Below are 53,885 nucleotides of genomic sequence, written 5' to 3'. Positions count from 1 at the left end.
CGAAGTGGGAAGGGCAGCTCGGCGACGAGAACGACGGGACCGACGTGGCTGGCGCGACGGATGCAGGCGCGCCGCTCGAGGTGCAAGAGGTGCGCGAGCGCGCGTGATGCCCGCGTGACGCGCGTCCGGCCGCCCATTGTGGCGGCCTTTTTTTTGGAAGGCGTTCAGGCTGCGAAGTGCTCGAGCACGTGGTCGACGAACAGCCGAGCCTTGCGCGGAAAATGGCGACGGCTCGGATAGGCGATGTTCATCTCGAGGTCGGGGAGGCGGTAGTCGTCCAGGAGCGGCACGAGGCGGTGCTCGCGGATGTCCTGGTCGACGAGGTACGCGGGCAGGATCGCGATCCCCATGTCGTTGAGCGCGAGCTGCCGGAGCAGGCCGAGATTGTTCGACGACGCGGTCTTCCTCGGCCGCACCGCGACGCTCGTCGCATGATGGTCGAATGAAACGAATTCCCCCGCATAATCGGTCTGGTACAACAGGCACGCGTGCCGTTCGAGATCGCCCGGCTGGAGCGGCCGGCCGTGCCGCTCGAGATAGCGCCGGGTCGAGCACACGACGAGCTTCAGCCGCGTCAGCGCGCGCGTCACGGTATTGGCGCCGCTGATGCGCTGCGTGACCATCAGGCCGACGTCGAACCCTTCGGACACGAGATCGACGTGACGGTCGACGATCGTGATCTCGGGCACCACGTTCGGATGGCGATGCTTGAACGACCTGATGACGGGCGCAAGCACATGGATGCCGAACATCACGGGCGCGACGATTCGCAGCGCCCCGATCGGCTCGTGATCGAGCGTCGCTATCGCGTCTTCCACGGTGTCGATCTCATCGATCACCTTGCGGATCTGCTCGATGTAGAGACGCCCCGCGTCGGTGAGCGACAGGCTGCGCGTCGTACGGTACAGCAGCAGCGTGCCGAGCCTGTCCTCGAGGCCCATGATCAGGCGCGATGCGGATGCGTTCGACATGTCGAGGTCGGCGGCGGCGCGCGCGAAGCTTTGCAAATCGGCGACCCTGACAAACAACCGCATCGACAGAAGCGCGTCCATTCAAATACAAACCGGTCCTGAAAGGTCTTGCGGTCGTGCCGCGGATGCTCGCGCAGCGACGATTCGCGCTGTCGCCGGGTCAATCCAGCGTCATAGCCGGAGCTTTGCCGCGGTTCGTGCCAATGCCGATCCGACGGCGCGGACCATCGCGTCTGCGCGAACATCCTTCAAACGATGAAGCTCGTCGAAGGCTTCGTGTGCCGCCCCGAGAGCAAAGGTTTGCGGGATCACGAGCATTCCGAGCTTGTCGAGCACCCCTCGAATTGCAGCTTGACCGCGCGAACCACCCAACAGGCCGGGCGATGCCGATATGACGGCCGCCGGCTTGTCTGCAAAGCAAGCGAGCCCTGCTTGACCATTGCCGTTCGGACGACTGATCCAGTCCAGGGAATTCTTCAGGACGGCACTGTAGCCGCCGTTATATTCAGGCGATGCGACGAGAACGGCGTCGCATTCCTTGACGAGCTTCTGCAACGCCCGCGCCGTTTCCGGAAGACCGGATTCGCGTTCAAGATCGCCGTCGTAGAACGGCAGCGGGTAGTCGTTCAGATGAATGTGCGTCACCTGCGCACCCGACTCGAGGGCACCCTGTGCAGCGATTTCGAGGAGCTTTTGATTAAAGGAACCGCTGCGGGTGCTGCCGCAGAATGCCAGGATTTTGATGCTCATGAGTCACTCGGAGGTTGGTGGGTTCATGGCGACCAGTGTAGGCAGCATGTCGCAGAAATCCTTGTGCGGCGCGAGCATTTCTTTCACGACGTGATCATTTTTTCTGATGCGCGTGAAATACCGCCCCGCAACGCTTCTAGAATCCGGTCTTTCAAACAAGGAAGGGAATGCGGCCGATGCTGTCGATGCCATGTTCACCGCGGGAATGGCTGCGGCGCCATATCGAGGGAAAGATATGGTCGGTTACGCGCACGCGGACCGGCTTTCCCATTGACCTGTCGACACCCCGCGGCGACCCGGGGCTGTTCGGCCCAGGGTCGGTGTCGTGGCAGGTGCATGACGACTTCCCTGCCATGATGGTCGGCGGCATCCGTGCGCTGATTCTCCAGGCGCTGCATCCCCTTGTCCTGGCAGGCGTGCTGGAGCATTCGATCTTCCGGCAGGACATGCGTGGCAGGCTGGCACGCACGGCACAGTTCATCGCCGGCACGACCTACGGCAGCGCCCGTGACGCCGGCGGACTGATCGACCACGTCAACCGCATTCATCGCGACATCGCGGGCACCAGTGCCGACGGCCGGCCCTATGCCGCGACCGATCCGGCACTGCTGACGTGGGTGCATGCCGCAGAAGTCTCGAGCTTCCTCGATGCCCACCTGCGCTACGTGAATCCACGGCTGACTCAGGCGGACCAGGGCCGCTATCTGGCCGAGACAGCCAAGGTGGCGCGGCGGCTTGGCGCGACCGATGTGCCGGAGAGCCGGGAAGCGCTGCAGGCTTACATGAACGGCCAGCGCGGCAGTCTGATTGCCAGTGGCCGCATGCATGAGGCGATCGCGCAGTTGGTGACGCAACCCGATGCAAGCGTGTCCGAACGGCTGACCATGCGGATTTTCCTGGGCGCGGCGATCCGCCTGCTGCCCCCCTGGATCAGCGCCATGCTTGGTGAACCGCTGACAGGGCTTGTGCGCGGCTTTCCCGAGCCGGCGATGCGCGCGTCATCCGGGCTGTTGCGATGGGCCATCCGCGACAGCGCGGGCATGCGCGCGCATGCCCGGGTCGCATCATGCGCGGTGGCGCAGACGGTTTCGCAACCTTCGCAATTGCCGAATGACGGGGGACAATGACGACTCCATGCGATCCTGAATATGCCGCTGCGGCCGGCACAGGCGTCATGGAGCCGGATCAAGGATCGAAATACCGGGAATGGCAGGAGACTGAACAGGGTGAAGATTGTCGCCAATGTGCATCAGAGCCGCACTGCGTGTGTCTGTGCGGGCAGCGAGGTCGAGGTCGTCGAGTACGGCGAGCTGCAGGACGTCGCGCGGCCGATCGGCTCGCAACGCGTCAGCCTGCGCGCAGCATTGCGCGAGGTCGGCGGACGCATCGACGCGCGCCACCAGGCTTCCAAGCCGCTGTCCGACGGCTATCGCGGCAGCGACCACCTGAGCTTGATCGAGCGCGGCGGCGAAGCCTACGGCCACACGTCGTTCATTCGCGGCTTCCGTTGCGTGGCCGTCCATTTCGACGACGCGCTGCTGCGCGACGCATGCGAGGCCGCCGATGGTGTTGGCGGCACGGACTGCTTCCATTCGCGCCTGATGTTCGAGAACAAGCCAATCTGGGCAATCACGGACCGGCTTGCGCTGGAGTGCGTGACGCCGCGCCTCGGGCAGCGGCTCTATTGCGAAAGCCTGATCGGCATGCTCGCGGTGGAACTGGCCCGGCTGTGCGGCCATGCGCCGCTGCAGGCGGTCAAAGGCGGACTGGCGCCCTTCAGGCTGCGCCGCATCCTCGACTACATCGAGACACATCTCGCAGCCGACCTCGCCGTCAGCGAACTGGCCGCGCTGGCCGAAGTGAGCCAGCCCCATTTCATGCGGGCGTTTCGTGCGTCCACCGGCGAGACCCCGCTGCGCTTCATCATGCAGCGGCGCGTCAAGCGCGCCACGACGCTGCTGGTCCACACCAATACGCCGCTGATCGAGATCGCGCAGGACTGCGGCTTCGCGGATCAGGCTCATATGACCACCTGCTTCCGCCGGATCGTCGGCAATACGCCCGCACGGATCCGGCGCGAGCGCGTCTGAGCGGCTCACGGCGCCGGATAGGCGGCGGCCCCGGCTGCGGGTATCGTGGCGGTTGCGGGCATAGTTTGCGTGTCTGCGCGCGTCCGCCGGGGGGGCGTCGACCGACGTGGCCGTCCGGCGCGGCTTCCTGTCCTGACCGGAGTCCTTGCCATATGAACGTGATCGCCGTTGCCTGTACCGCCGTGCTCGGCCTGCTGCTGTTCGGGCTGGGTCTTGCCGTCTCCATCACGCGGTTTCGCGTGACGACCGGGTCCGGTTGCGCGGAGGATCCGACCAATGTGCTGCACAAGATTGTGCGCGCGCACGGCAACACCGCCGAATACGTACCGTTCCTCGCGGTGCTGTTTCTCTACTTCGGCGCGCACGAGCCGTCAGGCGCGACTGTGTCGCTGATCGTCGCCGCGACCGTCTGCCGGTGCCTGCTGGTGATCGGCCTGCTCGCGTGGCCGACGATGTCGAAGCCGAATCCAGCGCGGTTCGTCGGCGCGCTCGGCACGTACCTGTGCGGCGCGGCGCTGTGCATCCGGTTGTTCGTGTGAGAGGGGGCGCGGCGCAAGTTCCGGTTCCCGGGCGGCGCGGTGATATCCTCACGGCACGCCCGCGACCGACGGGCAGACACTGAGCGCCAGACGGCGGCCGGGCGGCCGCTGGCCGTGGCGCCTCCGAGGGAAGAACCAACATCATGAGCCGCAAATTCATTCTGAAAGGCGACACCACCGACCATGGCGGCGTCGTGCTCGACGGCGTCGCCGAATCGTCGTTCGACGGCCGGCCGCTGGCCTATCTCGGCGCGCCGGTATTCTGCGCGGCGTGCAAGACGCAAGGCGTGATCGTGTCCGACGGCGGCGCGCGCGCGATGACCCTGATGGGCAAGGTCGTCGCGCTCGAACACGACCTGTGCCAGTGCCAGTGTTCGCCGTTGCCGAAACTCATCCCGTCGCAGGGAACGGGGACGATCTCGGGGTGAGCGCCCGCCGGCTCGCTACGTCAGGCCGGGATATTGGGCTCGCTGCCCCAAACGACGGACGCGACGCGGTGCGGTTTCGCGATGCCCGTCCGGTTGGCGACGGAAAACGGCAAGCCGACCGCCACGCTGTCGGTCGAGCGATAGACGAGCCGGTCGCCGGCGATGGTGCCGACGTAGCGGCCGTTCTTGCCGTAGACCTTGCGGCCGCTGATGCGTCCGACGACCTGTCCTGTGCGGCTGAATACGATCTGACCGCCGACCTGCAGCGGTTTGCCTTCCTTGGTGTAGAGATTCATGCGCGGGTCCCGTGTGATCGACAACGCGACAGTCTATCAAGATCGCGGCAACCGGATGCGGGGGATCCGGCGCCCCGCCGGCGCCTAGACGCTTCCCTCGGTTTCGACGACGAGAATGCGGGCTTCGCCGAGCGGATGCGCGACGTGCTCGGTGCCGGCCGGCGCATGGAGCACGTCGCCCGTCGCCAGCACCACGGAACGTTCGACGCCCGCTTCGCGATAGCGCATCTCGACGCGGCCGTCGAGCACGGCGAACACTTCGTCGCCGTCGTTGACGTGCCACCGATACGGCTGGTCGGTCCAGTGCAGGCGCACCGTGATGCCGCGCAGGTTGGCGACGTCCAGCGCGCCCCAGGCGCGATCCGCGGTAAACGCGGCGCTGCGGAAGATGTTCATGGCCGGGTTTCGATCGAGAGACGGCGACGTGCGCCGTCGGTTGCGCGTAGGGTCCACATCCGATGATCGATCATCGATCCATTGCGGCGACGGCCTGTTCGATCGCCTGCCGGCGTCGCGCGAGGCCGGCAGCCCAGCGCTCGCGGACCCGCGTCACGACGTCGGCCGGCGCGGTATCGGGCGAGCCGGCGTCGAACGGCGGCGCGGGCGCGTATTCCAGCTGCAGCTGCATCGCCTGCGCCTCCTCGGCGCCGGCCAGTTCCGCGGCGATCGTCAGCGCGAAGTCGATGCCGGCGGTCACGCCGCCGCCCGTGATCAGGTTGCCGTCGCGCACCACGCGCTCGCGGACCGGCACCGCGCCGAGCGGTTCGAGCAGCGCATGGAACGCCCAGTGCGTGGTCGCGCGGCGCCCGCGCAGCAGCCCGGCCGCGCCGAGCAGCAGCGCGCCGGTGCAGACCGACGTCACGTAGCGGGCGGCTGCCGACCGTTCGCGCACGAAGTCGAGCGTCTCCCGGTCGGACAGCAGGTCATTGATGCCGATGCCGCCCGGAATGCAGATGACGTCGAGCGGCGGACAGTCGGCGAACGTGCGGTCCGGCGTCAGCGCGAGCCCGCTGCTCGATGCGACCGGCTCACGCGTCTTCCATACCAGGTGCACCGCCGCGTCCGGCAGCGACGCGAGCACGTCGTGCGGGCCGGTGAGGTCGAGTTGCTGAACGCCCGGAAACACGAGAAAGCCGATATGCAGAGTCATGTGGATACCCCGAAGGATTGCGTGGAGCGTCGTTGCCGACGCGTGATGGACAGATCGATTCTAGGCGGGTAGTGTTTGGCGAAATTGCCATCCATCCCACGTTTTCCGCCAATCGACATGTCTACCGTTCCGCGCGTGATCTTCGTGCTGGCGTTCCCCGGCGCGCAACTGCTCGACGTGACCGGGCCGCTGCAGGTGTTCGCGTCCGTCAACGAGCTCGCGCTCGAGCGCGGACGGGCCGCGCCGTACGCGCCGCGCGTCGTGGCCGCCGACGCGGGGCCGGTCGCGACGTCGTCGGGCCTCGTCGTGATCGCCGATTCGCTGCGTTCGGCCGGCGGCCATCCCGATACGGTGATCGTCGCGGGCGGCCAGGGCGTGCACGCGGCGTCGCGGGACGCGCGGCTGGTCCGCTGGGTCCGGCGGCAGGCCGAACGGTCGCGGCGGGTCGCATCGGTCTGCTCGGGCGCGTTCCTGCTGGCCGAAGCCGGCCTGCTCGACGGGCGCCGCGCGGTTACCCACTGGTCGCGCTGCGACGAGCTCGCGGCACGCTATCCGCGCATCCGTGTCGAGGCGGATCCGATCTTCATCCAGGAGGGCGCGCTGTGGACGTCGGCCGGCGTGACGGCCGGCATCGATCTCGCGCTGGCGCTCGTCGAGGAGGATCTCGGTCGCTCGATCGCGCTCGACGTCGCGCGCGAGCTGGTCGTGTTCCTGAAGCGGCCGGGCGGGCAGGCGCAATTCAGCGCGACGCTGTCGATGCAGCAGGCCGGCGACCGGTTCGGCGAGCTGCATGCGTGGATCGCGGAGCACCTGGCCGCGGACCTGTCCGTGCCGGCGCTCGCCGAGCGCGCGCGAATGAGCGAGCGGAGCTTCGTGCGGCACTATCGCGCCGAGACCGGACTCACGCCCGCCCGCGCGGTCGAGCAGATTCGCATCGAAACCGCGCAGCGCCTGCTCGGCGACACGTCGTGGCCGGTCAAGCGGATTGCCGATCGCTGCGGGTTCGGTTCCGAGGAGACGCTGCGGCGCAGTTTCGTGCGCGTGCTGGGCGTCACGCCGCAGGGTTATCGGGAACGGTTTGCCGGTTGAGCGCCGCGTGCCGCGCGTGCGCATCAAATCGGTGCGTGCGGCTGGTTGAATTCTCGTCGTTTTCCACTGCGAAACGCTCGACTATTCGGCGAAGGCGAATAATGGAGCGGGGCTTGTGTCAGGCCTTCCACGCGCTCTATCCTGTCCTGTTGGCGATTCGAAGGGGGATAGCATGGACCGTATCCAGGCAATGGAAGTTTTCACCCGCGTGGTCGATGCGAACAGCTTCACGCGCGCGGCGGATACGCTCACGATGCCGCGCGCGTCGGTGACGACGATCATCCAGAATCTCGAGGCGCTGCTCGGCGTGCGCCTCCTGCACCGGACGACGCGCCGGCTGTCGTTGACGCCGGAAGGCGCGGCGTACTACGAGCATTGCGTGAAGATCATCGCGGAGATCGCGGAAGCCGACGCGAGCTTCCAGACCGGCAACCGCAAGCCGAGCGGCCTGCTGCGCGTCCACATGCCGAACGCGCTCGGGCGGCGGCTCGTGATTCCCGCGCTGCCGGTGTTCCGCCAGCGCTATCCGGACATCACGCTCGATCTCGGGCTCTCCGACCGGCCGGTCGATCCGGTCGAGGAGGGCATCGACTGCATGATCCGCGTCGGGCCGCTCGAGGATTCGTCGATGGTCGCGCGGCGGATCGGGATGCTCAAGCGCGTGACCTGCGCTTCGCCCGATTACCTGTTGCGTCACGGCGATCCGCACGAGATTGCCGATCTCGCCGAGCACCTCGCGGTGAATTTCCGCACGAGCCACGGCGCGCGGCCGATACCGTGGGTGTTCGTGATCGACGGCAAGCCGGTGGAGATCAGGCTGAAGTCGACCGTCACGGTCAACGATTCGGATGCCTACGTGACCTGCGGCCTCGAAGGGTTCGGGATGATCCAGCCGACGCTGTTCATGGTGCTGCCGCACCTGCTCGACGGTTCGCTGCTGGAGGTGCTGCCGGGCTTCAACCCGAAGCCGAAGCCGATTTCGATCGTCTATCCGCACAACCGGCACCTGTCCACGAAGGTGCGCGTGTTCGCCGACTGGATCCAGGAGTTGTTCGAATCGACGCCGTCGATGGAGGGCGGGGAGGACTGGCGCCGCAGGTTGCAGGCGCATGCGAGCGACGTGAGTCGCGGGTCGGTGGCGGCGTAGTAACGAAAAAGAGGAACTGGCGTGACGCGAGCGGCGGATGAAATCGTGGTGGTGGGGGCGGGCATCGTCGGGGCGTCGATCGCCTATCACCTCGCGAGCCGGGGCGCGCGCGTGACGCTCGTCGAACGGCACGAACCGGCGTGCGGCGCAACCGGAAGTGCGTTCGGCTGGATCAATCCGACGGCGGACGGAGCGCCGGCCGTCGCTGCGGTGCGCGCACGCGCGGTCGCCGAGTACCGGCGGCTCGAACGCGAGCTCGGCCGGCCGCTCGTCAACTGGTCGGGTGCGCTGACCTATGGCGTCGACGAAGGCGCTGCGCCGCATCAGGATGCGCGCGTGGACTGGCTCGATCGCGAACAGGTCGGGCGCCTCGAGCCGAATCTGCTGGACCTGCCGGCGCGCGCCCGCTACGCGCGGGACGAAGGAACGCTCGAGCCGGCGGAGGCGACCCGCGTGCTCGTCGAGCACGCTTGTGCGCATGGTGCCGTGTATCGGGGCAACTCCGACGTGCGTTCGCTGTGCGTCGACGGTGCGCGGATCGTCGGCGTGCGGACCGAAACGGAAGAACTGCGCGCGGACACCGTGATTCTCGCGGCGGGCGCGCAGACGGCGGCGCTTGCCGCGACGGCGGGCATCGTGCTGCCGCTCCGGGCGTCGCCGGCGATCCGGCTACGTCTGGCGGCGCGCCGGGGGCTCGTGAGGACGCTCGTGTCCAATGCCGAGATGGAAGTGCGCGAGGCGGCGGACGGTTCGCTCGTCGCGGCCGAGGACTATGTCGACGCGTCCGGCCCGAATGGTCCGGACGCGATTGCCGAGCGTGCGCTCGGCACGGTCCGGCGCGCGCTGCGCGGCGCCGGGGACGCGGTGCTGACGGAGGTCGCGGTCGGCTGGCGGCCGATGCCGGAGGATGGCGTGCCGCTCATCGGTCGATGCCCGGGCGTGCCGGGGCTGTACGTGGCGGCGATGCACTCGGGCGTTACGCTGGCGGCGGCAGTCGGCCGGCTGGTGAGCGAGGCGGTGATGCAGGGGGCGACGCCTGACGAGCTTGTTGCGCTTGCGCCTCGTCAGGCGGGATAGCGGGCACGTGCATGTGCAGTCGGCGCCGCGCGACGGAAGGGCGTTACCCGTGAACAAGCTCGATCGCCTAGTGTGGTGCGCGCGAGCTTTCGCGGCGCAGGCGGTCGATCCATTCCTGCAGCTGCGGCGCCTTGACGCCAGCCAGGACGTCAGTGTCGATGAAAAGATGATTTCGGGTTTTCTGCGCAGGCCGCGAGCCATTGACGGTAAGCCCCATCGTGCGACTTTTCCACCAAAGCTGCAGCCTGTCGCCAGTCGTTTTTCCGGTCGCATATGAGCGCGCAGGATTGCTCATGAACAGCACCACATAGCGTTTGACTCCGCCGCGTCCTAGCGAAACGTCGATCTGTCTGGTCTCGACGATGTCAATCCACGGAACCTCGACCAGATTGAAATAGCGAAGACCCGAATCGCCGAGATAAAGGGCGGGTCGGGATAACGGAGAAATCGCGCTGTAGGCGATGACGCGTTGAACGCATAAATACAGCCATCCACACCCAGTCACGATGCACGCGCCAGCTAGAAGAATTGCCGGAATGTCCCAATAGGAATTCACATGATAGGGGCCCAGCAATCGTACCGAGACGAAGACTGCACCCGCGAATGGAAAAGCAGCAAAAAGGGTGGCGCGCAGATAGGCGAATGCACGAACGCGAATGTCCCGGCGAGGCGTTTCCGCGGCCCAAATGGGGCGTTGCGCCGCTTCCTGCTGAAGCTCGCGTTTGCGGGTCCTTGTGGAACGGTATGTCAGCGCGATCAAGCCCAGCACGAATGCCAGCGGCACGAGCGGGAAAAGTATTTCACCCATGACTCTTTTTCGAATGCGTTTCGGTGTTTGTCAATGCCGGATTGCGTTTTAAAACATGACAAGCGCAATCGGAGCGATCCTATTTTGCCGAAACTGATGCATATGCGGCAAGTTCGCCACTTTAAAGTGGCAATCGCGGGCTTCGATTATGGTTGCCGGTCGATAAAGACCCAATCACAAGAACGATGAGCAACAAGACCTGCCGTCTGGTGTATTCCGGAATCCGACGGATGGTCGTTGCCGTCGAAGAAACGGCCACGTCCGCGGGGAAGTCAGCGGGTGGCGAAACGCGGGCGCGGCGTCGCTTCGCTCGGCGCCAGTCGGTCGGCAACTGAGCGAGGCGGTGATGTGGGGGCATGCCTGACGAGCTTGCGGCACTTGCGCCGCGTCAGGCGGGGCGATTCGGGAGGATTGGGGCGCGGGACAGTGGGCCGCGTATGGGAAGGCGGTGAAAGCCTGACCCGTTGCACGCGACGAGCGTCATGTAGATCTGCATGGATTGAGATGCAGACTCGATATGCCAATACGATGCCAGAAACGACAAAGGGTTAGCCGAAGCTAACCCTTTGTTTTGTTTGGTGGCGAATCAGGGACTCGAACCCCGGACCTGCGGATTATGATTCCGTCGCTCTAACCGACTGAGCTAATTCGCCGAAGACTTGAATTATGCTGATGCTCGCCCGGGGTGTCAACACCTTTTTTCATATTTCTCGAAAAAAGTTGCCGACGCCGCGCTTCGGCCCGCCGCACGGGCCGAAGCAGGCACCTCACCCCTCAATCCTGCGCATAGATATTCGAGTCCTTCGTCTCCTTGACGAACAGCAGCCCGATCACGAACGTCACCAGCGCGATCACGATCGGATACCACAGCCCCGAATAGATGTTGCCCTGCGCCGCGACGATCGCGAACGCGGTCGCCGGCAGGAAGCCGCCGAACCAGCCGTTGCCGATGTGATACGGCAGCGACATCGACGTGTAGCGGATCCGCGTCGGGAACATCTCGACCAGCATCGCGGCGATCGGCCCGTAGACCGCCGTCACGTAGATCACGAGGATCGTCAGGATCACGATCGTCATCGGCCAGTTGAGCTGCGCCGGATCGGCCTTCGCCGGATAGCCGGAGGACTTCAGCGTCGCGGCGAGCGTCTTGTCGAACGCCGCGCCCTTCGCCTTCGCGTCGGCCGCCTTGCCGTCGTAGGCGTCGATCACGGTGTCGCCGACCTTGATCTGCGCGGTCGCGCCGGCCGGCGCCGCGACGTTCTCGTAGTTCAGGCCGGCCTTCGCGAGTGCGCTCTTCGCGATGTCGCACGAGTTCGTGAACTTCGAGGTGCCGACCGGGTTGAACTGGAACGAGCAGGTGGCGGGATCGGCGACGACGGTGATCGGCGCCTTCATCGTCGCGAGCTCGAGCTGCGGGTTCGCGTAGTGCGTGAGCGCCTTGAACAGCGGGAAGTAGGTCAGCGCCGCGATCAGGCAGCCCGCGAGGATGATCGGCTTGCGGCCGATCCGGTCCGACAGCGAGCCGAAGAACACGAAGAACGGCGTGCCGATCAGGAGCGCGATCGCGATCAGGATGTTCGCGATCGAGCCGTCGACCTTCAGCGTCTGCGTGAGGAAGAACAGCGCGTAGAACTGGCCCGTGTACCACACGACGGCCTGGCCGGCCGTCAGGCCGACGAGCGCGAGGATCACGATCTTCAGGTTCTTCCACTGGCCGAACGCTTCGGTCAGCGGCGCCTTCGACGTCTTGCCCTCGGCCTTGATGCGCAGGAACACCGGCGACTCGTTCAGCTGCAGCCGGATCCACACCGACACGCCGAGCAGCAGGATCGACGCGACGAACGGCACGCGCCAGCCCCACGTGCCGAACGCTTCCTCGCCGATCATCGTGCGCACGCCGAGGATCACGAGCAGCGACAGGAACAGGCCGAGCGTCGCGGTGGTCTGGATCCACGCGGTGTAGAAGCCGCGCCGGTGCGCGGGCGCATGTTCCGCGACGTAGGTCGCGGCGCCGCCGTACTCGCCGCCGAGCGCGAGGCCCTGCAGCAGCCGCATCGCGATGAAGATCACCGGCGCGGCGATGCCGATCGACGCGTAGCCGGGCAGGAAGCCGACCACGAACGTCGAGATGCCCATGATCACGATCGTCACGAGGAACGTGTGCTTGCGGCCGACGAGGTCGCCGAGCCGTCCGAACACGATCGCGCCGAACGGGCGCACCGCGAAGCCGGCCGCGAAGCCGAGCAGCGTGAAGATGAAGGCGGCGGTCGGATTGACGCCGGAGAAGAAGCTCTTGCTGATGAAGGCCGCGAGCGAGCCGGCCAGATAGAAGTCGTACCATTCGAACACGGTGCCGAGCGACGACGCGAAGATCACCTTCCGCTCGTCGGCCGTCATCGGCGCGTGCGCAATTTGCCCGCCTAACGTTGCCATGAATCGTCTCCAAGTCTCTTGATATAGGTGTTGGGTCGCCCTGGAAGGCGAGCCTGTCGACGATTATTGGCAGGCAAACTTACGGCGCACTGACTTGCGGGCGCAAAACGATTTCACGTTAACCCGCGGCGAACGACTGTCTTTGCGCCGCGTTCGTTCGGATAACGGCGTGCAAATGCGCGCAATCAGCGTCGTTGCGGCAGGATGTTGCGGCGCACGTCAGGGTTATTCCGGGGCGGGGTCGTGCAACGGCAGGGTCACGCGCACGAGCGTGCCGGCGAGACGCGGCATCGCCTGGTAGACATGGTCGTCGAGCGTCAGCGTGCCGCCGTGCTGCGCGACGATCTCGCGCACGATCGCGAGCCCGAGGCCGCTGCCGTCGCCTTCGCGGCCGAGGATCCGGTAGAAGCGCTCGAGCACGCGTTCGCGTTCGGCGGCCGGGATGCCGGGGCCCGTGTCCTCGACTTCCAGGTGCGCGAGCCGCGCGGCGCGATCCGCGCGCACCCGCACGGTGATGCGGCCGCCTTCCGGCGTATAGCGGAGCGCGTTGTCGATCAGGTTGCCGAGCATCTCGCGCAGCATCAGCGGATTGCCGTCGACGTCGAGCGGCGCGCCATCGTTGCCGTCGTCCGGGCCTTCGTAGCCGAGATCCATCCGCTTCGCGAGCGCGGCCTGCACCCAGTCGCGCACCGCGCGCCGCGCGAGCGGCGCGACGTCGACAGGCTCGAACGTCAGCCCGCTCGCCCGGTTCTCGGCGCGCGCGAGCGCGAGCAGCTGCGTGACGAGCCGCGCGGCCTGCTCGGAACTCGTCGCGATCTGTTCGAGCGAGCGCTGCACGTCCTCGGACACGTCGTGGCGCAGCGCGAATTCGGCCTGCGTGCGCAGCCCGGCGAGCGGCGTCTTCATCTGGTGCGCGGCGTCGGCGATGAAGCGTTTCTGCAGCGCCATGCTCTGTTCGAGGCGCGCGAGCAGGTCGTTGAACGACGTGACGAGCGGCTCGATCTCCGGCGGCGCGCGCTGCGCCTCGACCGGCGACAGGTCGTCCGGACGCCGCGCGCGGATGTGCGCCTGCAGCGCGTTGAGCGGCGCGAGCCCGCGCGACAGCCCGAACCAGACGAGCAGGATCGCGAGCGGCAGGATCACGAATTGCGGCAGGATCACGCCCTTGATGATGTCGTTGGCGAGCGCGTTGCGCTTGTCGAGCGTCTCGCCGACCTGCACGAGCACCGGCTGCGGGCCGCCCGCCTGCGGCAGCGCGACGGTGGTATACGCGACGCGGACGTCGTTGCCGCGCAGCAGGTCGTCGCGGAACGCGACGACGCCCGGCGGCGGGCGATCCTCGTCGCGCGGCAGCGGCAGGTCCGCTTCGCCCGCGACCAGCTCGCCGCGCGTGCCGAGCACCTGGAAATAGACGCTGTCGACGTTGTCGGCGCGCAGGAAGTCGCGCGTCGCCGGCGGCAGCGTCAGCTCGGCGACGCCGTTGACGGGGTGGATCTGCCGCGCGAGCACATAGGCGTTGGTCTCGAGCGCGCGGTCGAACGGCCCGTTCGCGATCGTCTTCGCGACGAGATACGTGACGGCGATGCTCATCGGCCACAGCAGCAAGAGCGGCGCGAGCATCCAGTCGAGGATCTCGCCGAACAGCGAGCGCGGCCGTGCGGCTTCGGGGGCGTCGGTTTCGTCGGGCGGCGCGAACGGGTTCTCGTAGCGTGCGTCGCGCGCGGCGTCGGCGGCGGACGCGGGCTCGCCGGTCGGGTGGCGGGAATGGGCCGGCGTGGCCATCGCGGCGACGGCCGGCCGTCAGCGCAGCGACGTGCCGGCTGACGCGGGGTGCGGCTCCGCCGCGTCGGACGCGGGGGCGGCGACGACTTTCTCGAGGCAGTAGCCGAGCCCGCGCACGGTGGCGATCCGCACGCCGCTCGGCTCGATCTTCTTGCGCAGCCGGTGCACGTAGACTTCGATCGCGTTGTTGCTGACCTCCTCGCCCCATTCGCACAGATGGTCGACGAGCTGCTCCTTCGACACGAGGCGGCCGATCCGCTGCAGCAGCACCTCGAGCAGGCCGAGCTCGCGGGCGGACAGCTCGAGCACGCGGTCGTTCGCGTAGGCGATGCGGCCGACCTGGTCGAACGCGAGCGAGCCGTGCCGCACGACGGTCGGGCCGCCGCCCGCGCCGCGCCGGGTCAGCGCGCGCACGCGCGCCTCGAGCTCGTTGAGCGCGAACGGCTTGGCCATGTAGTCGTCGGCGCCGAGGTCGAGGCCTTTCACGCGCTCGTCGACGCTGTCGGCGGCGGTCAGGATCAGCACGGGGAGGTTGGAGTTGCGTGCGCGCAGGCGCTTCAGGACATCGAGGCCGGACAGCTTCGGCAGGCCGAGATCGAGGATCAGCAGGTCGAATGTCTGCATCGACAGGGCCGTGTCGGCCTCGACGCCGTTCTTCACGTGATCGACGGCATAGCCCGATTGGCGGAGTGACCGGGTGAGGCCGTCCGCGAGTATGCTGTCATCTTCGGCGATGAGAATTCGCATGTGCGTGACCGGTGGCCGGCAGGGCGATCATGCCGGCGCGGCTGTCTCCGAAGTGGTTCGTGTGTTGCGCGGCCCACATTGCGGGCTTGCATAAAACACTGTTTTTTTATACAGTGTCTGCATTCGTGCGCAGCGGCTCGTCCGGCGCACCTCAATCAGACGCTGCTCATCATAGCAAAGGACGATTCATGGAAGATAGCAAGAAAGGCTCCGGGCTGACTGCCGAGAAAAGCAAGGCGCTGGCTGCCGCGCTCGCGCAGATCGAGAAGCAGTTCGGCAAAGGGTCGATCATGCGCATGGGCGACGGCGAAGCCACCGAGGACATCCAGGTCGTGTCCACGGGCTCGCTGGGCCTCGACATCGCACTCGGCGTCGGCGGCCTGCCGCGCGGCCGGGTGGTCGAAATCTATGGTCCGGAATCGTCCGGCAAGACCACGCTCACGCTGCAGGTGATCGCGGAGCTGCAGAAGCTCGGCGGCACCGCGGCGTTCATCGACGCCGAGCACGCGCTCGACGTCCAGTACGCAGCGAAGCTCGGCGTCAACGTGCCCGAACTGCTGATCTCGCAGCCGGATACCGGCGAGCAGGCGCTGGAAATCACCGACGCGCTGGTGCGCTCGGGCTCGATCGACATGATCGTCATCGACTCGGTTGCGGCGCTCGTGCCGAAGGCCGAAATCGAAGGCGAGATGGGCGATTCGCTGCCGGGCCTGCAGGCCCGCCTGATGTCGCAGGCGCTGCGCAAGCTGACCGGCACGATCAAGCGTACGAACTGCCTCGTGATCTTCATCAACCAGATTCGTATGAAGATCGGCGTGATGTTCGGCAACCCGGAAACCACGACGGGCGGCAACGCGCTCAAGTTCTATGCGTCGGTGCGTCTCGACATCCGCCGGATCGGCTCGATCAAGAAGAACGACGAGGTGATCGGCAACGAAACCCGCGTGAAGGTCGTGAAGAACAAGGTGTCGCCGCCGTTCCGCGAGGCGATCTTCGACATCCTGTACGGCGAGGGCATCTCGCGTCAGGGCGAGATCATCGACCTCGGCGTGCAGGCGAAGATCGTCGACAAGGCGGGCGCCTGGTACAGCTACAACGGCGAGAAGATCGGCCAGGGCAAGGACAACGCGCGTGAATTCCTGCGCGAGAATCCGGAAATCGCGCGCGAGATCGAGAACCGCATTCGCGAATCGCTCGGCGTCGCCGCGATGCCCGATGGCGCAGGCAACGAAGCCGAGGCGATGGACGAAGAAGAGTGATGGTCAGGCGCCGGGGCGGAACGGGCGAGCCGGAGGAGCACGACGCGCGCAGCGCGCCGGGCGACTCCGACCGGCGCGCCGCGTCCCCGGGCGCCAGCCGGCGGTCCGCGAGTGCTTCAGTCAGCCATGCCGCGAACCGCACCGCGACGAGGGCATCCGACGATGCCCTCGTTTCATTTGAGGTGACCGCGCCGGACGATCCGTTCGAACACGACGAATCGTTCGATGCGCACGACCGGGCGCGCCGCCGCGTGTCCGGCGTCGGCTTTCCGCGCGACCGCGCGTCCGCCACATCCGCTGCGGCCACGGAAGACGTCTACACCCGCACGAGCCAGAACCCGCGTCGCACGCGCCGGCCGTCCGGTACCACCGCCGAGGCGGAGGGCGGCGCGTCGGCGCGCAAGCCATCGTCGTCGAAACCCGTTCGTTCGCTGAAGGGCCGCGCGCTCGGCTATCTGTCCCGGCGTGAATACAGCCGCGCCGAACTGGCGCGCAAGCTCGCGCCTTATGTCGGCGAAGACGAATCCGTCGAGCCGGTGCTGGATGCGCTGGAGCAGGAAGGCTGGCTGTCCGACGCGCGTTTCGCCGAGAGTCTCGTGCATCGTCGCGCGTCGCGGGTCGGCGCCGCTCGGATCGTCAACGAGCTGAAGCGCCATGCGGTCGGCGACACCCTCGTCGAGGAGGTGAGCGCGCAGCTTCGAGAGACCGAATGGACGCGCGCACAAGGGGTCTGGCGCAAGAAATTCGGTGCACTGCCGCAAACGCCCGCCGAGCGCGCGAAGCAGGCGCGCTTCCTGGCGGCGCGAGGCTTCTCGAGCGCGACCATCGTGAAGTTGCTGAAGTGCGGCGACGAAATGTTCGGCGACGACTGACCGCCAAAGTCGCGCGCGGCGCGCGACTTTGCTGCAATGCAACCGCTTCCTGACAGGCGGGAATACCCGCCGTCACGTCGGCCTGTCTCAAATACCCGATATGGTAAAATCCACAGGTTTTCCTCTTCGGCCTCAACCTCCAGCATGCCGCTATCCGAGCCCGTGCCCCGTCAGTTGCGACATCGACGCGCAATCCGAGCGGAAGCCTACGAGCGCGGCGACGGCTTGTGGGACATCGAAGCCTGCCTGACCGATCACAAGCCGCGCGACGTCGCGCTTGCGTCGGGCATCCGGCCCCAGGGCCTGCCGATTCATGAACTCTGGCTGCGCGTGACCATCGATCGTGACCTCAATGTCGTCGACGCCGAAGCGTCGTCGGAATGGGTGCCGTATCCCGGTCACTGTCAATCCGCCGCTCCCGCCTATCGGGCCCTCGTCGGGCTCAATCTCTTCCGCAATTTCCGCCGCAATGCGAACCGGCTGCTGGCCGGCGTCGCGGGCTGCTCCCACCTCACCGAACTGTGCGCCGTGCTGCCGACGGCGGCGATCCAGGCGTTCGCCGGTGACGTGTGGAACGTGCGCGAGGAGGGCGGCGAAGCGCCGGATCACGACGGCGCGCACGACGACGCACCGTTTCAGCTCGGCCGCTGCCGTGCGCTGCGGTTCGACGGCGAGGTCGTGCGGCAGTACTACCCGCGCTGGTATGGCGCGAGCCGGCCGGAAGGCGGCACGAAGGAATGAACGGAAATCATTCGAAGAAGCGTCCTGAACGACTTTTCATCCAACTCTCAGACTGAAGGGAATCACGCATGAAGATTCACGAGTACCAGGGTAAGGAAATCCTGCGGAAATTCGGAGTCGCGGTACCGCGCGGCAAGCCGGCGTTCTCGGTTGACGAAGCCGTCAAGGTGGCGGAAGAGCTCGGCGGCCCGGTATGGGTCGTGAAGGCTCAGATTCACGCGGGTGGCCGTGGCAAGGGCGGCGGCGTGAAGGTGGCGAAGTCGATCGAGCAGGTTCGCGAATACGCGAACCAGATCCTCGGCATGCAGCTCGTCACGCACCAGACCGGTCCGGAAGGCCAGAAGGTCAACCGTCTGATGATCGAAGAAGGCGCCGACATCAAGCAGGAACTGTATGTCAGCCTCGTCGTTGATCGCGTGTCGCAAAAGATCGTTCTGATGGGTTCGAGCGAAGGCGGCATGGACATCGAAGAAGTTGCCGAAAAGCATCCGGAACTGATCCACAAGGTCATCGTCGAGCCGTCGACCGGCCTGCTCGACGCCCAGGCCGACGACCTCGCCGCGAAGATCGGCGTGCCGGCTGCTTCGATTCCGCAAGCGCGCGCCATCCTGCAAGGCCTGTACAAGGCATTCTGGGAAACCGACGCGTCGCTGGCTGAAATCAACCCGCTGAACGTCTCCGGCGACGGCAAGGTCATCGCACTCGACGCGAAGTTCAACTTCGACTCGAACGCGCTGTTCCGCCACCCGGAAATCGTCGCGTACCGCGACCTGGATGAAGAAGATCCGGCTGAAATCGAAGCGTCGAAGTTCGACCTCGCGTACATCTCGCTCGACGGCAACATCGGCTGTCTCGTGAACGGCGCAGGCCTCGCGATGGCGACGATGGACACGATCAAGCTGTTCGGCGGCGAGCCGGCGAACTTCCTGGACGTCGGCGGAGGAGCTACGACCGAGAAGGTCACGGAAGCGTTCAAGCTGATGCTGAAGAACCCGGACCTGAAGGCGATCCTCGTGAACATCTTCGGCGGCATCATGCGCTGCGACGTGATCGCGGAAGGCGTGATCGCCGGTTCGAAGGCCGTGAACCTGAACGTGCCGCTCGTCGTGCGCATGAAGGGCACGAACGAGGACCTCGGCAAGAAGATGCTGGCCGATTCGGGCCTGCCGATCATCTCGGCGGACAGCATGGAAGAAGCTGCGCAGAAGGTCGTCGCGGCTGCCGAAGGCAAGTAACGCTATCGTCGTCGAATAAGCATGGCGGCGCGGCAGACACGCGACGCCAATCGAACAGAGGTCAATACATGTCGATTCTGATCAACAAGGACACGAAGGTCATCACGCAGGGCATTACCGGCAAAACCGGTCAGTTCCACACGCGCGCCTGCCGTGAATATGCAAACGGCCGCGAAGCATTCGTCGCTGGCGTGAACCCGAAGAAGGCCGGCGAAGATTTCGAAGGCATTCCGATCTACGCAAGCGTCAAGGAAGCGAAGGAAGAAACCGGCGCAACCGTGTCGGTCATCTACGTGCCGCCGGCAGGCGCTGCCGCTGCGATCTGGGAAGCGGTCGAAGCCGATCTGGATCTCGCGATCTGCATCACGGAAGGCATCCCGGTCCGCGACATGATCGAAGTGAAGGACCGCATGCGCCGCGAAGGCCGCAAGACGCTGCTGCTCGGGCCGAACTGCCCGGGCACGATCACGCCGGACGAACTGAAGATCGGCATCATGCCGGGTCACATCCACCGCAAGGGCCGCATCGGCGTCGTGTCGCGTTCGGGCACGCTGACGTATGAAGCCGTTGCACAGCTGACGGCACTGGGCCTCGGCCAGTCGTCGGCAGTCGGCATCGGCGGCGACCCGATCAACGGTCTGAAGCACATCGACGTCATGAAGATGTTCAACGACGATCCGGATACGGATGCGGTCGTGATGATCGGCGAGATCGGCGGTCCGGACGAAGCGAACGCCGCGCAGTGGATCAAGGACAACATGAAGAAGCCGGTCGTCGGCTTCATCGCGGGCGTCACGGCGCCTCCGGGCAAGCGCATGGGCCACGCCGGCGCGCTGATCTCGGGCGGTGCGGATACGGCCGAAGCGAAGCTGGAAATCATGGAAGCGTGCGGCATCACCGTCACGCGCAACCCGTCGGAAATGGGCCGTCTGCTGAAGAAGGCGCTGTAAGTTCCTCACGGGATGTCCGCAGAAAACGCCGGCTTTGCCGGCGTTTTTTTTGTTACGCTCGCGACATGCGGTCGTCAGGCAACGTCCACCCATGCTCGAATTCCTGTCCACGCTCCACTGGGGCGCCGTGCTTCAGATCGTCGCCATCGACATCCTGCTCGGCGGCGACAACGCGGTCGTGATCGCGCTCGCGTGCCGCAACCTGCCGGCGAACCAGCGTCTGCGCGGCGTCATCTGGGGCACCGCCGGCGCGATCCTGCTGCGGATCGTGCTGATCGCGTTCGCGGTCGCGCTGCTCGACGTGCCGTTCCTGAAGTTCGCGGGCGGCGTGCTGCTGCTGTGGATCGGCATCAAGCTGATGGCGCCCGCCGGCGACGCGCACGACGACATCAAGCCGGCCGACAAGCTGTGGGCGGCCGTGAAGACGATCGTGATCGCCGACGCGGTGATGAGCCTCGACAACGTGATCGCGATCGCCGGGGCGGCGGAGCGGGCCGATCCGGGGCACCGGCTCGCGCTCGTGATCTTCGGGCTCGTCGTCAGCGTGCCGATCATCGTGTGGGGCAGCACGCTGGTGCTGAAGATGCTCGACCGCTTCCCCGTAGTCGTCACGCTCGGCGCGGGGCTGCTCGGCTGGATCGCCGGCGGGCTGATGGTGAACGACCCGGCCGGCGACCGCTGGCCGCTGCTCGACACGCCGGCCGCGATCTACGGCGCGAGCGTGGCCGGCGCGTTGTTCGTCGTCGCGGCCGGCTACGCGCTGAGGAAACGGCGCGGCGCGTCGGGCGCATCCGGCTCGCCCTGACGCGTTGGCCGTCCGGCCGACTGCCGGCCGCGCGGCGCGCTGGCTACGATCGAAACGCCTGTCCGCACGTCCGTTCGGCAGGCGTTTTTCGTTTCCGGAGCCTGTCATGTTCGAAGCCTTTTCCGTTTCCCTGTTCCGCCGTTTCGCCGTCGACCTGCGACGGGTGCGCCGGCCCGCGCTGCGCTGGCATCCCGGCGGGTTCACGCTGATCGAGCTGATGATCGTGCTGGCGATCGTCGGCGTCATTGCCGCCTATGCGATTCCCGCCTACCAGGATTACCTCGCGCGCTCGCGGGTCGGCGAGGGGCTCGCGCTCGCGTCGTCCGCGCGGCTTGCGGTCGCGGACAACGCGGCGAGCGGCGCGGGCCTCGCCGGCGGCTACAGCCCGCCGGCCGCGACCCGCAATGTCGAGTCGGTGCAGATCGACGACGACACTGGCCAGATTTCGGTCGTCTTTACCGCCCGGGTCGCGGCTGCCGGCACGAACACGCTCGTGCTGGTGCCGTCGACGCCCGACAAGGCCGATGCGCCGACGGCCCGGGTCGCGCTCAAGAAAGGCGCGATGCAGGCCGGCGCGATCACGTGGGAGTGCTTCGCCGCCGGCAAACAGGCGTCGTCGCTGCCGGCGCCGGGCGCGGGGCCGCTGCCGGCCGACAGCGCCACACTGCCGGCCAAGTACGCGCCGGCGGAGTGCCGCGCGTAGCGCGTGGGCTGCGCGACCGGGCGGGGCCGGGAGCGGTATCGGGTCCGCCGGCCGTGCGTTCCGCGCCACCGCGCCGCACAGAGCGGGGAAAGTTTTGTATAGTGCGCCGGTTGCTGATATCCGGTTTGCTCATGCCCACTTCTTTTTCCCGCTCGTTGCCGCTCGTCGCGCTGGCGGTCGCCCTGATCGTGCCGTACGCGATCACGAATCACACGTATCCGATTCCGACCTTCTATTCCGAGTTTTCCGCGCTGGCGCTGTATCTGCTGCTGGGCGCGTCCGTGATCCTGCTCGTGCGGACGAGCCGGCCGGCCGCGCCGTTCGCGGCGCCGGCCGCGTTCGCCGCGCCGCTCGGCTTCGCGGCGGTGCTCGTCGCGCAGGTCGCGCTGATGCCGCTGCGGGTGCCGTCGATGAACTGGCTGGCCGTCGGCTACCTCGGCGCGGCGCTGGTCGCGATGCAGGCGGGCTACGTGCTCGCGCGCGAGCAGCTCGCGGAAGCGACGGCGCGGATCATGGCGGGCGCGTTGCTGATCGGCGGCGTGTTCGCCGTGTTCTGCCAGGTCGTGCAGTTGTTCCGGCTCGAGTCGGCGCTGTCGCCGTTCGTTGTCGTGTACAACATTGCGGCCGACCGCCGGCCGTACGGCAACATGGCGCAGGCGAACCACCTGGCGACCTACATCGCGTTCGCGCTCGCCGGCGCGCTGTATCTGGTGCAGACGCGCCGGCTCGCCGTGTGGGCGTGGCTCATGCTGTCGGTCGTGCTGTCGGGCGGGCTCGCGCTCACCGTGTCGCGCGGGCCGTGGCTGCAGGTTGCGGTGATGGTGGTCGCCGGCTTCTGGATGGCGTGGGCCGAATCGCGCGGCAATCCGCGCGCGCCGGCCAACGTGCGCGCGCGCGCGTGGCTGATGCCCGTCCTGCTCGTCGCCGTGTTCGTCGCGGTGAACGGCGCGGTGCGCTGGGCGAACCTGCACTATCACCTGAATCTCGCGGAGTCGGCGGCCGAACGGATGCGCGACGCGGGCCAGATCGCGCCGCGCCTCGCGCTCTGGAAGTACGGCCTCGCGATGTTCCGCGAGCATCCGCTGCTCGGCGTCGGCTGGGGCGAGTTCCCGTCGCACCAGTTCGCGCTCGCGCGTGCGCTCGGCGGCGTCGAGATCGCGAACAACTCGCACGACATCTTCATCGACCTGCTCGCGAAATCCGGCCTGCTCGGCCTCGGCGTGCTCGTCGTCACGCTCGTGCTGTGGTTCGTGCGCGCGCTGCGCGCGCCGCAGACGAGCACGCGCGTGTTCGGTTTCGCGTTGGTCGGCGTGCTGCTGATGCACGCGCTGGTCGAGTATCCGCAGCAGTACATGTTCTTCCTGCTGCCGGCGATGTTCGTGATCGGCCTGCTCGAGCCGAAGCCGCTGCGCGTCGTGCCGGGCCGCGCGGCGTTTGCGCTGTTCGCGCTGCTGACGTTCGGCGGCCTGCTCGCGGCGCTGCCGGTGTTGCGCGACTACCAGCGCGCGGAAGTGCTGTATTACGGCACTGACCCGGCCGCGCAGTATCGCGACGCGCCGTCGCTGCTGTTCGGCGCATGGGGCGACTACGGCGCGGCGACGCTGCTCACGCTCTCGCGCGACGCCCTGCCGGCCAAGCTGGAGGCGCACGAACGCGCGATCGCGCTGTTGCCCGGCGAGACGGTGCTGCGTCGCTATGCGGTGCTGCAGGCGCTGGACGGCCGCGACGCCGACGCGCTGGATACGGTCGCGCGCCTGCATGTCTTCGCGAAGGAACTGAAGGACTGGCCGCAGCAGCTCGCGGCGCTGTACAAGCTGTGTGACGAACAGCCGTCGCTGAAGGCCTTCAAGGCGGCCTTGGTCGCGAAGTACGGGGAAGTGCCGGCCGACGCGCTCGACGAGTCGGACGACGAAGACGACGAGTGATCCCGTCGCGCAATCGTCGGGAACGACGATTGCGCGACGCGCACCCGCGCGCATCGGTTGACGTCGATTACGTCGCGGATCGCATGGATTCCGCGGGCATTGACGGGATTCACGTCAAGTATTGTCAAATCGCCGCCATCGGGCGGGAACGGCGCGCACAATGCGCCGAAGCGCTGCGCGTCCCGCCGATCCGTGCGGGTATCGCGACGCGCGGTATCCGGTCATCGACGCCTCGGGGAAGGCGGTCGGGCGGCTCGCACGGGCTGGCCTGCCGTCGCGGGCGCGCCGCCGATGACCGGGCACGGTCGGCCGGGCAGGCGCTGCACCACGACCGGCAACCGGGATGCGGCGAATCCATCCTGACGCAACGCTGCGGAATTCCAATCGAACATGGCTACCTGCCCGACCTATCTGTTGCTGCCCGTCGCCGCCGCGCTGCTCGCCGGCTGCGCGGTGTCTTCGCAGCAAGACAGCAAGCTGACGTGCAGCATCCCGCGCGCCGTCTACCCGGAGACGGCGAAGCCGCTCACGCGTCCCGCGACCGTGCTGGTGCGGGCGCTGATGACGACCTCCGGGGTGGCGGAAAACGTGACGATCACGACCAGCAGCCGCAATGCCGCCGCGGACCGGGCAGCGGCCGAAGCGATGTCGCGTGCGACCTGCTCGCAGACGGGGCCCGCGGCGAATCCGTTCACGCTGACGCAGCCGTTCGTGTTCGAGCCGCGGCGCGGCGGCTGACGCTCGCGGCGAGGCCGCCCGTGTGGATCAGTGCCGCGGCATCAGGTTTGCGCCGCGGCAGGTCGGCTCCGGCGCGTCCTGCAATCCGAGCATCGTGAAACCGTTGGCCTCCTGGCGGATCAGGCCGTAGCGCTTCGCGACGGTTTGCCCTGACTTGCCGGTCAGTGCGATCTCGACCTGGAAGCGATCCTTCGCGGTCGAGCAGCCGCGCACCGCACCGTACCCGAACGACGTGCCGGGCGCCTTGCGTTGTTCGTCGAGCGCATGCCGCGCTTTCAACACGGTAGCGACCGACGCCGGGTCGCTCCATTCGCGCGCGAGCGTGTCGTCGACTTTCAGCCATTCGTCGACGAAGTCCCGGCCGTTTGCGGCGGCGGGCTGCACCCGGTGCACGGTGTCGCCGTCCAGCCGATAGCGGTAGATGCCCGGCCGCGCCAGCAGGTCGAAGTCGATCGAGTGCACAGCCGCACGCAGCTCGAAACCGTCGGGGCGTGTCTTCAGCCGGAAGTTGTCTTCGTCGAACCAATAGTCCTTGCCCATCCGGAACACCGCGCGCTGAGGCGCCGCGCCGCTCGCCGGGACGATCACGTCGGCGACGAAGTGCGTCCACGTCGACGTGCACCACGGCGTGCCGTGCACGACCACCACCTGTCCGCCCGGCAGCGCCGCGAATTCGAAGCCCCTGCCGTACGCGCCGGAGACGTCCTTGTAGTCGTCGCTCTGCCAGCGCAGCACGCGCCGCCAGCCGCCGTTGTCCCCGCTGTTGTCCCATGCATAGCCGGCGAGCAGGTTGTCGTCGCCGCAGGTGACGTCGAAGCCGGCGCGCACGAGGACAAGCGGCCGGGGCGTGGTCGCGCGTTCCACGGCCACGGTGGGATTGCGCCCGAACGGCGAACCGGAATCCGGCTCGCTCGATTGGGCCGATACGCCGAGCGCCGCGGCGAGCGTGCGTTGCAGGGCGGCCGGCTCGACGCGTTCGTCGCTGCACGCGAGCCGCGCGTCGATCGCGTCGACGAGCGCCTGCTTGTACGCGCGGATCGCGTCCTGTTGCGCCGGCAAGACCCCTTCGCCATTGTCGTCGCTTTGCGGGCTCGGGATCTTCATCAGGCGATGCCGTGCGCTGATCGCCGCGCGCGCGGCGGTGTCCGCGGCGGGGCAACTGCTGGCGGCGTGGACGATGGACGGGGCGGCGGATGCGAGGCACAGCGCCACGGCGGCGATTTTTTGGATTGTTTTCATCCGGAACCCGGAGGGTAGTTTGCCGGCCGGCCACCGTAGCGGCCTGCGCCGGGCAATGCAATTGAAAGCGGGCGGGCAGCACCCGCGGCAGCTTTACAGGCCTTCCACGGGACTCGCTTCCGAACCGAAGATCCGGCAGCCGAATGCGAACTGGCCCGGCGCGCCGGCGAGGGGGCCGGCGAAGCGCAGCGCCGGCAGGCGGTGGCGGCCGGGCAGGACGTAGGTGCCGGTGGGGCTGGACAGCGCACGCGCCTGAGCCTTCGTCAGCGGCTTCGTCCACGCGGCGTACGTCGCCTTGAACGCCGGGGCCGCGTCGTCCTCCGCGTTCTCGCCTACATTCATGGCCCACGGCGCGGGTGTCGGCACCGGAGCCAGCCGGCGGTCGCGCGCGTATGCGGCAACATCGCCGCTCGTCTGCGCATAGACCTTCAGGTCTTCGTCGGCAGGGGTGTCGCCGGACGGCTGTCGATAGAGATGAATGACGCTCACCGGGTAGCCGTCGATCGTCAACGGTTGCGGAAACCGGAAACGCATTTCGGACCAGCGATCGTCCGGATCATCGTGCCGCGCGTCGACGATCACACCGCCATCCCCGGCGAAGCCCGAAATCGACACGCCGGCCGTTCTGAGTAACCGTCTAGCGAGTCAAGCGGAATGAAGCGAACTGTCCCAAGGTGTGCTGGTTTTGACCATGGCGTTGAGCACGGTCAGGAGCTTGCGCATGCAGGCAACCAGCGCGACCTTGGGCGGTTTGCCGGAAGCAATGAGCCGTTGGTAGAAGGCGGTAATGGCGGGGTTGCGTCGCGAAGCGGTGAGCGCAGCCATGTACAGAACGCGGCGGATATCAAAGCGTCCGCCTTGGATTCGCCTGCGTCCGCGGACGGTTCCAGAGTCCCAAGCCATCGGGGCGACACCGACCAAGGCTGCAATCTGGCGCCGATTAAGCCGACCGAGCTCAGGCAATTCCGCGATCAATGTGGCGCTGGCTACCGGACCGATACCGCTTGCGGAGCGAAGCAACACGTCGAGCGCACTGTAGTGCTCGCGAACGTGAGCGACCATTTGGGCATCGACATCATCGAGTTGCTTGCGAATGGCGTCGATCATGGTCTCGATGCTCGGGCGAACGACTGGAATCGCCAGTTGCAGACGCTGTCGCTCCGAGAGCAGCATGCCGAGCAACTGACGACGACGCGTGACCATGGCGGCCAGGGCTTGTTGCTGGGCGTCCGCCAGCGGTCGAATGAAGCTGGCCAGATCCTGGCGGCGAACCAGTACCGATGCGAACTCGGCCAGCATATGGGCATCGATCGTGTCAGTCTTGGCCAGACGTCCCATCGATTTAGCAAAGTCGCGCGCCTGACGCGGATTAACCACGGCAACCGGCAGACCAACCGCTTGCAGCGCGCAGGCAAGCGCTGCTTCGTAGCCGCCAGTGGCCTCCATGACGATCAGGCTAATGTTCAGCGGTTGCGAAGCCGCTGCCAGTGCCGAGTGCGCCTCGGCATCGTTAGCCCATCGCTGAGAAGCCAGTTCAGCGCCCAAGACTTCAATATCGACGTGTTCTTTGGCCACGTCGATGCCGACCACCACTGAGGAAACAGACATGATCTTCAGATCCCTTGCTTGTGCATGCGCTCTCGATCAAATCGGGGCGGGTAACCGTTCGGGTTTCAGGAAGACCAGCACGGCAACCGTGCGTTTTGTACTCAGAAACGGGCTCTCACGCCCAAGCGCGGATCAAACTGCACGGTCATGTCTGGCTGCGCTCAGACTTTACCGTACTGGTCAGGCTTAAACATACAAGCACCGCGCGTTCCTTCGGCAGCGGCCAGCGCGCGGTCGTCGAGCAATTCAGCTGTGCGCGGAGCCCGGATGCGGCGATGCCGGTGTCATGCGCGTGCGCGGCCGCCGGCGTGCACAGCAGGGTTGCGGCCAGCAGGATGGCCGGCGGCGCGGCCGGCAGCGGGCGCCGTGGCTCGGGGCGGGGGAGCAGATCTCTCATGAATTGTTTTTGTGATGGTGGCGTATCCAGCGGCCTTGCACATGTCTGATCGGGCTACCGTGTAGCCGTACGGCGAACGCGTTCCGGTTACGCAGCCTTTCAGCGCCGAATCAGCGTTTACGCTTCCGCCTTCCAGTCCCCCGATTTCCCGCCGCGCTTCTCCCGCACGCTCACGTCGGTAATCACCATCCCGCGATCGACCGCCTTGCACATGTCGTACACGGTCAGGAGCCCGACCTGCACCGCGGTGAGCGCCTCCATCTCGACGCCGGTCCGCCCGAACGTCTCGACCTGCGCGACGCAGCGCACGCCCGGCAGCGCGTCGTCGAGCTCGAAATCGACCGCGACGCGGGTCAGCGCGAGCGGATGGCACAGCGGAATCAGGTCGGCGGTGCGCTTCGCGCCCTGGATCGCCGCGATGCGCGCGACGCCGAGCACGTCGCCTTTTTTCGCCTTGCCGTCGCGGATCAGCTCGAACGTCGCCGGCAGCATCCGGATCGTGCCGCGTGCGATGGCGATACGCTGCGTTTCCTGCTTGCCGCCGACGTCGACCATGTGTGCGTGGCCGGCGGCGTCGAAATGGGTGAGTCCAGACATGTCGTGCTCCTGTCGATCGAACCCGCCGTTCGGGCGTCCGGTTCGATCCCGTGCATAGCTTGAAGGGCGCCTATCATAGCAGCGGGCGCTCGCGCCGCCGGGACACAACCGGCGGACGATCCGTGCGGGACAGCCGGGCCGGCGCCGGTACAATGGCCACGATATTCATACCAATCGCCGCGAGGCGCGCGCCGCGCGCGGGACGGCGTCGCGATCATCCTGCCATGCGTGTCAAACAGTTGCTTGTCGCGTTGCTGTCGGCGGCCCTGGCGCTGCCGCCCAGCGGCTTCGCGCAACGCACGGGCGCGTTGCCGCTCGAGGCGGCGCCCGCCGGTCTTCCGTCGATCTCGACCGTGCCGTCCGGCATTGCGCCCGACGTATTCGGCACCTACGGCGGCGCCGAGAGCCGGTTTTCCGGCGCCACCGGCGTGTCGAATTCCGCCTCCGGCCTGCGCGCGCCGCTGCGGGCGCTGCAGTTGCCCGACCTCGGTGACGGCTCCGGCGGCGCGCTGACGCCGCAGGCCGAGCGCAAGCTCGGCGAACGGGTGATGCGCGAGGTGCGGCGCGACCCCGACTATCTCGACGACTGGCTCACGCGCGATTACCTGAACGCGGTGGCGGCGCGGCTCGCGGCCGCGGCCACCGCGCGCTTCATCGGCGGCTATGCGCCCGACTTCGACCTGTTCCCGGTGCGCGACGCGCAGATCAATGCATTCTCGATGCCGGGCGGCTTCATCGGCATCAACACCGGGCTCTTCATCACGACGCAGACGGAGTCCGAGCTCGCGTCGGTCGTCGGCCACGAGATGGGCCACGTGCTGCAGCGGCATATCGCGCGGATGATCGGCGCGAGCGAGAAGACCGGCTATACGGCGCTCGCGACGATGCTGCTCGGCGTGCTGGCGGGCGTGCTCGCGCGCAGCGGCGATCTCGGCAGCGCGATCGCGATGGGCGGGCAGGCGTACGCGGTCGACAACCAGCTGCGCTTCTCGCGCTCGGCGGAGCGCGAGGCGGACCGCGTCGGCTTCCAGCTGCTCGCGGGCGCGGGCTACGACCCGTACGGGATGCCGGGTTTCTTCGAGCGGCTCGATCGCGCGTCGATGGGCGATGCGGGCGTGCCGGCCTATGCGCGCACCCATCCGCTGACCGGCGAACGAATCGCCGACATGGAGGATCGCGCGCGGCGCGCGCCGTACCGCCAGCCGCACCAGTCTGCCGAATACGGGTTCGTGCGCGCCCGGCTGCGCATCCTGCAGAACCGTGCCCCCACCGACATCGCGGCCGAGGCGCGCCGGATGCAGCTCGAGATCGACGACCACACTGCGGCGAACGTCGCCGCGAACTGGTACGGCGTCGCGCTCGCGAACACGCTGCTCGGCCAGTACGACGCGGCGGGCCAGGCGCTGGCGGCGTCGCGCGCAGCGTTCGATGCGCGCGCGCGGCGCGACGACGATCCTGCCACGAGCTCGCCGAGCCTCGACGTGCTCGCCGCGGACCTCGCGCGCCGCGCGGGGCGCACCGACGACGCGGTGAGGCTCGCGGCGCTCGCGCAGCGGCGCTGGCCGGCGTCGCACGCGGCGATCGTCGTGCATCTGCAGTCGCTCCTGGCCGCGCGCCGCTTCGGAGAAGCGCAGACGCTCGCCCGGACGCAGGCGCTGGCCGATCCGCAGCAGCCGGACTGGTGGGACTATCTCGCGAAAGCGAGCGACGGCAAGGGTGACATGCTCGCGCGGCGCCGCGCGCAGGCGGAGAAGCTCGCGCTCGACGGCGCGTGGCCGGCGGCGATCCGCCAGCTGAAGGACGCGCGTGATGCAAAGGACGTGTCGTTCTACGACCAGTCGATGCTCAACGCGCGCCTGCTCGAATTCGAGGCGCGCTACAAGGAAGAGCGCGAGGAAGACAAGAACGGCAGGAGCTAGCCGGTCGCGGCGGCGTCAGTGTTCGCCGGGCGGCGCGGCGCGCGCCCGTTCGGCCGGGCTCGCGACGAAGCCGAAGCGCGCCGACACGTCGGCGCGCGCGATCTCGCCGAGCGGCAGCGCGCGGTCGGCTTGCCAGCGCACCACGGGCGGCGTCGCGTCGAGATCCGCGTGGTCGGCGAACAGCCCGAGATCGTGGTCGTGCAGCGCGGCGACGCGCGGCGGGGTGCCGGCGTCGCGAAACAGCACGCCGCCCGCGTCGTCGAGCCACGCTTCCCGCGGCTCGAACGGCCGGCCGGCCTGGTCGGTGAGCGTGAGCCGCCCGTCCTGTTCGGCGAGCCGCACGATCCACGGGGTATACGCGAGCTCGACGTACACGCGCTGCGGCCCGTTCTGGAAGAACCACTGGCCGTGCTCGTCGGCTTCGTAGTTGCGCGCGATGAACGCGACCAGCGCCGCGTGACGGAGCGGCGCGCCAAGCTCGCCGGCCGCCTGCGCGGCGTCGTCGCGCAGGCGCCAGTCGCCGCGCCGGTCGAGCAGCAGCCAGCCGGTGCAGTGCGGCACGTCCGGCCACTTGGCGAGCGCCTGCTTGACGATGTCATCCATGGTCGACGAATTTGGAGCAGTAGCCGAACACCCGCGCCGACAGCCAGTCGAGCCGGCCGGGGAACGGCCCGGTCATGAATCCCGCATGGCCGCCGTCCGCGGGCTGGTCGAGCTCGACGGCGGGCGATACGTCCGCCGGGCCGGGCAGCGCCGACGCGGGCAGGAACGGGTCGTTGCGGGCGTTGAGGATCAGCGTCGGCACGTCGATCGCCGGCAGGAGCGGGCGGGTGGTCGCCTGCGTCCAGTAGTCGTTCGCGTCGGCGAAGCCGTGCAGCGGCGCGGTGACGACGTCGTCGAAGTCGTGCATCGTCACGGCATTCAGCATCGCTTCGCGGTCGAACAGGCCCGGAAACTGCTCGAGCTTGACGAGCGCCTTGCGCTTGAGCGTCTTCAGGAAGCTGCGCGTGTAGAGCATCGCGAAACCCTGCGACAGCGCACGGCCGCCCGCATGCACGTCGAGCGGCGTCGAGATCGCGGCGGCGGCGCGCACGATCGACGTGTCGCTGCGGTGCTCGCCGAGCCAGCGCAGCAGCACGTTGCCGCCGAGCGACACGCCGGCCACGACGAGCGGCCCGCGATGCCGCGCGGCGAGGCGCTTGAGGATCCAGTCGACCTCGGCGCTGTCCGCGAGGTGGTAGAAGCGCGGCCGGCGGTTCATCTCGCCGCTGCAGCTGCGAAAGTGCGGAACGACGCCGTGCCAGCCCTTCGCGCGCGCGGCGGCCATCAGCGCAAGCGCGTAGTGCGAGCCGGAACTGCCTTCGAGGCCGTGGAACAGCACGAACAGCGGCGCGTCGGGCGGCGGCGCCGCGCTGTCGAGATGGGCGATCCAGTCGAGATCGATGAAGTCGTGATCGGGGGTTTCCCATCGCTCCCGCCGGTAGGCGATGGCCGGTCGTCGCGCGAACAGCGCCGGCACGATGGTTTGCGCATGGCTGTTCGGCAGCCAGCGTGGTGCGCGATAGCGCAGTGTGTCGTCATCCGGGGTGTTGCCCCCGTCTAGCGATGTGGGCGGAGAAGCCGTACTCATGATCGCCCCGCGTCTTCGTCAATTCGTCAATGCAGCGGGCCTTGCCCGTGGCGGATCTTGGCGGCGAACTGCCCGGCCGCCTGTTCGGGAATCGGGCTCGCATGGATGTGCGCGATGCGCCATTCGCCGCGCTCGTGAATCATCACGTAGGTCGCGAACACCATGTCGGGCTCGGCAGCGAGATCGGCCTGCTGATGCGCTTCGGCGATCGTGTAGACGACGGTGCCGAGGCTGTCGTACACACGGATGTCGAGCGGCTCGATCGTCACCGGCTGGGTGGACAGCCGGGCGCCGAGGCCGCTGCGAATCTGGTCGAGGCCGTGCAGATGCGCGCCGTCCGCCCAGATGCAGCTGGCGAAATCCTCGTCGATCCACAGGGCCATCAGCGCGTCGAGGTTGGCATCGGCGATGGCTTGGTAGTAGGCGTTGAGCGTATCGGCGGCGGCTTCGAAGAGGCGGGCAAAACGTGGCATCGGGTTGTTCTCTCGCGCGCATCGCGCGCCGTATTCAGCACGGCGGCCAGAAGGCCGCCGCACACCGGTGAATCGGATTGCCCGGCGCGCGCCTCGCGACGCTGCCGGTGAAGGTCAGCGTTGCCCGACGAGCATGCCGCGCAGATCGCCGAATACCTGTTCCGGGCCGAGTTCGCGCAGGCACTTCAGGTGGCCGAGCGGGCACTCGCGCTCGAAGCAGGGACTGCATTCGAGATGCAACCATTGTACCTTCGCCAGCTCGGACAGCGGAGGGGTATGACGCGGGTCCGTCGAGCCGTACAGCGCGACGAGCGGCCGGCGCAGCGCCGCGGCGACGTGCATCAGCCCGGAATCGTTGGTGACGACCGCGTTCGCGCGGGCGATCAGCGCGCACGCCTCGGACAGCGACGTCTGCCCGCACAGGTTGCGCACGTGCGGCGCGTGCTCGGCGATCGCCTGCGCGGCCGCGGCGTCCTTCTGCGAGCCGAGCGCGATGATCTGCGTGTACGGGAACGACTGGTGGACGATCTTCGCAAGCGATGCGAAGTGCTCGGGCGGCCAGCGCTTGGCCGGGCCGTATTCCGCGCCGGGGCAGAACACGACGAGCGGCATCCGTGTATCGAGATTGAAACGTGCGGACACGCGCGCCGTTTCATTCAGGTCGGCTTCGAGGCGCGGCGGCGGCAGGGTTTTCATCGACTCGGGCAGCTTCGCGCCCGGCGCGTACGCGAGCGCCGCGTAGTGGCCCGTCATCGGCGGCCGCTCGCCGTGCGCCTTGTTCGGGTTTGCGTGCCGCACGTTCAATAGCCCGTAGCGGTGCTCGCCCGTATAGCCGATCCGCAGCGGGATGTTCGCGAGCCACGGGATCACCGCGGACTTCAGCGAGTTCGGCAGCACGTACGCCGCGTCGTAGCCGTTGTCGCGCAGGTCGCTCGCGAGCTGCCAGCGGCGCAGCAGCTGCAGCTTGCCGTGCGCGAGATCGGTCGCGTAGACATCGTGGATCTCCGGCATGCGCTCGAGCACCGGCGCGACCCAGGTGGGCGCGACGGCATCGATCGCGATGCGGGGATGGAGTTTCTTCAGCAGCGCAAAGAGCGGCTGCGCCATCAATGCGTCACCGATCCAGTTCGGTGCGATAACCAGCGCTCGACGCATATCAGGTCGATTTCCGATGTCGTAATGAAACACGGCGCCTGGGCGCCGCGTTCGGGTTGCCAGAATGGGAAAGGGCGGCGCGCCGGGCATCCGGTCGCGCCGCCGTGCGAGTCGTCCGGGCTCAGTGGCCCTTGACGACCTCGCCGTCGCGCAGCTTGTAGCGCGTACCGCAATACGGGCAGCGCGTCTCGCCGTGCGAGACGTCGATGAAGACGCGCGGGTGCGCGCTCCAGCGGGCCATCGCCGGGTTCGGGCAGTAGGCGGGAAGATCCTTGGCCGTCAGCTCGACCAGCGGCATTTCCTTGATTTCACTCATGAGTCTTTCTCTTGTTCACTCTTTTGTGGGGCATTCGCGCGGCACGCGCGCTCAGATCTTCGTCAGCCAGTGCGCGTACTTCGCGTTCTTGCCCGACACGATATCGAAAAATGCCGATTGCAGCTTTTCCGTGATCGGACCGCGCGCGCCGCTGCCGATCGTGCGGTTGTCCAGCTCGCGGATCGGCGTGACTTCGGCGGCGGTACCGGTGAAGAACGCTTCGTCGGCCGTGTAGACCTCGTCGCGCGTGATGCGCTTCTCGATCACCTCGATGCCGGCATCCTTTGCGAGCGTGATGATCGTGTCGCGCGTGATGCCGTCGAGGCACGACGACAGGTCCGGCGTGAACAGCTTGCCGCGGTTCACGAGGAAGAAGTTCTCGCCCGAGCCTTCCGACACGTAGCCGTCGACGTCGAGCAGCAGCGCCTCGTCGTAGCCGTCGGCGGTCGCTTCCTGGTTCGCGAGGATCGAGTTCACGTACCAGCCCGACGCCTTCGCGCGCACCATCGACACGTTGACGTGGTGGCGGGTGAACGACGACGTCTTCACGCGGATGCCCTTCGCGAGGCCTTCCTCGCCGAGGTACGCGCCCCACGGCCATGCGGCGATCGCGACGTGGATCGTGTTGCCCTTCGCGGACACGCCGAGCTTTTCCGAGCCGACCCAGATGATCGGGCGCAGGTAGCACGACTCGAGCTTGTTCTCGCGCACGACCTCGCGCTGCGCGCCTTCGAGGGTTTCCTGGTCGAACGGCACGTCCATCTGGAAGATCTTCGCGGAATTCAGCAGGCGCTTCGTGTGCTCGTGCAGGCGGAAGATCGCGGTGCTGCCGTCGGCCGTCTTGTACGCGCGCACGCCTTCGAAGACACCCATGCCGTAATGCAGCGTGTGGGTCAGCACGTGGATCTTGGCGTCGCGCCAGTCGATCAGCTTGCCGTCCATCCAGATCTTGCCGTCGCGGTCGGCCATTGACATAGGATTCTCCTGTCGGGTGCGGTTGTGTGCAGCGTTGAGCCGGAAAGACGCTTATTTTAGCGTCTTTTGGCGTCAACCCGGTCGGCCGGCGCGGGGGCGGGGCTATAATCGCCCGGTACCGATTCCAACCATGACGGGCCACACCGGCAGGAGACGCCGCCGCCCCGACAAACCGTCCGCCGCGGCGCCTCCCCATGCTCGCTCGATTGTCCGCCACCGACCGCCTCGCGCTGATCCAGGGCGCACGCGACTATTCACCCACGCTGATGGCGATCCTGTCCTGGGGGCTCGTCACCGGCATCGCGATGAGCAAGTCGGTGATGACGATCGGGCAGGCGAGCGCGATGTCGCTGCTCGTCTACGCCGGCTCGTCGCAGCTCGCGGTGCTGCCGCTCCTCGCCGCGAAGCTGCCGATCTGGACCGTGCTGCTCACCGCCGCGATGGTCAACACGCGCTTCGTGATCTTCAGCGCCGGGCTCGCGCCCCACTTCTCCTACCTGCCGCTGTGGCGGCGCCTCGCGATCGGCTATTTCAACGGCGACGTGATCTATCTGCTGTTCCAGAAACAGGGCTTCGCGAACGGCCACGTGCCGGGCAAGGAGGCGTATTTCTGGGGGATGGCGCTGTCGAGCTGGCTGTCGTGGCAGGTGTCGTCGCTCGCCGGGATCCTGCTCGCGAGCTTCTTTCCCGCGAGCTGGGGGCTCGAGCTCGCCGGCACGCTCGCACTGATCCCGATCATGGTGTCGGCGGTCGCGAACCGCTCGACGCTCGCGGCCGTCGCGGTCGCCGGCATCGTGTCGCTGGTCGCGTTCGACTTGCCGTACCGGCTCGCGCTGCCGCTCGCGGTGCTCGCCGCGCTCGCAGCCGGCTGCACCGCCGATTTCTTCGTCGAACGGGCCGACTGGCGCCGCATCCGCACCCGGACGGTGCCGCAGGAGGAGGTCGAATGAGCGCCGCGGAAATCTGGATCGTCATCGTCGGGATGACGCTCGTCACGGCCGTCACCCGCGCCATGTTCCTGATCGGCGGCGAACGCTCGGTGCTGCCCGAGCGCGTACAGCGCGCGCTGCGCTACGCGCCCGCGGCGGCGCTCGCGGCCGTCGTGCTGCCCGACGTGCTCGAAACCCCGGCCGGGCTGTCGTTCGCACTCGCCAATCATCAGTTCTATGCGGCGCTCGCCGGCTTCGGCTGGTACCTGTGGCGGCGCAGCATGCTCGGCACGATCGTCGTCGGGATGCTCGTGTTCACCGGCCTGCGGCTGATCGCCTGATGCGCAGGCATCGCTTTGTTGCATCGCAACATTCCGGGTTGTCCCAAATAGGCGGAATTCGCCGCCACGCGGGCAGCCGTCCGAACGGATCGGCTAGAATGCCCGTTCCAGATTCATTACCCGTGCGCGTCATGCGGATCCGCCAGCCACGGCCGCATCCGGCGCCCCCAGCGGCAGCCCGCGCACGTGTTGCGTAAGACCTCCTTTCCCCATCCACTACTTCAATTTGTCCAACATGAGCCAAGTCAAGCGTCTTACCGACCTGATCGCCGCCGGCCAGCTCGCCGGCAAACGCGTGTTCATCCGCGCCGACCTGAACGTCCCGCAGGACGACCACGGCAACATCACCGAAGACACCCGCGTGCGCGCGTCGGTGCCGGCCATCCAAGCTGCACTCGACGCGGGCGCGGCGGTGATGGTCACGTCCCACCTCGGCCGCCCGACCGAAGGCGAGTTCAAGCCGGAAGACTCGCTCGCGCCGGTCGCGAAGCGTCTCGCCGAACTGCTCGGCCGCGACGTGCCGCTCGTCGCGAACTGGGTCGAGAACGGCGTGAACGTCGCGCCGGGCCAGGTCGTGCTGCTCGAGAACTGCCGCGTGAACAAGGGCGAGAAGAAGAACTCGGACGAGCTCGCGCAGAAGATGGCGAAGCTCTGCGACGTGTACGTGAACGACGCGTTCGGCACCGCGCACCGCGCCGAGGCGACGACGCACGGCATCGCGAAGTACGCGCCGGTCGCTTGCGCGGGCCCGCTGCTCGCGGCCGAGCTCGACGCGCTCGGCAAGGCGCTCGGCAACCCGGCGCGCCCGCTGGTGGCGATCGTTGCGGGCTCGAAGGTGTCGACCAAGCTGACGATCCTCAAATCGCTCGCGGAGAAGGTCGACCAGCTGATCGTCGGCGGCGGCATCGCGAACACGTTCATGCTCGCGGCCGGCCTGTCGATCGGCAAGTCGCTCGCGGAAGCCGACCTCGTCGACGAGGCGAAGGCGATCATCGACGAAGCGCGCAAGCGCGGCGCGTCGGTGCCGATCCCGACCGACGTCGTCACCGCGAAGGAATTCGCGCCGACCGCCGCCGCGACCGTGAAGAAGGTCGCCGACATCGAAGCGGACGACATGATCCTCGACATCGGGCCGGAGACCGCCAAGGCGCTCGCGAGCCAGCTCGAGAAGGCCGGCACGATCGTCTGGAACGGCCCGGTCGGCGTGTTCGAATTCGACCAGTTCGGCAACGGCACCAAGACGCTCGCCGACGCGATCGCCAAATCGTCCGCGTTCTCGATCGCGGGCGGCGGCGACACGCTCGCGGCCATCGCGAAGTACGGCATCCACGACCAGGTCAGCTACATCTCGACGGGCGGCGGCGCCTTCCTCGAGTTCCTCGAAGGGAAGAAGCTGCCGGCGGTGGAAGTGCTCGAAACGCGGGCGGCCTGAGCGTGGCGGCGCGCGCAGGGGTGACGAAGGCCGCGCGCTCCGCGAAGGCGGAGCCGACGGCCGGCGCGGGCAAGCGCAAACGCGCGCCCGCGCGGGCGAACACCGCCCCGCGCGCACCGGCGGCCGCCGGCGACGCGGCCATGCAGCACCACGAGATTCAGAACAAAGCGATGCCGGGCGCAAGCACCGGCGCGCCCCCCGGAGCGGCGGCCGCTGGGCCTGCCGCGTCCGGCTCTCGCAGCGTTTCACCCAGCGCATCCACCTTGATCCAGATGAGGAGTTTCATGCAGCGCGCCACCAAGATAGTCGCCACGATCGGCCCGGCTTCCAGTTCGCCGGAGACACTGCTGCAGATGATGCAGGCGGGCCTCGACGTCGTGCGGCTCAATTTTTCGCACGGCACCGCCGATGATCACCGCCAGCGCGCCGAGATGGTGCGCGAGGCCGCCCGCAAGGTCGGCCGCGAGATCGCGATCATGGCGGACCTCCAGGGGCCGAAGATCCGCGTCGGCAAGTTCGAGAACGGCAAGACGACGCTCGAGCCGGGCCAGCCGTTCGTCCTCGATGCGGGCTGCGAGCTGGGCAACGACGACCGGGTCGGCCTCGACTACAAGGAGCTGCCGCGCGACCTGAAGCCCGGCGACGTGCTGCTGCTGAACGACGGCCTGATCGTGCTGACCGTCGAGCGCGTGCTCGGCGACGAGATCCACACGATCGTCAAGGTGGGCGGCGAGCTGTCGAACAACAAGGGGATCAACCGGCAGGGCGGCGGGCTGTCGGCGCCGGCGCTGACCGCGAAGGACATGGAGGACATCCGCACCGCGATGTCGCTCGGCGCGGACCTCGTCGCGGTGTCGTTCCCGAAGAACGCGACCGACATGGAAATGGCGCGCCAGCTCGCGAACATCGCGGGCGCGCCGTACGGCATCAAGCCGAAGATGATCGCGAAGATCGAGCGCGCGGAGGCGATTCCGGCGCTGCAGAGCATCCTCGACGCGTCCGACGGCATCATGGTCGCGCGCGGCGACCTGGCCGTCGAAGTCGGCAACGCGGCCGTGCCGGCGCTGCAAAAGCGCATGATCCGGATGGCGCGCGAGTCGAACAAGCTCGTGATCACCGCGACGCAGATGATGGAGTCGATGATCCACGCGCCGGTGCCGACCCGCGCCGAGGTGTCGGACGTCGCGAACGCGGTGCTCGACGGCACCGACGCGGTGATGCTGTCGGCCGAGACGGCCGCGGGCAAGTATCCTGTCGTGACGATCGAGGCGATGGCGGCGGTCTGCGTCGAGGCCGAGAAGTCCGAGCACGTCGAGCTGGACAAGGATTTCCTCGACCGCACGTTCACGCGGATCGACCAGTCGATTGCGATGGGCGCGCTGTTTACCGCGTACCACCTGGGCGCGAAGGCGATCGTCGCGCTGACGGAATCGGGCGCGACCGCGCTGTGGATGTCGCGCCACTACACGCACGTGCCGATCTTCGCGCTGACGCCGCGGGTCGGCAGCGAGCGCACGATGGCGCTGTACCGCAACGTCACGCCGCTGCACGTCGACTTCAACAGCGACCGCGACGCGGCGCTCCAGCAGGCGATCGAGCTGATCGTCCAGCGCGGGCTCGTCGCGCGCGGCGACATGGTCGTGCTGACGGTCGGCGAGCCGATGGGGCAGGCGGGCGGCACCAACACGCTGAAGATCGTCCGGGTCGGCGAGCATTACTGACCCGGTGGCCCGATTCGATCGGGCACCGTTTTATTGCCGAAAGCCGCGCGGGGTTCGATGCCCCGCGCGGCTTTTTTTCTGATTTTTGCCCGCATTGTGCCGTGCGAAGGTAACAAATTGCGAGCGAAGGCCGCCGACCGGTCGGATTCGGAGGCGCTTCGCGATAAAATGCGGCTATTCGACGCTCAGCCGCGCCCGTCCGCCGGGGTCACACCCGGCCAGGCCGCGCCGGCGCTCAGGGCGCACCGGTTTTCATTCAAGGAGTTCCACAATGCCTCTCGTATCAATGCGTCAATTGCTGGACCACGCGGCAGAGCACGGTTACGGCCTGCCGGCCTTCAACGTGAACAACCTGGAGCAGGTGCAGGCGATCATGGCGGCGGCGGACCAGGTGGGCGCACCCGTGATCATGCAGGCATCGGCCGGCGCGCGTAAGTATGCGGGCGAGCCGTTCCTGCGCCACCTGATCGAAGCGGCGGTCGAGTCGTATCCGCACATCCCGGTCGTGATGCACCAGGACCACGGCCAGTCGCCGGCGGTCTGCATGGCGGCGATCCGCAGCGGCTTCACCAGCGTGATGATGGACGGTTCGCTCGAGGCGGACGGCAAGACGGTTGCATCGTACGAGTACAACGTCGACGTGTCGCGCAAGGTCGTCGAGATGGCGCACTCGATCGGCGTGACGGTCGAGGCGGAACTCGGCGTGCTCGGCTCGCTCGAGACGATGAAGGGCGACAAGGAAGACGGCCACGGCGCCGAGGGCACGATGACCCGCGAGCAGCTGCTGACCGATCCGGAGCAGGCTGCCGACTTCGTGAAGCTCACGCAGTGCGATGCGCTCGCGATCGCGATCGGCACGTCGCACGGCGCGTACAAGTTCTCGAAGAAGCCGACGGGCGACATCCTGTCGATCCAGCGCATCAAGGAAATCCACGCGCGCATCCCGAACACGCACCTCGTGATGCACGGTTCGTCGTCGGTGCCGCAGGAGCTGCTGGAAGAAATCCGCCAGTTCGGCGGCGACATGAAGGAAACCTACGGCGTGCCGGTCGAGGAAATCCAGGAAGGCATCAAGCACGGCGTGCGCAAGATCAACATCGACACCGACCTGCGTCTCGCGATCACCGGCGCGATCCGCCGCTACCTGTTCGAGAATCCGGGCAAGTTCGATCCGCGCGACTACCTGAAGCCCGCGCGCGAAGCGGCGAAGAAGGTCTGCGTCGACCGCTACCTCGCGTTCGGCTGCGAAGGCCAGGCCGCGAAGATCAAGCCGGTGTCGCTCGACAAGATCGCCGAGAAGTACAAGGCAGGCGAGCTCGCGCAGGTCGTGCGCTGAGACTGTAGTACGATCCGGGGCTGCCGGCCGGCGGATGTCCGCCGGCCGTGACCGTCCCGCCGGCCGAACAAGGGCCGGCCGGCGCCGCCCGGGCCACGTTGCCCGGGGGCGCCGAAGAATCGCAAGGCCGCCGTTCCCGCCAGCCGCGGGGAACGGCGTTTCCCTTTTTGTGTTTGGCTCCTTATCTGCGAAAAGACGATGTCTACCCTTTACGAATCCACGCTCCGCTCGCTGCCGCTCCTCGGTCGCGGCAAGGTCCGCGACAACTACGCGGTGGGCAACGACAAGCTGCTGATCGTCACGACGGACCGCCTGTCGGCGTTCGACGTGATCATGGGCGAGCCGATTCCGAACAAGGGCCGCGTGCTGAACCAGATGGCGAACTTCTGGTTCGACAAGCTCGCGCACATCGTCCCGAACCACCTGACGGGCGACGCGCCGGAAGCGGTTGTCGCGGCCGACGAGGTCGAGCAGGTCAAGGGCCGCGGCGTGGTCGTCAAGCGCCTCGAGCCGATCATGATCGAAGCGGTCGTGCGCGGCTACCTGGCCGGCAGCGGCTGGAAGGAATACCAGGCGAGCGGCGCCGTGTGCGGCGTCAAGCTGCCGGAAGGCCTGCAGAACGCGCAGAAGCTGCCCGAGCCGATCTTCACGCCGGCCGCGAAGGCCGAGATGGGCGAGCATGACGAGAACATCACGTTCGAGGAAACCGAGCGCCGCATCGGCACCGAGCTGGCCGCGACGATCCGCGACATCTCGATCAAGCTGTACAAGGAAGCGGCCGACTACGCGGCGACGCGCGGCATCATCATCGCCGACACGAAGTTCGAATTCGGCCTCGACAACCACGGCAAGCTGTACCTGATGGACGAAGTGCTGACGGCCGATTCGTCGCGCTTCTGGCCGGCCGACCAGTACCAGGTCGGCACGAACCCGCCGTCGTTCGACAAGCAGTTCGTGCGCGACTGGCTCGAGGCGCAGCCGTGGGGCAAGACGGCGCCGGCGCCGGCGCTGCCGGCCGACGTCGTCGAGAAGACGGCCGCGAAGTACCAGGAAGCGCTCGAGCGCATCACCGGCGAGCAGCTCGCCTGAGCTTCGACGAAAGGAACGCGCGATGAGTGAAGTCCAGACCGCCCACACGCACAGCGCGCCGCTCGTCGGCGTGCTGATGGGTTCGAGTTCCGACTGGGACGTGATGAAGCATGCGGTGGCCATCCTGCAGGAATTCGGCGTGCCGTACGAGGCGAAGGTCGTGTCCGCGCACCGGATGCCCGACGAGATGTTCGACTACGCGGAGAAGGCGCGCGAGCGCGGCCTGCGCGCGATCATCGCCGGCGCGGGCGGCGCGGCGCACCTGCCGGGCATGCTCGCCGCGAAGACGACGGTGCCGGTGCTCGGCGTGCCGGTCGCAAGCAAGTACCTGAAGGGCGTCGATTCGCTGCACTCGATCGTGCAGATGCCGAAGGGCGTGCCGGTCGCGACGTTTGCGATCGGCGAGGCCGGCGCGGCGAACGCGGCGCTGTTCGCGGTGTCGATCCTGTCCGGCACGTCGGTCGACTACGCGAACCGGCTCGCCGCGTTCCGCGTGCGCCAGAACGAAGCCGCGCACGCGATGGCGCTGCCGCCGCTGGAATGAACGCAACGGGCCGCCCGGACCAGGGCTGCCCGGCAACCGGGCAGTCGAACCCGGATTGTCCTCACTGCGGCGGGCGCGCTGCCCGCCGTGACCGACCACTGACATGACCACTCCTCAATCCACTTCCCCGATCCTGCCCGGCGCCTGGCTGGGCATGGTCGGCGGCGGCCAGCTCGGCCGCATGTTCTGCTTCGCCGCGCAATCGATGGGCTATCGCGTCGCCGTGCTCGATCCCGATCCGACGAGCCCCGCCGGCACGGTCGCCGACCGCCACCTGCGCGCGGCGTACGACGACGAAGCCGCGCTCGCCGAACTGGCGGTGCTGTGCGACGCGGTGTCGACCGAATTCGAGAACGTCCCGGCCGCGAGCCTCGACTTCCTCGCGCGCACGACGTTCGTCGCGCCGGCCGGCCGCTGCGTCGCGGTCGCGCAGGACCGGATCGCGGAGAAGCGGTTCATCGAGGCGTCCGGCGTGCCGGTCGCGCCGCACGTCGTGATCGAATCGGCCGCGGCGCTCGCCGCGCTCGACGATGCGGCGCTCGACGCGGTGCTGCCGGGCATCCTGAAGACCGCGCGGCTCGGCTACGACGGCAAGGGCCAGGTGCGGGTGAGCAGCGCGCAGGAAGCGCGCGACGCGCACGCGGCGCTCGGCGGCGTGCCGTGCGTGCTGGAGAAGCGCCTGCCGCTGAAGTACGAGGTGTCGGCGCTGATCGCGCGCGGCGCCGACGGCCGCTCGGCCGCGTTCCCGCTCGCGCAGAACACCCACCACGCCGGCATCCTGTCGCTGACGGTCGTGCCGGCGCCGGCCGCCGACGCCGCGCTCGTCGAGAAGGCGCAGCAGGCCGCGGTGCGGATCGCCGACACGCTCGGCTACGTCGGCGTGCTGTGCGTCGAATTCTTCGTGCTCGAAGACGGCTCGTTCGTCGCGAACGAGATGGCGCCGCGCCCGCACAATTCCGGCCACTACACGGTCGATGCGTGCGCGACGAGCCAGTTCGAGCAGCAGGTGCGCGCGATGACGCGCATGCCGCTCGGCAACCCGCGCCAGCATTCGCCGGCCGCGATGCTGAACATCCTCGGCGACGTGTGGTTCCCGGACGGCGCCGCGGGCGCGTCCGTCACGCCGCCGTGGGACCAGGTCGCCGCGATGCCGGCCGCGCATCTGCACCTGTACGGCAAGGAGGAGGCGCGCGTCGGCCGAAAGATGGGCCACGTGAACTTCACGGCCGCGACGCGCGACGACGCGCTCGGCGCGGCCACCGCATGCGCGCAGCTGCTGCGCGTGCCGCTCGACTGAGCGCCGTGCCGATGTCCAGCGATCTTCCGAAATCCGTGACGCGCGAACAGATCGACGCCGCCGCCGCGCTGCTCGATGCGGGCCAGCTCGTCGCGTTTCCGACCGAAACCGTCTACGGGCTCGGCGGCGACGCGGCCAATCCCGACGCCGTCGCGCGCATCTACGCGGCGAAGGGCCGGCCGGCGAATCATCCGGTGATCGTGCACCTGCCGCCGGGCGGCGATCCGGGCTACTGGGTCGAACACCTGCCCGACGATGCGCACAAGCTGATCGACGCCTTCTGGCCCGGCCCGCTGACGCTGATCCTGAAGCGCCATCCGCGCATTCCGGACGCCGTGAGCGGCGGGCAGGACTCGGTCGGTCTGCGTTGCCCGTCGCATCCGGTCGCGCAGGCGCTGCTGGACGCGTTCAGCGCGCGGCGCGGCGGGCATGGCGGGGTGGCTGCCCCGTCCGCGAACCGCTTCGGGCACGTGAGCCCGACGACCGCGCAGCACGTGCGCGACGAGTTCGGCGACACGGTGCACGTGCTCGACGGCGGGCCGTCGGAAGTCGGCATCGAATCGACGATCCTCGATCTGTCGCGCGGCTTCCCGGCGCTGCTGCGCCCGGGCCACGTGACCCCGCAGCAGATCGCCGACGTGCTCGGCCGCGCGCCGCGGCTGCCGGACGGCAGCGACGCGACCGCGCCGCGCGCGTCCGGCACGCTGAAGGCGCATTACGCGCCGCGCACGCCGCTCGCGCTGCTGCCGTTCGATCAACTTGAGCCGCTGCTCGCCGCCGCGCACGCGGCCGGCGAACGGGTCGCGCTGGTCGCGCGCGCATCGCGCGCGGGCCGCTGGGCGCAGGCCGCCGACGTGCATTTCATCGCCGCGCCGGAAGATCCGCAGGCGTATGCGCACGCGCTCTACGGAATGCTGCGCGCGCTCGACCGGGCGGACGTCGCGCGGATCCTCGTCGAGAAGCTGCCGGACACCGTCGAATGGATCGCGGTCAACGACCGGCTCGGCCGCGCGGCTGCCGCGTTCGAAGCGCAGGGGTAAGGGCCGCGAGCGGTTGACGCGGCGCATGCATTTGCCGACGAGATGAAAAGAAAACGCCCGACGCTTGCGCATCGGGCGTTTTTTGTTGCGTGCGTCGCGCTTACTTGCCGACGCCGGTCGAGGCGATCTGCTGCTGGACGAACTGCGCGTACAGCGCGTGCAGGCGCGTCGACGGGTGGACCGTGTCGGCGAACATGTAGGTCTGGTCCGCGTTCGGCGTCGTGTAGGTCTGCGGCGAGCAGAACAGCGACGAGCCGAAGGCCGCCGGCACCGGCGCGCCGAACTTCGTCGCTGCGGCCACCATCGCTTTCAGGTTGCACGCGGTGTCGGTGTTCGACACGGCGAAGCCGTTCGCCTGATAGTTGGCCGCGATGCCGTCCTGCCACGTGAACACGTCGACCAGCTTGTACTTCGTCGGATCGACCTGGAGCGCGGCCAGCGTCCCGGCGAGCGTCTTGTTGAACAGTCCCGACAGCTGCGTGAAGGTCGCCTGCGTGCCGCCTTGCAGCGCGAGCGGCGTGCCGCCGATGTCCGGCACGTTCGACACGAACACGTGCGTGGCGCCCGCGGCGACGATCTGCTGGACGAGCCCGCCGAGCTGCTGCGCGGCCAGGCCGATCGCCTGCGCCGCCGCGAGTTGCGCGGCCGGCGTGCCGCCTTGCGCCTGCGCGACCTGCGCCTGGTAGAAGATGTCGTTCGCGCCGCCGTTGATCAGCACGATCTGGCCTGCGTTGAAGCTACCGTGCTGCGACAGGTACTGCTTGACCTGGTCGGCGACCGGCGTCGTCGTCGCCTGAGCGAAGTCCGAGTTCGGCACGCTCGCGTCCGCGTGGCCGAGGCCCGGCTGCAGCGTGACGCGCGCTCCGCCCTGCGCATAGCCGAGACCGCCGGTCGCCTGCAGCGGCACGCCGAAGCCGCCCTGGTTGGCGGCCTGCAGCGTGTCGCCGTAGTAGGTCGCGACGTTCTGCGTCCAGACCTGCCCCGGGTTGGTCGTGAAGCGCCCGCCGCCGAAGCCGAACAGGATCTGCGAATAGGTGCCGACGTCGGACAGGCTGTCGCCGAACGACACGATCTGCATCTTCACGCCGGACGGCGGCGCGGCGGACGCGTTGTTATTGTTGTCGTCGCCGCCGCCGCATGCGGCGAGCAGCGCGAAGGCCGCGCCTGCGATTGCAACCTGGGCGGTGCGCAGCAGGCGGTGCCGTGCGCGGGACGGTGCGGTTCGTTGTGGTTGCATCGATCGATCTCCTCGTAGATATGGCCTGATGTTTCGCATCTGCCGCATGCCCGCTCAGGTTCGGGGCGCGGCGGCCGTTGGCTGAAAGTTATTCTCTAGCTTGGCCGGTTCGCGCCCGCGGGCGGCGCGGTGCGCGGATCGTCGTCGGCGGCGTCGGCAATCCGTGCATGATAAGCGCTCGCCCATTCGGGCGGACCGAACACCGCGCGCAGCTTGTTGCGCCACCCGGGCACGCGCCACGCGTCGGCGGCCATCGATCCCCACTCGTGGAACGTCGCGACGAGCGGGTTGTTCGAGCCGAGCCGCTCGACGATCCCGTATCGGGGCGGGTCGGCCGGGGTCTCCTCGACGAAGCTGCCGAACAGCCGATCCCAGATCACGAGCACGCCCGCATAGTTGCGGTCGATGTAGCGCGGGTTGCGCGCATGGTGCGCGCGATGGATCGACGGCGTGTTGAACACGTACTCGATCCAGCCGAGCTTGCCGAACGCCTGCGTATGCACGAAGAACTGGAACGCGAGGTTGATCAGCACGATGCCGACGATCTGCTGCGGCGGAAAGCCGAGCAACGCGAGCGGCAGCCAGAACGCCCACATGCCGGCGACCGGGTACATCAGGCTCTGGCGCATCGCGGTCGAGAAATTCATCCGCTCGGACGAGTGGTGCACGACGTGCGCGGCCCACAGCCAGCGCACGCGGTGGCTCGCGCGATGGAACACGTAGTAGAGGAGGTCCTGCGCGACGAACAGCACGGCGAACGACAGCCAGCCGTCCTGCCACGTGAAGAGGCGATAGTGCTGGTAGCAGTACGCGTACACGGGAATCACGAACAGCCATGCGACCTTGTCCGCGCCCTGGTGCATCAGCGCGAGCGCGGCGTTGCACAGCGTGTCCCGCCAGCCATAGATGGCGTCCTGCGGACGGGTGCGGGCGAAGTGCCACGCCTCCCAGCCGATGCAGAGCAGGAAGACGGGCGCCAGCGCGAGCAGAAGCAATTCGACGTCGAATCGCATGGGCGTGTCTCCTCCTTCGTTCCCCTGCAAGTCTCGTGGCCGGGCAGTCGCCCGATTGTGAATATTGGTCAGGCGACAGCCTACGCAATCGGGTCGCGCTAGGCGAGAGGGGAGCGTAGAGGGTTCCCTCAGAGGACAGGGTTTCTACCGAAGCCGCGCCGAGCGGGGCTGCGCGGTGCGGCCCCGTTTTATCGGCGCGGGCGGCCGGGCGGCCGCGTGCCGGTTGCCGGCACGGCCGTCAGTGTGCGCCCGCGTAGATCCATTCGAGCAGGCTGTCGTGCGCGGCGCGCGCGGCTTCCGCGTGATCGTCGTTGATGAGGCTGACGACGACGTAGCTCTGGCCGTCCGCGCCCGCAACGTAGCCGGCGATCGCGCGCACGTCGCGCAGCGTGCCGGTCTTGATGTGCGCGTTGCCGAGTACGCCCGCATTCGTGAGCCGGTTCTTCATCGTGCCGTCGATGCCGGCGACCGGCAGCGAATCGATGAATGCCTGCGCGACCGGGCTCGCGTTCGCGGCCTGCAGCAGCGCGGCGAGCGACTGCGCGCTCACGTGCTCGTCGCGCGACAGGCCCGAGCCGTTGTTGAGCACCAGCTCCGGCATCGCGATGCCGCTTTTCTGCAGGAACGCGTGGATCACGCGGCTCGACTGCTCGGGCGTTGCGGGCGGCTTGCCGCTTTCCGCGCCGATCGTCAGGAACAGGTTGCGCGCCATCACGTTGTTGCTGAACTTGTTGATGTCGTAGACGACGCTGGCGAGCACCGGGCCGTGGTGCACGGCGACGGGCCGCGCGGTCGTCGGCACCTTGCCCTCGCTCACGGGGCCCGCGATGGTGCCGCCGTCCTGCTGCCACAGCGCGAGGAAGCCGCGCGCGAAGAACGTCGAGTGGTCGAGGATCGCGAGGTTGGTCGTGCGCGCGCCGCAGCGCAGCGGATAGTCGCCCGCGAACGATGCGGTCAGCATGCCGTCGCCCGCCGTCAGCGTCGGGCGCGCCGCGGCCGCTGCCGCGCCGCACGAGCCGTTGCCTTCGTGGAGCTGGTTGTCGATCGACAGGTTCGCGAGCGGCGGCAGCACGTCGATCGCGACCTTGCCGTCGTCGCCCGGCGTCAGCGTGAACGAGACGGCCTTGAACGCGTACAGCAGCGGATCGGGGCCGACGTTGTACGGCGCGCTCGCATCGGTGTCGAACGCCGGCAGGTCGCGCGTCGACGCCGCGAAATAGGTCTTGTCGAGCACGAGGCCGCCGCTCACGCGCTTGATGCCGGCCTTGCGGATCTTGTCGACGAGGTCGATCAGTTCCTCCGGCACGAGCTTCGGATCGCCGGTGCCCTTGATGTACAGGTTGCCCTGCAGCGTGCCGTCCGGGTCGACCGGACCGTCCGCATAGGCGGACGTGCGCCAGCGGAAGTCGGGGCCGAGGATCGACAGGCCCGAGAAGGTCGTGACGAGCTTCATCGTCGACGCCGGCAGCATCGGGCGGCTCGCGTTCCACGCGATGAGCGGCTCCGGATCGCCGACCCGCTCGACGACGACGCTCATCGCCGACGCGGGCACCTTCGCGCGCTGCAGCGCGACCAGCACGGACGGCGGCAGGCCGGCCGCGCGCGCGGCGGCGGACACGACGGGCGGCTTGTGCGGCTTCTTGCGGGCTTGCGCGGGCGGCGCGAAGGAAAGGGCGGTGCAGGCGGCGAGGACGGCGGCGGCGCGCAGGCAGAGGCGGGCGCGGGGCGCGAACCGGGCGGCGAGGACGGAAATCGGCATGGACGAGTACGGGAAACCGGATGCGTGATCGAGGCGCGCGCGGCGCCAAAGCGCACATTGTAGAGACAAGTTGGGTCGGATCCGATGAAACCGCTGCGGCGTGGTGCGCGATGCCGCGCACGCAATCCGCGGCGCTACAATGGTCGGCATGATTCACTCGTCCCACGGATGCCGACCCAGATGCGGATATTGCTTGTCGAAGACGACCGGATGATCGCCGAGGGCGTGCGCAAGGCGCTGCGCTCGGACGGCTTCGCGGTCGACTGGGTGCAGGACGGCGACGCGGCGCTCACCGCGCTCGGCGGCGAGACGTACGACCTGCTGCTGCTCGATCTGGGCCTGCCCAAGCGCGACGGCATCGACGTGCTGCGCACGCTGCGCGCGCGCGGGCTGGCGCTGCCGGTGCTGATCGTCACCGCGCGCGACGCGATCGCCGATCGCGTGAAGGGGCTCGACGCGGGCGCCGACGACTATCTGGTCAAGCCGTTCGATCTCGACGAGCTGGGCGCGCGGATGCGTGCGCTGATCCGCCGCCAGGCGGGGCGCAGCGAGTCGCTGATCCGCCACGGCGCGCTGACGCTCGATCCCGCTTCGCACCAGGTGACGCTCGACGGCGCGCCCGTCGCGCTGTCGGCGCGCGAGTTCGCGCTGCTCGAGGCGCTGCTCGCGCGGCCGGGCGCGGTGCTGTCGAAGAGCCAGCTCGAGGAGAAGATGTACGGCTGGGGCGAGGAGATCGGCAGCAACACCGTCGAGGTCTACATCCACGCGCTGCGCAAGAAGCTCGGCTCGGACCTGATCCGCAACGTGCGCGGGCTCGGCTACATGGTCGTCAAGGAAAGCTGACGCGTGAGGTCGATCCGTCATCAATTGCTGATCTGGCTGCTGGCGATCGTCGTCGCCGGCGTCGGCATGGCCGGCTGGCTGATCTATCGCCAGGCGCTCGCGGAGGCGAACGAGCTGTTCGACTACCAGCTGCAGGAGATCGCCGCGGCGCTGCCGTCCGAGCCGTTCTCGCAGGTGTTCGGCTCGCGCACCAACGGCGACGAGGGCATCGTGATCCAGATCTGGAACCGCAACGGCGTGCTGATGTACTTCTCGCATCCGCGCGCGCCGATCGCGCCGCGCGCCGAGCTCGGCTTCTCGACCGAGCGCACCGACCGCGGCGAATGGCGCGTGTACGGCGCGATCGTCGGCGACAACGTCGTGCAGCTCGCGCAGCCGGTGTCGGTGCGCAACCGGCTCGCGGCGAACGTCGCGCTGCGCACGCTGTGGCCGCTGATCGTGCTGCTGCCGTTCCTCGGCGCGGCCGTGTGGATGATCGTCGGGCGCGGGCTCGCGCCGCTGCGCCGCGTGACGCGCGCGGTCGAGGCGCGCCGGCCCGAGGCGCTCGATCCGCTGCCCGATGCGCCGCTGCCGCTCGAGGTGCAGCCGCTCGTGCACGCGCTGAACGGGCTGCTCGCGCGGCTGTCGGCGGCGCTCGACACGCAGAAGGCGTTCGTGGCCGACGCCGCGCACGAGCTGCGCACGCCGCTCGCGGCCGTGCAGATCCAGGCGCAGCTCGTCGGGCGCGCGAAGGACGACGCGTCGCGCCGCGAGGCGCTCGCCGACCTGCAGGACGGCGTGACGCGCGCGACGCGCCTCGCCGAGCAACTGCTCGCGCTCGCCCGCGCGGAACCGGACGGCGGGACGGTGCGCGAGGCGGTCGACCTGCAGGCGGTGCTTGCCGAATGCGCGGCCGCGCACGCGCCGCTCGCGCAGCGGCGCAGCATCGACCTCGGCTTCGAGGAGTCGCAGCCCGCGCGGGTCGTCGCCGATGTCGCCGCGCTGCGCGTGATGTTCGGCAACCTGCTCGACAACGCGGTCAAGTACACGCCCGACGGCGGCCGCATCGACGTGTCGCTGATGCGCGACGCGGCCGGCCGCGCGTGCGTGCAGATCGGCGACAGCGGCCCGGGCATCCCGGCCGACGAGCGCGAGCGCGTGTTCGACCGCTTCTACCGCGACAGCTCCGCGCGGGCCCGCACCGACGTGTCGGGCAGCGGGCTCGGCCTGGCGATCGTCAAGCGCGTCGCGGCGCAGCAGGGTGCGACGGTGACGCTCGGCGACGCGGCGGCGGGCGGGCTGCTCGTCAGCGTCGTGTTTCGCAACGCCGAGATGCCGGCCGAGGCGCCGCGCCAGTCCGAGCCGGTGTGAGGGAACGGGCCCTAAGCTCCCCGTTTAAGGCTGATTAAGCCTCCTTTAAGTCAGGGTCGTTAGGCTGCGTTGTAACAAAAGAGGAGGTCCTACGATGAACACCCGATTCCTTGCGCGCGGCGCTGTCGCCGTCGCGGTGGCGGCCGCGCTGTCCGCCGGCTACGTTGCGGGCACCCGGCGTGCCGATCCGCAGATCATCACGCCCGCGCATGCGGCCGCGCTGATGCCGGCCGAAGCGGCTGCGAAGACCGGCATTCCCGATTTCTCCGGGCTCGTGGAGACCTACGGCCCGGCGGTCGTGAACATCAGCGCGAAGCACGTCGTGAAGCAGACCGCGCGGCGCATGCAGCAGCCGCAGCTGCCGATCGACCCGAGCGATCCGTTCTACCAGTTCTTCAAGCACTTCTACGGCCAGATGCCCGGCATGGGCGGCGACGCGCAGCCGGACGACCAGCCGAGCGCGAGCCTCGGCTCCGGGTTCATCGTCAGCCCGGACGGCTATATCCTGACGAATGCGCACGTGATCGACGGCGCGAACGTCGTCACCGTGAAGCTGACCGACAAGCGCGAGTACAAGGCGAAGGTCGTCGGCGCGGACAAGCAGTCCGACGTCGCGGTGCTGAAGATCGACGCGAGCGGGCTGCCGACCGTGAAGATCGGCGATCCGGCGCAGAGCAAGGTCGGCCAGTGGGTGGTCGCGATCGGCTCGCCGTACGGCTTCGACAACACGGTGACCTCCGGCATCATCAGCGCGAAGTCGCGCGCGCTGCCCGACGAGAACTACACGCCGTTCATCCAGACCGACGTGCCGGTCAACCCCGGCAACTCGGGCGGCCCGCTGTTCAACCTGAAGGGCGAGGTGATCGGCATTAACTCGATGATCTATTCGCAGACGGGCGGTTTCCAGGGGCTGTCGTTCGCGATTCCGATCAACGAGGCGATCAAGGTGAAGGACGAGCTCGTGAAGACGGGCCACGTGAGCCGCGGCCGCCTCGGCGTCGCGGTGCAGGGACTGAACCAGACGCTGGCCAGCTCGTTCGGGCTGCCGAAGCCGGACGGCGCGCTCGTCAGCTCGGTCGACCCGAGCGGCCCGGCCGCGAAGGCGGGCCTGCAGCCGGGTGACGTGATCCTGTCGGTCAACGGCATGCCGGTGGCCGATTCGACGACGCTGCCGTCGCAGATCGCGAGCTTCAAGCCCGGCTCGAAGGCCGACTTGCAGATCTGGCGCGACAAGTCGAAGAAGACGGTCAGCGTGACGCTCGGTTCGATGGCCGACACCAAGGTCGCATCGAACGACGGCGGACCGGTCGAACAGGGCCGGCTCGGCGTCGCGGTGCGGCCGCTGTCGCCGCAGGAGCGCAGCGCGACGCAGCTGTCGCACGGGCTGATCGTGCAGCAGGCGGGCGGTCCCGCCGCGAGCGCGGGCATCCAGCCGGGCGACGTGATCCTGGCGGTCAACGGCCGGCCGGTGACGAGCCCCGAACAGCTGCGTGACGCGGTGAAGAGCGCCGGCAACAGCCTCGCGCTGCTGATCCAGCGTGACAATGCGCAGATCTTCGTGCCGGTCGACCTGAGCTGACCGGCGCGCCGCCGGCGGCGCGTACAGGCCTGCGTTCCGACCCAAAGGAGAGTGCCATGCAATATCCACGCAGCGTGTCCCGATTCGCGGTCGCCGCGGCGCTGGCCGTCGGCGTCGCAACCGGCGCAACCGGCGCATACGCGCAGTCGGACGGCTTGCCCGCCGCGCGCCACCAGGGCGACGTCACCTTCGTGTCCGGCGGCGTCGGGCAGGACGAGTCGGCGGCGTTTCAGCGCAACGAAGCCGCGTGGCCGCTCGCGCTGCGCTTCACGGGCGCGGGCGGCGAGTTCGTTGCCGACGTCCATGTGCGGATTGCCGACGCGAAAGGCACGGAAATGCTGAAGACCGACGCGAGCGGGCCGTACATGCTCGTGAAGCTGCCGCCGGGCCGCTACACGGTGCAGGCGTCGTACCAGGGCAAGGACGAGACGCACGGCGTCACGGTGACCGCGAAGGGCGGCGCGAAGCAGGCGTTCACCTGGTCCGCGAAATAGCCGGCAACGAGCCGGCAACGTCCGGTTTGGGCGACAGTTGCGCAATTCGTGCGACTTTCGCCGATAATGAAAGCCACGGCGCTCGCGCCGTGGCTTTTGTGCTTCTGGTGCGCACCCAGGCCCGCCTGCCGGGCCGTCCGTAGGGGAGATCGATGACCGCCGCAGCCGACCCTCGTCTCGAAATCGTGCCGAACCGCCATCGCGTGCGCGTGATTCATCAGGGGATTACGTACGCGGATACGCTCGGCGCGCTGACCGTGCGCGAGTCGGGGCTGCCGGACGTCTATTACCTGCCCCGCGCCGACGTCAACATGAGCCGGCTCGTGCGGTCGCGCCTGACGACCGTCTGCGGGCTGAAGGGACACGCGAGCTACTTCGATTTGCAGACGGAAGACGGCGTGATCGAAAACGCCGCATGGAGTTACGAGGAACCGAAGTCGGCGGCGCTGGCGCTTGCGCGCTATGTCGCCTTCGATGCCGCGCGGGTCGACAGTCTCGTCGAGACGTCCTGAGCGGCCAGTGTTCATCGGGGAGACATCATGGAACTGAACGACGCGTTACGTGTTCCGCTTGCGCCGTCGGTCGTCCGGGACGCACTGGAGGACATCGCGCTGCTGCGCGCGAGCTTTGACCATTGTGAATCGTTCGTCGAGCTGACGCGCGGCGAGTATGCGCTGACGCTGACCGTGCCGCTCGGCCCGCTGCGCGCGCGCTACGGCGTGCGTGCGCATGTCGCGGGCGAGCAGGGCGATGCGGAGGGGCAGCCGCGCCGGATCCTGAACTTCAAGGCGCGCGCCGACGGCATCGGCGCGCTGCGCGGCCAGATCGAGATCGTGCTGCTGCCGGAGGCGGACGACGCGGACGCGACCCGCGTCGAATACGTGCTGTGGGCGACCGCGACGGGGCCGCTTGCCGAGCTGCCGACGCGGCAGATCGAGAACGCGCTGCACGAATGGGCCGACGACTTCTTCAGCGAGTTCTGCGCGGTCGTGCAGGCGAAGCACGGGCTTGCGCCGAACCGCGCGCGCACCGCCCCG

The 53,885-nt window shown here is 68.1% G+C and carries 58 protein-coding genes and 1 tRNA gene (2 of these 59 cut by a window edge); 34 read left to right on the top strand and 25 right to left on the bottom strand.

Translation table 11 applies throughout. From position 1 onward, the window contains the following. A protein-coding gene (locus B7P44_RS14650) for a dicarboxylate/amino acid:cation symporter (RefSeq protein WP_084905301.1) crosses the window boundary here: on the top strand, window positions 1-107 show its 3' portion. The gene continues 1,204 nt to the left of window position 1, outside the view; the window shows 107 of its 1,311 coding nt (coding positions 1,205-1,311); the start codon falls outside the window, past its left edge; its stop codon occupies window positions 105-107. 57 nt (window positions 108-164) lie between these two features. Here the strand turns inward: B7P44_RS14650 and B7P44_RS14645 are convergent, their stop codons facing one another. Together B7P44_RS14645 and B7P44_RS14640 are read right to left on the bottom strand one after the other, a co-directional pair. Next, window positions 165-1,034, bottom strand: a complete 870-nt coding sequence (locus B7P44_RS14645; protein WP_231716689.1) for a LysR family transcriptional regulator — start codon at window positions 1,032-1,034, stop codon at window positions 165-167. Between the two features lie 108 nt (window positions 1,035-1,142). Further along, the gene (locus B7P44_RS14640) at window positions 1,143-1,721 is read right to left on the bottom strand and encodes an NADPH-dependent FMN reductase (RefSeq protein ID WP_084905297.1); all 579 of its coding nucleotides are present in this window, start codon (window positions 1,719-1,721) and stop codon (window positions 1,143-1,145) included. 167 nt (window positions 1,722-1,888) lie between these two features. Between B7P44_RS14640 and B7P44_RS14635 the strand changes: the two genes are divergently transcribed. The 4 genes from B7P44_RS14635 to B7P44_RS14620 all read left to right on the top strand — a co-directional run bounded on the left by B7P44_RS14635 (window position 1,889) and on the right by B7P44_RS14620 (window position 4,778). Then, a complete protein-coding gene (locus B7P44_RS14635; RefSeq protein WP_084905293.1) occupies window positions 1,889-2,848 on the top strand; it encodes an oxygenase MpaB family protein in 960 nt (319 codons plus the stop codon). Between the two features lie 21 nt (window positions 2,849-2,869). Beyond that, window positions 2,870-3,811 (top strand): AraC family transcriptional regulator, encoded by a 942-nt coding sequence (locus B7P44_RS14630; RefSeq protein WP_084905292.1) that lies wholly within the window; start codon window positions 2,870-2,872, stop codon window positions 3,809-3,811. Between the two features lie 152 nt (window positions 3,812-3,963). Continuing rightward, the gene (locus tag B7P44_RS14625) at window positions 3,964-4,350 is read left to right on the top strand and encodes an MAPEG family protein (RefSeq protein WP_084905290.1); all 387 of its coding nucleotides are present in this window, start codon (window positions 3,964-3,966) and stop codon (window positions 4,348-4,350) included. 143 nt (window positions 4,351-4,493) lie between these two features. Further along, on the top strand, window positions 4,494-4,778 hold the full coding sequence (locus B7P44_RS14620) for a PAAR domain-containing protein (RefSeq protein ID WP_084905287.1): 285 nt from the start codon (window positions 4,494-4,496) through the stop codon (window positions 4,776-4,778). Window positions 4,779-4,798: 20 nt separating this feature from the next. Here the strand turns inward: B7P44_RS14620 and B7P44_RS14615 are convergent, their stop codons facing one another. The 3 genes from B7P44_RS14615 to B7P44_RS14605 form a co-directional block, all read right to left on the bottom strand. Then, on the bottom strand, window positions 4,799-5,074 hold the full coding sequence (locus tag B7P44_RS14615; protein ID WP_084905285.1) for a 4-fold beta flower protein: 276 nt from the start codon (window positions 5,072-5,074) through the stop codon (window positions 4,799-4,801). 84 nt (window positions 5,075-5,158) lie between these two features. Further along, window positions 5,159-5,470 carry a cupin domain-containing protein gene (locus B7P44_RS14610; RefSeq protein ID WP_084905284.1) on the bottom strand — a complete coding sequence of 104 codons (312 nt, stop codon included), beginning with the start codon at window positions 5,468-5,470 and terminating at the stop codon, window positions 5,159-5,161. 70 nt (window positions 5,471-5,540) lie between these two features. Further along, on the bottom strand, window positions 5,541-6,224 hold the full coding sequence (locus B7P44_RS14605) for a DJ-1/PfpI family protein (RefSeq protein WP_084905282.1): 684 nt from the start codon (window positions 6,222-6,224) through the stop codon (window positions 5,541-5,543). Between the two features lie 117 nt (window positions 6,225-6,341). Between B7P44_RS14605 and B7P44_RS14600 the strand changes: the two genes are divergently transcribed. The 3 genes from B7P44_RS14600 to B7P44_RS14590 all read left to right on the top strand — a co-directional run bounded on the left by B7P44_RS14600 (window position 6,342) and on the right by B7P44_RS14590 (window position 9,537). Then, window positions 6,342-7,313, top strand: coding sequence for a GlxA family transcriptional regulator (locus B7P44_RS14600; RefSeq protein WP_084905280.1), 972 nt, complete (start codon window positions 6,342-6,344; stop codon window positions 7,311-7,313). A gap of 172 nt (window positions 7,314-7,485) precedes the next feature. Further along, window positions 7,486-8,460: a LysR family transcriptional regulator gene (locus B7P44_RS14595; RefSeq protein WP_084905278.1), complete on the top strand. Its 975-nt coding sequence runs from the start codon at window positions 7,486-7,488 to the stop codon at window positions 8,458-8,460. Window positions 8,461-8,481: 21 nt separating this feature from the next. Next, window positions 8,482-9,537, top strand: a complete 1,056-nt coding sequence (locus tag B7P44_RS14590; protein ID WP_084905276.1) for an NAD(P)/FAD-dependent oxidoreductase — start codon at window positions 8,482-8,484, stop codon at window positions 9,535-9,537. Window positions 9,538-9,604: 67 nt separating this feature from the next. Here the strand turns inward: B7P44_RS14590 and B7P44_RS14585 are convergent, their stop codons facing one another. Continuing rightward, window positions 9,605-10,345, bottom strand: coding sequence for a hypothetical protein (locus B7P44_RS14585; protein WP_084905275.1), 741 nt, complete (start codon window positions 10,343-10,345; stop codon window positions 9,605-9,607). Window positions 10,346-10,530: 185 nt separating this feature from the next. Between B7P44_RS14585 and B7P44_RS37945 the strand changes: the two genes are divergently transcribed. Then, on the top strand, window positions 10,531-10,680 hold the full coding sequence (locus B7P44_RS37945; protein ID WP_407923992.1) for an ESPR-type extended signal peptide-containing protein: 150 nt from the start codon (window positions 10,531-10,533) through the stop codon (window positions 10,678-10,680). Window positions 10,681-10,921: 241 nt separating this feature from the next. Here B7P44_RS37945 and B7P44_RS14580 read toward each other — a convergent pair. The 4 genes from B7P44_RS14580 to B7P44_RS14565 form a co-directional block, all read right to left on the bottom strand. Next, window positions 10,922-10,998, bottom strand: a tRNA-Met gene (locus B7P44_RS14580). Window positions 10,999-11,119: 121 nt separating this feature from the next. Beyond that, window positions 11,120-12,778 (bottom strand): MFS transporter, encoded by a 1,659-nt coding sequence (locus B7P44_RS14575; RefSeq protein WP_084905273.1) that lies wholly within the window; start codon window positions 12,776-12,778, stop codon window positions 11,120-11,122. 225 nt (window positions 12,779-13,003) lie between these two features. After that, the gene (locus B7P44_RS14570) at window positions 13,004-14,560 is read right to left on the bottom strand and encodes a sensor histidine kinase (protein WP_084905271.1); all 1,557 of its coding nucleotides are present in this window, start codon (window positions 14,558-14,560) and stop codon (window positions 13,004-13,006) included. Between the two features lie 18 nt (window positions 14,561-14,578). Next, complete coding sequence (locus B7P44_RS14565) at window positions 14,579-15,307, bottom strand: response regulator transcription factor (protein WP_084905269.1); 729 nt, start codon at window positions 15,305-15,307, stop codon at window positions 14,579-14,581. A 188-nt stretch (window positions 15,308-15,495) separates the two neighbouring features. On the opposite strand from B7P44_RS14565, the gene recA reads away from it, so the two are divergent. The 9 genes from recA (at window position 15,496) to B7P44_RS14520 (ending at window position 24,535) form a co-directional block, all read left to right on the top strand. Continuing rightward, the gene (recA, locus tag B7P44_RS14560; protein WP_084905266.1) at window positions 15,496-16,566 is read left to right on the top strand and encodes a recombinase RecA; all 1,071 of its coding nucleotides are present in this window, start codon (window positions 15,496-15,498) and stop codon (window positions 16,564-16,566) included. Further along, window positions 16,566-17,438, top strand: coding sequence for a recombination regulator RecX (gene recX / locus B7P44_RS14555; protein ID WP_084905264.1), 873 nt, complete (start codon window positions 16,566-16,568; stop codon window positions 17,436-17,438). Before recA ends, recX begins: the two co-directional genes overlap by 1 nt. A gap of 144 nt (window positions 17,439-17,582) precedes the next feature. Continuing rightward, the gene (locus B7P44_RS14550; RefSeq protein ID WP_029226350.1) at window positions 17,583-18,179 is read left to right on the top strand and encodes a DUF2889 domain-containing protein; all 597 of its coding nucleotides are present in this window, start codon (window positions 17,583-17,585) and stop codon (window positions 18,177-18,179) included. A 68-nt stretch (window positions 18,180-18,247) separates the two neighbouring features. Further along, window positions 18,248-19,414, top strand: coding sequence for an ADP-forming succinate--CoA ligase subunit beta (gene sucC, locus B7P44_RS14545; RefSeq protein ID WP_017334083.1), 1,167 nt, complete (start codon window positions 18,248-18,250; stop codon window positions 19,412-19,414). A 68-nt stretch (window positions 19,415-19,482) separates the two neighbouring features. After that, a complete protein-coding gene (gene sucD / locus B7P44_RS14540) occupies window positions 19,483-20,364 on the top strand; it encodes a succinate--CoA ligase subunit alpha (protein WP_042586225.1) in 882 nt (293 codons plus the stop codon). A 91-nt stretch (window positions 20,365-20,455) separates the two neighbouring features. Beyond that, window positions 20,456-21,169, top strand: coding sequence for a TerC family protein (locus B7P44_RS14535; protein ID WP_084905263.1), 714 nt, complete (start codon window positions 20,456-20,458; stop codon window positions 21,167-21,169). A gap of 106 nt (window positions 21,170-21,275) precedes the next feature. Further along, on the top strand, window positions 21,276-21,872 hold the full coding sequence (locus B7P44_RS14530; RefSeq protein WP_084905261.1) for a pilin: 597 nt from the start codon (window positions 21,276-21,278) through the stop codon (window positions 21,870-21,872). Between the two features lie 131 nt (window positions 21,873-22,003). Continuing rightward, window positions 22,004-23,797 carry a PglL family O-oligosaccharyltransferase gene (locus B7P44_RS14525; protein ID WP_084905259.1) on the top strand — a complete coding sequence of 598 codons (1,794 nt, stop codon included), beginning with the start codon at window positions 22,004-22,006 and terminating at the stop codon, window positions 23,795-23,797. A 390-nt stretch (window positions 23,798-24,187) separates the two neighbouring features. Next, window positions 24,188-24,535: a TonB family protein gene (locus tag B7P44_RS14520; protein ID WP_084905257.1), complete on the top strand. Its 348-nt coding sequence runs from the start codon at window positions 24,188-24,190 to the stop codon at window positions 24,533-24,535. Between the two features lie 27 nt (window positions 24,536-24,562). Here B7P44_RS14520 and B7P44_RS14515 read toward each other — a convergent pair whose 3' ends face one another. From B7P44_RS14515 to moaC, 5 genes are all read right to left on the bottom strand, one after another. Then, complete coding sequence (locus B7P44_RS14515) at window positions 24,563-25,774, bottom strand: hypothetical protein (RefSeq protein WP_084905255.1); 1,212 nt, start codon at window positions 25,772-25,774, stop codon at window positions 24,563-24,565. A 93-nt stretch (window positions 25,775-25,867) separates the two neighbouring features. Continuing rightward, window positions 25,868-26,356 carry a hypothetical protein gene (locus B7P44_RS14510; protein WP_084905253.1) on the bottom strand — a complete coding sequence of 163 codons (489 nt, stop codon included), beginning with the start codon at window positions 26,354-26,356 and terminating at the stop codon, window positions 25,868-25,870. Window positions 26,357-26,419: 63 nt separating this feature from the next. Then, on the bottom strand, window positions 26,420-27,382 hold the full coding sequence (locus B7P44_RS14505; RefSeq protein WP_407923991.1) for an IS110 family transposase: 963 nt from the start codon (window positions 27,380-27,382) through the stop codon (window positions 26,420-26,422). 145 nt (window positions 27,383-27,527) lie between these two features. Next, entirely contained in the window at window positions 27,528-27,779 is a 252-nt protein-coding gene (locus B7P44_RS36340) for a hypothetical protein (protein ID WP_133117959.1), read from the bottom strand. A 117-nt stretch (window positions 27,780-27,896) separates the two neighbouring features. After that, a complete protein-coding gene (gene moaC / locus B7P44_RS14500; RefSeq protein WP_060303733.1) occupies window positions 27,897-28,376 on the bottom strand; it encodes a cyclic pyranopterin monophosphate synthase MoaC in 480 nt (159 codons plus the stop codon). 224 nt (window positions 28,377-28,600) lie between these two features. On the opposite strand from moaC, the gene B7P44_RS14495 reads away from it, so the two are divergent. Continuing rightward, window positions 28,601-30,295 (top strand): M48 family metalloprotease, encoded by a 1,695-nt coding sequence (locus B7P44_RS14495; RefSeq protein WP_084905249.1) that lies wholly within the window; start codon window positions 28,601-28,603, stop codon window positions 30,293-30,295. A 15-nt stretch (window positions 30,296-30,310) separates the two neighbouring features. On the opposite strand, the gene B7P44_RS14490 is transcribed toward B7P44_RS14495, so the two are convergent. The 6 genes from B7P44_RS14490 to B7P44_RS14465 all read right to left on the bottom strand — a co-directional run bounded on the left by B7P44_RS14490 (window position 30,311) and on the right by B7P44_RS14465 (window position 34,844). Further along, window positions 30,311-30,898, bottom strand: coding sequence for a DUF2946 family protein (locus tag B7P44_RS14490; protein ID WP_084905247.1), 588 nt, complete (start codon window positions 30,896-30,898; stop codon window positions 30,311-30,313). Next, window positions 30,891-31,925, bottom strand: a complete 1,035-nt coding sequence (locus B7P44_RS14485) for a YheT family hydrolase (RefSeq protein ID WP_084905244.1) — start codon at window positions 31,923-31,925, stop codon at window positions 30,891-30,893. The genes B7P44_RS14490 and B7P44_RS14485 overlap by 8 nt, the downstream gene beginning before the upstream one ends. 26 nt (window positions 31,926-31,951) lie before the next feature. Continuing rightward, window positions 31,952-32,398, bottom strand: coding sequence for a nuclear transport factor 2 family protein (locus tag B7P44_RS14480; protein ID WP_084905242.1), 447 nt, complete (start codon window positions 32,396-32,398; stop codon window positions 31,952-31,954). Window positions 32,399-32,512: 114 nt separating this feature from the next. Then, window positions 32,513-33,553: a lipopolysaccharide heptosyltransferase II gene (waaF, locus tag B7P44_RS14475; protein WP_045567247.1), complete on the bottom strand. Its 1,041-nt coding sequence runs from the start codon at window positions 33,551-33,553 to the stop codon at window positions 32,513-32,515. A 121-nt stretch (window positions 33,554-33,674) separates the two neighbouring features. Beyond that, window positions 33,675-33,869 carry a zinc-finger domain-containing protein gene (locus tag B7P44_RS14470; RefSeq protein ID WP_017334071.1) on the bottom strand — a complete coding sequence of 65 codons (195 nt, stop codon included), beginning with the start codon at window positions 33,867-33,869 and terminating at the stop codon, window positions 33,675-33,677. A gap of 51 nt (window positions 33,870-33,920) precedes the next feature. Continuing rightward, a complete protein-coding gene (locus B7P44_RS14465; RefSeq protein ID WP_084905240.1) occupies window positions 33,921-34,844 on the bottom strand; it encodes a branched-chain amino acid transaminase in 924 nt (307 codons plus the stop codon). 194 nt (window positions 34,845-35,038) lie between these two features. Between B7P44_RS14465 and B7P44_RS14460 the strand changes: the two genes are divergently transcribed. The 3 genes from B7P44_RS14460 (at window position 35,039) to B7P44_RS14450 (ending at window position 37,546) form a co-directional block, all read left to right on the top strand. Next, entirely contained in the window at window positions 35,039-35,794 is a 756-nt protein-coding gene (locus B7P44_RS14460; RefSeq protein ID WP_084905237.1) for an AzlC family ABC transporter permease, read from the top strand. Continuing rightward, on the top strand, window positions 35,791-36,114 hold the full coding sequence (locus tag B7P44_RS14455) for an AzlD domain-containing protein (protein WP_084905235.1): 324 nt from the start codon (window positions 35,791-35,793) through the stop codon (window positions 36,112-36,114). Before B7P44_RS14460 ends, B7P44_RS14455 begins: the two co-directional genes overlap by 4 nt. Before the next feature lie 235 nt (window positions 36,115-36,349). Beyond that, window positions 36,350-37,546 carry a phosphoglycerate kinase gene (locus tag B7P44_RS14450; RefSeq protein ID WP_059610459.1) on the top strand — a complete coding sequence of 399 codons (1,197 nt, stop codon included), beginning with the start codon at window positions 36,350-36,352 and terminating at the stop codon, window positions 37,544-37,546. Between the two features lie 157 nt (window positions 37,547-37,703). Here the strand turns inward: B7P44_RS14450 and B7P44_RS37730 are convergent, their stop codons facing one another. After that, entirely contained in the window at window positions 37,704-37,832 is a 129-nt protein-coding gene (locus B7P44_RS37730) for a hypothetical protein (RefSeq protein WP_265341370.1), read from the bottom strand. Here B7P44_RS37730 and pyk point away from each other — a divergent pair. From pyk to B7P44_RS14415, 6 genes are all read left to right on the top strand, one after another. After that, the gene (gene pyk / locus B7P44_RS14440) at window positions 37,831-39,267 is read left to right on the top strand and encodes a pyruvate kinase (RefSeq protein WP_084905233.1); all 1,437 of its coding nucleotides are present in this window, start codon (window positions 37,831-37,833) and stop codon (window positions 39,265-39,267) included. The genes B7P44_RS37730 and pyk overlap by 2 nt on opposite strands. Before the next feature lie 271 nt (window positions 39,268-39,538). After that, window positions 39,539-40,603, top strand: a complete 1,065-nt coding sequence (gene fba / locus B7P44_RS14435) for a class II fructose-bisphosphate aldolase (RefSeq protein ID WP_084905231.1) — start codon at window positions 39,539-39,541, stop codon at window positions 40,601-40,603. Window positions 40,604-40,801: 198 nt separating this feature from the next. Continuing rightward, window positions 40,802-41,692 carry a phosphoribosylaminoimidazolesuccinocarboxamide synthase gene (locus B7P44_RS14430; protein WP_084905229.1) on the top strand — a complete coding sequence of 297 codons (891 nt, stop codon included), beginning with the start codon at window positions 40,802-40,804 and terminating at the stop codon, window positions 41,690-41,692. 22 nt (window positions 41,693-41,714) lie between these two features. Then, window positions 41,715-42,236: a 5-(carboxyamino)imidazole ribonucleotide mutase gene (gene purE / locus B7P44_RS14425; protein WP_035488962.1), complete on the top strand. Its 522-nt coding sequence runs from the start codon at window positions 41,715-41,717 to the stop codon at window positions 42,234-42,236. Between the two features lie 103 nt (window positions 42,237-42,339). Beyond that, a complete protein-coding gene (locus B7P44_RS14420) occupies window positions 42,340-43,533 on the top strand; it encodes a 5-(carboxyamino)imidazole ribonucleotide synthase (protein WP_084905227.1) in 1,194 nt (397 codons plus the stop codon). 11 nt (window positions 43,534-43,544) lie between these two features. Next, complete coding sequence (locus B7P44_RS14415; protein ID WP_084905225.1) at window positions 43,545-44,573, top strand: L-threonylcarbamoyladenylate synthase; 1,029 nt, start codon at window positions 43,545-43,547, stop codon at window positions 44,571-44,573. A gap of 100 nt (window positions 44,574-44,673) precedes the next feature. On the opposite strand, the gene B7P44_RS14410 is transcribed toward B7P44_RS14415, so the two are convergent. The 3 genes from B7P44_RS14410 to dacB form a co-directional block, all read right to left on the bottom strand. Then, a complete protein-coding gene (locus tag B7P44_RS14410) occupies window positions 44,674-45,810 on the bottom strand; it encodes an SGNH/GDSL hydrolase family protein (protein ID WP_084905223.1) in 1,137 nt (378 codons plus the stop codon). A gap of 95 nt (window positions 45,811-45,905) precedes the next feature. Further along, entirely contained in the window at window positions 45,906-46,823 is a 918-nt protein-coding gene (locus B7P44_RS14405; RefSeq protein ID WP_084905222.1) for a sterol desaturase family protein, read from the bottom strand. Between the two features lie 238 nt (window positions 46,824-47,061). After that, a complete protein-coding gene (dacB, locus tag B7P44_RS14400; protein ID WP_084905220.1) occupies window positions 47,062-48,582 on the bottom strand; it encodes a D-alanyl-D-alanine carboxypeptidase/D-alanyl-D-alanine endopeptidase in 1,521 nt (506 codons plus the stop codon). Window positions 48,583-48,762: 180 nt separating this feature from the next. On the opposite strand from dacB, the gene B7P44_RS14395 reads away from it, so the two are divergent. The 6 genes from B7P44_RS14395 to B7P44_RS14370 all read left to right on the top strand — a co-directional run. Beyond that, on the top strand, window positions 48,763-49,425 hold the full coding sequence (locus tag B7P44_RS14395) for a response regulator (protein WP_047898916.1): 663 nt from the start codon (window positions 48,763-48,765) through the stop codon (window positions 49,423-49,425). Window positions 49,426-49,428: 3 nt separating this feature from the next. Further along, the gene (locus B7P44_RS14390) at window positions 49,429-50,775 is read left to right on the top strand and encodes an ATP-binding protein (protein WP_084905218.1); all 1,347 of its coding nucleotides are present in this window, start codon (window positions 49,429-49,431) and stop codon (window positions 50,773-50,775) included. A gap of 94 nt (window positions 50,776-50,869) precedes the next feature. After that, on the top strand, window positions 50,870-52,354 hold the full coding sequence (locus B7P44_RS14385) for a DegQ family serine endoprotease (RefSeq protein ID WP_084905216.1): 1,485 nt from the start codon (window positions 50,870-50,872) through the stop codon (window positions 52,352-52,354). Window positions 52,355-52,410: 56 nt separating this feature from the next. Further along, on the top strand, window positions 52,411-52,848 hold the full coding sequence (locus B7P44_RS14380; RefSeq protein ID WP_084905214.1) for a carboxypeptidase-like regulatory domain-containing protein: 438 nt from the start codon (window positions 52,411-52,413) through the stop codon (window positions 52,846-52,848). Between the two features lie 152 nt (window positions 52,849-53,000). After that, window positions 53,001-53,360, top strand: a complete 360-nt coding sequence (locus B7P44_RS14375) for a DUF427 domain-containing protein (RefSeq protein WP_084905212.1) — start codon at window positions 53,001-53,003, stop codon at window positions 53,358-53,360. A gap of 27 nt (window positions 53,361-53,387) precedes the next feature. Beyond that, window positions 53,388-53,885, top strand: partial view of an SRPBCC family protein gene (locus tag B7P44_RS14370; protein ID WP_084905210.1) — the 5' portion only. It continues 207 nt past the right edge of the window; 498 of the gene's 705 nt are visible here — the first part of the coding sequence; its start codon is at window positions 53,388-53,390; its stop codon lies beyond the right edge, outside the window.

Source organism: Burkholderia ubonensis subsp. mesacidophila (assembly GCF_002097715.1).
In the GTDB taxonomy this organism is placed as follows: Bacteria; Pseudomonadota; Gammaproteobacteria; order Burkholderiales; family Burkholderiaceae; genus Burkholderia; species Burkholderia mesacidophila.
The sequence above is the reverse complement of the archived record's forward strand: the minus strand, read 5'-3'. Positions and strand labels throughout refer to the sequence as shown.

What these genes read in the sequence shown, in the direction of transcription:
- B7P44_RS14645 (WP_231716689.1), bottom strand. Translation starts at nt 1,034, where the DNA reads ATGCGGTTGTTTGTCAGGGTCGCCGATTTGCAAAGCTTCGCGCGCGCC.
- B7P44_RS14640 (WP_084905297.1), bottom strand. Translation starts at nt 1,721, where the DNA reads ATGAGCATCAAAATCCTGGCATTCTGCGGCAGCACCCGCAGCGGTTCC.
- B7P44_RS14635 (WP_084905293.1), top strand. Translation starts at nt 1,889, where the DNA reads ATGCGGCCGATGCTGTCGATGCCATGTTCACCGCGGGAATGGCTGCGG.
- B7P44_RS14630 (WP_084905292.1), top strand. Translation starts at nt 2,870, where the DNA reads ATGCCGCTGCGGCCGGCACAGGCGTCATGGAGCCGGATCAAGGATCGA.
- B7P44_RS14625 (WP_084905290.1), top strand. Translation starts at nt 3,964, where the DNA reads ATGAACGTGATCGCCGTTGCCTGTACCGCCGTGCTCGGCCTGCTGCTG.
- B7P44_RS14620 (WP_084905287.1), top strand. Translation starts at nt 4,494, where the DNA reads ATGAGCCGCAAATTCATTCTGAAAGGCGACACCACCGACCATGGCGGC.
- B7P44_RS14615 (WP_084905285.1), bottom strand. Translation starts at nt 5,074, where the DNA reads ATGAATCTCTACACCAAGGAAGGCAAACCGCTGCAGGTCGGCGGTCAG.
- B7P44_RS14610 (WP_084905284.1), bottom strand. Translation starts at nt 5,470, where the DNA reads ATGAACATCTTCCGCAGCGCCGCGTTTACCGCGGATCGCGCCTGGGGC.
- B7P44_RS14605 (WP_084905282.1), bottom strand. Translation starts at nt 6,224, where the DNA reads ATGACTCTGCATATCGGCTTTCTCGTGTTTCCGGGCGTTCAGCAACTC.
- B7P44_RS14600 (WP_084905280.1), top strand. Translation starts at nt 6,342, where the DNA reads ATGTCTACCGTTCCGCGCGTGATCTTCGTGCTGGCGTTCCCCGGCGCG.
- B7P44_RS14595 (WP_084905278.1), top strand. Translation starts at nt 7,486, where the DNA reads ATGGACCGTATCCAGGCAATGGAAGTTTTCACCCGCGTGGTCGATGCG.
- B7P44_RS14585 (WP_084905275.1), bottom strand. Translation starts at nt 10,345, where the DNA reads ATGGGTGAAATACTTTTCCCGCTCGTGCCGCTGGCATTCGTGCTGGGC.
- B7P44_RS37945 (WP_407923992.1), top strand. Translation starts at nt 10,531, where the DNA reads ATGAGCAACAAGACCTGCCGTCTGGTGTATTCCGGAATCCGACGGATG.
- B7P44_RS14575 (WP_084905273.1), bottom strand. Translation starts at nt 12,778, where the DNA reads ATGGCAACGTTAGGCGGGCAAATTGCGCACGCGCCGATGACGGCCGAC.
- B7P44_RS14570 (WP_084905271.1), bottom strand. Translation starts at nt 14,560, where the DNA reads ATGGCCACGCCGGCCCATTCCCGCCACCCGACCGGCGAGCCCGCGTCC.
- B7P44_RS14565 (WP_084905269.1), bottom strand. Translation starts at nt 15,307, where the DNA reads ATGCGAATTCTCATCGCCGAAGATGACAGCATACTCGCGGACGGCCTC.
- recA (WP_084905266.1), top strand. Translation starts at nt 15,496, where the DNA reads ATGGAAGATAGCAAGAAAGGCTCCGGGCTGACTGCCGAGAAAAGCAAG.
- recX (WP_084905264.1), top strand. Translation starts at nt 16,566, where the DNA reads ATGGTCAGGCGCCGGGGCGGAACGGGCGAGCCGGAGGAGCACGACGCG.
- B7P44_RS14550 (WP_029226350.1), top strand. Translation starts at nt 17,583, where the DNA reads ATGCCGCTATCCGAGCCCGTGCCCCGTCAGTTGCGACATCGACGCGCA.
- sucC (WP_017334083.1), top strand. Translation starts at nt 18,248, where the DNA reads ATGAAGATTCACGAGTACCAGGGTAAGGAAATCCTGCGGAAATTCGGA.
- sucD (WP_042586225.1), top strand. Translation starts at nt 19,483, where the DNA reads ATGTCGATTCTGATCAACAAGGACACGAAGGTCATCACGCAGGGCATT.
- B7P44_RS14535 (WP_084905263.1), top strand. Translation starts at nt 20,456, where the DNA reads ATGCTCGAATTCCTGTCCACGCTCCACTGGGGCGCCGTGCTTCAGATC.
- B7P44_RS14530 (WP_084905261.1), top strand. Translation starts at nt 21,276, where the DNA reads ATGTTCGAAGCCTTTTCCGTTTCCCTGTTCCGCCGTTTCGCCGTCGAC.
- B7P44_RS14525 (WP_084905259.1), top strand. Translation starts at nt 22,004, where the DNA reads ATGCCCACTTCTTTTTCCCGCTCGTTGCCGCTCGTCGCGCTGGCGGTC.
- B7P44_RS14520 (WP_084905257.1), top strand. Translation starts at nt 24,188, where the DNA reads ATGGCTACCTGCCCGACCTATCTGTTGCTGCCCGTCGCCGCCGCGCTG.
- B7P44_RS14515 (WP_084905255.1), bottom strand. Translation starts at nt 25,774, where the DNA reads ATGAAAACAATCCAAAAAATCGCCGCCGTGGCGCTGTGCCTCGCATCC.
- B7P44_RS14505 (WP_407923991.1), bottom strand. Translation starts at nt 27,382, where the DNA reads ATGTCTGTTTCCTCAGTGGTGGTCGGCATCGACGTGGCCAAAGAACAC.
- B7P44_RS36340 (WP_133117959.1), bottom strand. Translation starts at nt 27,779, where the DNA reads ATGAGAGATCTGCTCCCCCGCCCCGAGCCACGGCGCCCGCTGCCGGCC.
- moaC (WP_060303733.1), bottom strand. Translation starts at nt 28,376, where the DNA reads ATGTCTGGACTCACCCATTTCGACGCCGCCGGCCACGCACACATGGTC.
- B7P44_RS14495 (WP_084905249.1), top strand. Translation starts at nt 28,601, where the DNA reads ATGCGTGTCAAACAGTTGCTTGTCGCGTTGCTGTCGGCGGCCCTGGCG.
- B7P44_RS14490 (WP_084905247.1), bottom strand. Translation starts at nt 30,898, where the DNA reads ATGGATGACATCGTCAAGCAGGCGCTCGCCAAGTGGCCGGACGTGCCG.
- B7P44_RS14485 (WP_084905244.1), bottom strand. Translation starts at nt 31,925, where the DNA reads ATGAGTACGGCTTCTCCGCCCACATCGCTAGACGGGGGCAACACCCCG.
- B7P44_RS14480 (WP_084905242.1), bottom strand. Translation starts at nt 32,398, where the DNA reads ATGCCACGTTTTGCCCGCCTCTTCGAAGCCGCCGCCGATACGCTCAAC.
- waaF (WP_045567247.1), bottom strand. Translation starts at nt 33,553, where the DNA reads ATGCGTCGAGCGCTGGTTATCGCACCGAACTGGATCGGTGACGCATTG.
- B7P44_RS14470 (WP_017334071.1), bottom strand. Translation starts at nt 33,869, where the DNA reads ATGAGTGAAATCAAGGAAATGCCGCTGGTCGAGCTGACGGCCAAGGAT.
- B7P44_RS14465 (WP_084905240.1), bottom strand. Translation starts at nt 34,844, where the DNA reads ATGTCAATGGCCGACCGCGACGGCAAGATCTGGATGGACGGCAAGCTG.
- B7P44_RS14460 (WP_084905237.1), top strand. Translation starts at nt 35,039, where the DNA reads ATGCTCGCTCGATTGTCCGCCACCGACCGCCTCGCGCTGATCCAGGGC.
- B7P44_RS14455 (WP_084905235.1), top strand. Translation starts at nt 35,791, where the DNA reads ATGAGCGCCGCGGAAATCTGGATCGTCATCGTCGGGATGACGCTCGTC.
- B7P44_RS14450 (WP_059610459.1), top strand. Translation starts at nt 36,350, where the DNA reads ATGAGCCAAGTCAAGCGTCTTACCGACCTGATCGCCGCCGGCCAGCTC.
- pyk (WP_084905233.1), top strand. Translation starts at nt 37,831, where the DNA reads ATGCAGCGCGCCACCAAGATAGTCGCCACGATCGGCCCGGCTTCCAGT.
- B7P44_RS37730 (WP_265341370.1), bottom strand. Translation starts at nt 37,832, where the DNA reads ATGAAACTCCTCATCTGGATCAAGGTGGATGCGCTGGGTGAAACGCTG.
- fba (WP_084905231.1), top strand. Translation starts at nt 39,539, where the DNA reads ATGCCTCTCGTATCAATGCGTCAATTGCTGGACCACGCGGCAGAGCAC.
- B7P44_RS14430 (WP_084905229.1), top strand. Translation starts at nt 40,802, where the DNA reads ATGTCTACCCTTTACGAATCCACGCTCCGCTCGCTGCCGCTCCTCGGT.
- purE (WP_035488962.1), top strand. Translation starts at nt 41,715, where the DNA reads ATGAGTGAAGTCCAGACCGCCCACACGCACAGCGCGCCGCTCGTCGGC.
- B7P44_RS14420 (WP_084905227.1), top strand. Translation starts at nt 42,340, where the DNA reads ATGACCACTCCTCAATCCACTTCCCCGATCCTGCCCGGCGCCTGGCTG.
- B7P44_RS14415 (WP_084905225.1), top strand. Translation starts at nt 43,545, where the DNA reads ATGTCCAGCGATCTTCCGAAATCCGTGACGCGCGAACAGATCGACGCC.
- B7P44_RS14410 (WP_084905223.1), bottom strand. Translation starts at nt 45,810, where the DNA reads ATGCAACCACAACGAACCGCACCGTCCCGCGCACGGCACCGCCTGCTG.
- B7P44_RS14405 (WP_084905222.1), bottom strand. Translation starts at nt 46,823, where the DNA reads ATGCGATTCGACGTCGAATTGCTTCTGCTCGCGCTGGCGCCCGTCTTC.
- dacB (WP_084905220.1), bottom strand. Translation starts at nt 48,582, where the DNA reads ATGCCGATTTCCGTCCTCGCCGCCCGGTTCGCGCCCCGCGCCCGCCTC.
- B7P44_RS14395 (WP_047898916.1), top strand. Translation starts at nt 48,763, where the DNA reads ATGCGGATATTGCTTGTCGAAGACGACCGGATGATCGCCGAGGGCGTG.
- B7P44_RS14385 (WP_084905216.1), top strand. Translation starts at nt 50,870, where the DNA reads ATGAACACCCGATTCCTTGCGCGCGGCGCTGTCGCCGTCGCGGTGGCG.
- B7P44_RS14380 (WP_084905214.1), top strand. Translation starts at nt 52,411, where the DNA reads ATGCAATATCCACGCAGCGTGTCCCGATTCGCGGTCGCCGCGGCGCTG.
- B7P44_RS14375 (WP_084905212.1), top strand. Translation starts at nt 53,001, where the DNA reads ATGACCGCCGCAGCCGACCCTCGTCTCGAAATCGTGCCGAACCGCCAT.